Genomic DNA, 56,403 nt, shown 5'->3' with positions numbered 1-56,403 from the left:
CCGCGGCCGCGTGGAAGCGCGCCGGGACCCGCTGCCAGTTCACGCTGGCGACGGCGAAGGCGATCCCATTGGGCAGGAACAACAATCCGGCGTGCAGCGCGCTGTATCCGAGCGTGCTCTGCAGGTGGATGGCCATGACGAACAGCGATCCGCCGACCGTGCACATCACCAGGAACAGCGTGATGGCACTGAGCACCAGCCCGGGCGCGCGCAGCACCCGATCCGAGAACAGCGGTTCCCCGCCGCGCCGATGCACCCGCCGCTCGACCACCGCGAACACCCCGAATCCCACTGCGGCCCCGCCCAATGCGAGCAGCGACCACAGCGGCCAGTCCTGCTCGTGCCCGAGCACCAGCGGCACCACCAGCAGCAGCACCGACGACGTCAGCACCGCCAGCCCGGCCAGATCCAGCTTCCGCTCCACCCGAGCGGTCACGGGCAGCAGTCGCGGAGCCATCACGAGCAGCGCCAACCCGATCGGCACATTCACCAGAAACACCCCGCGCCAACCGGTTCCGAACAGGTCGGCACTGACGATGAGCCCACCGGCGATCTGCCCGATGACCATAGCCCCCGATGTCACCGCCGCATACGCCGAAATCGCGCGCGCCCGTGTGGCTCCCGTGAACGTCCGCTGAATGATCGTCATGACCTGCGGCACCATGGCCGCCGACCCGATGCCCTGCAAGAACCGGAACACAATGAGCGCAGGCGCATTCCACGCCAGCCCGCACGCCAGCGACGCCACCGTGAAGATAGCCAGGCCCGCCACGAACATCGTCCGCTGCCCCAGCCGATCACCCAACCGCGCCCGTGAGCGGGCAGTGGTTCGATGCCACGGCGCGCCGCAAACTGTCGCTGGGCATCTTGACCGCGCTGACCGTGTTGTCCATGGCGGGGCTGTTCTTCGTCCGCGACGACTACCACTATCTGTGGCTGGGCCTGGTGCTGCTGGCCCTCGGCGCGACCTTCTTCGAACTGTCCAACGTGCCGTATTTCGCCATGCTGCGTCAGGTGTCCACCCCGCAGACCGTCGGCCGGACCTCCGGATTCGGCTGGGCCATGGGCTATTTCGGCGGCATCTTCCTGCTGCTCATCTGCTATTTCGGATTCATCAGCGGGGAAGGCGATTTCCGCGGCCTGCTGGGTGTGCCCACCGATCAGGGCCTGAATATCCGCCTGGTCGCGGTGGTGGCGGCGGTGTGGTTCGCCGCATTCGCGCTGCCGCTGTTCTTCGCGGTGCCGGAACTGCCGCCCACCGATGCCGATCCGGGCGCCGCCGTCCACCTCGAGGCCGGGCCGCGTCGGCATTGGCTGGTGGCCTGGTTCCACGCCATCGGCGATTCCTATCGCGTGCTGTGGCGCGATATCCGCGAGCTCTGGCGCACCGACCGCCGCGCCGTCGGCTTCCTCATTGCCAGCGCCATCTTCCGCGACGGTTTGGCCGGTGTCTTCACCTTCGGCGCGGTGCTGGCGGTCCGCGTGTACGACATCGCCGACTCCGATGTGCTGCTGTACGGCGTCGCGGCGAATGTCGTTGCTGCCCTGGGCGCCCTGGTCGCCGGGCGCTTCGACGACCGTATCGGCCCGAAGCCGGTGATCGTCTTCTCCCTCGCCGCCATCATTGCCTGCGGCCTGGCCCTGCTGGTGGTCTCCGGTGCGCTGATGTTCTGGATGTTCGGCCTGATCCTGGCCGTATTCGTCGGCCCCGCACAGGCTTCCGCCCGCTCGTTCCTGGCCCGCCTGGCCCCGCCCGGCCGGGAGGGCCAGCTCTTCGGCCTCTACACCACGACCGGTCGCGCGGTGTCCTTCATGGCGCCCATGCTGTTCGGCCTCTTCGTATGGGCCACGGGCGAGGACCGTTTCGGCATTATCGGCCTGGTGCTGGTGCTCGCCATCGGTCTGGCGGCGCTGATTCCACTGCGCGCCAACGACTTGCAGGGGCGCTGACCGTCAGGGTTTCCAGGCGCCCATGCCGAGGGCGATGAGCCGGACCTGGAGGACGGCGCGGTCGATGATGCGCGGGCGCTCGCGGGGATCCGCGACGACATAGTCGGCAATGCGATCGGCGACGGTCGAGACGATGAGATCGGCGGCCAGCTCCAGATCGTCGGGCGACCAGGTGTCCAGGGCCCGAATGCGGGACAGGTCGACCACGAGTTCGCGCACGATGAGCTGCATTTCGACCGCGATGGCCCCGCGCAGCGGCGCCGAACCGCCGTGCCGCTCCCGAATCAGGAAGCCCCACAGGTCACGTCGCTGATCGACCTGTTCGAACACGAAGCGCACGGTGCCCGCCAGCCGGGCATACGGGGTCCGGCGCATTTCGCGCAGCGCCAAGCGGAGTTGACGCACCCCCTCCTCGACCAGCGTGGTGCCGAGCTCGTCGAGCGAGGTGAAGTGCCGGTAGAACGCGGTCGGCACGATCCCGGCGGAACGGGCGATCTCGCGCAGGCTCAGCGCCGCGAAGCCCCGGTCGGCGGCCAGCGCGAGGGTGCCGTCCAGCAGGGCCGCACGGGTGCGCTCCTTGCGCTCGACTCGGGTTGCCGCCTGCTCACTCATTTCGATGAGCATACATCCGTTCACATTCGTTCCATTCGAGAGATGTCGCGTGGCTCACACGAACTGCCGGTTGAAGTGGAAGGCCTCCAGCGGGCACACTAACTCAGTGTACAGATGTGCACCGAAAACTTTGGGTGTCGGGTTCACAGCCAACCGACACGACAGGAGGCCCGCATGGTTGGACTCATCGACCTCGTGGAGAAACTGACCACCCCTCATCCGCTGGATCGCTACCTGGAGCTGGTGCGGCCGACCCTGACCCTGCGCCAGATGCGCGCCGAGATCACCCATGTGCGGCGCAGCGCGGTCGGATCGGTCACCCTGACCCTGCGGCCGACCAGGCAGTGGGCCGGGCATCGGGCCGGCCAGTACGTGCAGATCGGTGTGGTGATCGATGGGATCCGCCATACCCGCTGCTACTCACCGGTGAATACGCAGTCCCGCCGTGACCGGCACATCGAGCTCACCATCAAGGCGCATCCGCAGGGCCTGGTCTCGAACTACCTGCACGCCAATGTCATCCCGGGCATGGTCGTGGATCTGGCGCCCGCGTCCGGGGTCTTCCATCTGCCCGAACAGCGCCCCGACCGGATCGTGCTCATCAGCGGCGGCAGCGGCATCACCCCGGTGCTGTCCATGCTGCGCACCCTGGCCACCGAGCGGTATCGGGGCCGGGTGCTGTTCCTGCATTACAACCGTTCGCCGGAATGGGTGCCCCATCGCACCGAACTCGAGGCGATCGCCATGCAGCACAGCAACTTCCAGATCGAATTCCGGTATCCGGAACTGCAGCGCGATCCGCACTTCGGCTACGACGAACTGGAGCGCCTCGCGCCCTGGTTCCACCTCGCCCAGACCTACCTGTGCGGCCCGCCCGGCCTGATGAAGGCGGTGCGCACGGTCTACGAGGCCGAACAGCTGGCCGACCGCTTGCATTCGGAGGAGTTCACGCTCACCGTCGCGCCCGCCGATCCGGCCACCGCGGAGGGCGTCGTCAGCTTCTCCGGCAGCGGCACGTCCATCGAGAACACCGGCGCGAGCCTGCTCGACCAGGCCGAGGCCGCGGGGCTCAGCCCGGCCTACGGCTGCCGCATGGGCATCTGCTTCACCTGCACCGCGGTCAAGAAATCCGGCTGCACCCGCAATCTGCGCACCGGCGAACTCGACGCCGATCCCGATCAACCCATTCAACTCTGCATCAATGCCGCCGTCGGCGATGTAGACCTCGCCATCTGACGCCATTTGTGAAAAAGGAGGGTTCAACATGGCGATACTCACCGAAACCAAGGCCGGACCTCTGGTCCTGAGTCCCGAGCAGGTCGAGGAGATCGGCCGCGAACTCGACGAACTGCGCGCCCGCATCACCGCCGATCTGGGCGACCGCGACCGCGAATATATCTACTCGATCATCAAGGCGCAGCGCGGCTTGGAGATCGCCGGGCGCGGGCTCATGTATCTGGGCTTCCTGCCGCCGTTCTGGCTGGCGGGCGTGGCCGCGCTCAGCGTGTCCAAGATCCTCGACAATATGGAGATCGGCCACAATGTCATGCACGGTCAGTGGGACTGGATGCGTGAGCCGGGGCTGAACTCGCGCGAGTTCGAGTGGGACACGGTGTGTCCGGGGGATCAGTGGCGGCACTCGCACAACTACATGCACCACACCTTCACCAATATTCACGGCATGGACCGCGATATCGGGTACGGGATCCTGCGGGTGGACGAGGAGCAGGGGTGGAATCCGCTGCGGTTGGGGAATCCGCTCTACGCCTTCGCGCTCATGCTCGCCTTCGAGTGGGGCGTCATGGGCCACGACCTGGAGGTGGAGAACATCGTCCGGGGCAAGCGCACTTGGAAGGAGATCAAGGAACTGGTCACCGGGCAGGCGCGCAAGGCGGGCAAGCAGGTGCTCAAGGACTATGTGATCTTTCCCGCGCTGACCGGGCCGCTGTTCCTGTCGACGCTGGCCGGGAACTTCACGGCCAATATCGTGCGCAATGTGTGGACGTTCTCCATCATCTTCTGCGGGCACTTCCCGACCGGCGTACAGACGTTCACAGAGGAGGAGACCGCCAACGAGACCCGGGGGGAGTGGTACGTGCGGCAGATGCTGGGGTCGGCCAATATCACCGGCGGGAAGCTGTTCCACATCATGTCCGGGAATCTGTCGCACCAGATCGAGCACCATCTGTTCCCGGATATGCCCGCCAATCGGTACCCGGATATCGCGCCCGAAGTACGGGCCCTGTGTGAAAAGCACGGCCTGCCGTACAACACCGGGCGGTTCTCGAAGCAGATCGGGTCGGTGTGGGCGAAGCTGTTCAAGCTGGCGCTGCCGCCGTTCCTGACCGGGAAATCGCAACCTGCGAGTGTTATTGTGATGCGCCGGGGGCAGGCTAGCGAAGTGGGCGTATAGATGATCGGGAAATTCGAAAGCAACAAGGATCTGATCCAGGAATTGACGGCGTCCGGAGCGCGGCACGTCGGCAATATCGCAACGATCATTACCGGGACGGTCGCCGAGGTGACCAAGGAGATCGGGGATTGGATCACCGACGCCATCGAGATGCGGGAGGCCGCGGCCGCCGCCGCGCGGGACGCCGCCGCGCAGCGTGGCGAGGACGCCGACGAATTCGACGACGAGCCGGAAGCTCCTGTGGCACAGGAGGATTCGGTAGGCGAGCCGAAACCTGCGGCGAACACGGGTGACGTCATCGACGCCGAGGTCGTGGAAACCCGCCGCTACTGATCACCACACCGGCAGGCGCCGCCGGTGTTGGGCTACGTCTGTGATCAGGTCTTTGTAGCCGTCGGCCAGTTCCGCCAGGCGGTACCAGTGCATGTGGGCTTCGCTGTCGTCGTTGCGGGGGGCGGTCGTCGCTCACGCGGTGCGGGCCGGTGCGGGGGCGGGCGCGGCCGTCGGTGCTCTTGGACGAGCGGGTCGCCGGGAGGGGGCCGCCTAGAGCTTGTTGTGCGGCAACCCATTTGGCGGCCATGCGGTCGATGACGGCGCCCAGGGTTTCGGTGTGGAGGGAGGCGCCGTTGCGGTGGGGGATGTGCCCGGCGACCCAGTCGTCGATGCGCGCGACCAATTGTGTGCGGCGCTCGTCGATGTCTTCTACCAGTTGGCTGCAGGTCGCGACGCGGGTGGGCGTGGCGCCGACGGCGTGGGCGGCCTCGTGGGCGCGGTGTCGGCGCTCGTGGCATCTGGCCAGCTCATAGGCGGAATCGAGGACTTCCCGATCGGGGCGGTCGGCGGATACCGGATCGCGGAAGGCGCGCAACAATAGTGATGGCGAGGGAAGCTCGGCCCCGAATCCCGCACCGATGTAGTCGGTTGCCATGTGTCCCACCCTTAGCCCCTAGGCCGTAGTCGACTGGATGCGCCAGGGCCGAGGGGGTTTCGGGGAGGGGCTCCCCTCGGCTCCGGCGCAGTCCCGCATCCCGGGACGCACAGCCATCACCAAGGGCACGGTGAAGAAACCGGGAAAACCGCGACGATGCGATGAGAAGACTGTCCGGGAAATGCGGGACATATTCAGGAAAGCGCGATAGTCGAAACGGCGCAACCGCCTGGCGCGTGATCGGGGAAGCTGCCTGAAAATCGTTATACAGCATCTCGGTAGGGTCACGTGGGCGCTGCGTTCGGGAGCTGATCGACACCTTCGCGGGGCTTGCCGGAACGGGTGCGGACAGGTCGGTGTCCGGTTGTACCGCCGGGTAGTCCGAGCAGTCTGTTTCTTAGGCTTATGAATAGCTATCGGTGCGGCGCGCCGGGGGCGAGAGCGGCCGTGGTCGATTAGCCTCGGTATTCATGCCCGCTTACGCCTCGTCACCGGAGCTGCGATTCGGCTTCATGTTCGCGCTGGAAGACCCGGAGCGAATTGCCGAAGTCGTGCGGAGTCTGATTGTTCGCCGACAGGTGTCGGTCTTCCGGCTGGCGCATCTCTCCGGCGACAATGGCCCGCCGGAACGCTATGTCGTGAACTGGGCCGCGGTCCCGCAGATTTCCATCACCACGGCCGCGCCGACCCCCGATGAATTGCGTTCCAGCGGAACGATGCTGGTCAACGCGTTTCTGGGAGAAGACGGTGAAGTGAGTCTGTACTCGGCGGAGGGCACTGCCCCGAAGTAGCGCTCGCCGGTGTGTCCGGGGACACGCTCCGTCTCAGCAACCTCACAGCAACAGACCAGGGTCTCGTAAGGCTGCCTCGGCAAAGTGGGTCACGTCGCCGACCGGAAATCCCGATCGACGGCGTTACCAACAGAGAGGTTGAAAAATGATCCCGGTTATCATCCAGACTGGTTCCGCTGCCCTCAACGGCCTGCTCAACACCGGCTCGGCGGCCTTCAGCGGTATCTTCGACACCCTCTTCACCGGCTCTTTCGGCCGCTAAAGCCTTACATTTCCAAGGGTTTTCGGGCAGCGCCCCGGGTGCGAGGCACCCGGGGCGTTTTTTGCCCCACGGGCCCGGACCTGCTGCGGGGGTCCGGGCTCAGCCCAGCAGGGCGGGCGTGCGGCGGGCCTGCAGGATCTGTTCCAACAGCGCGACGAGCACGTGCTTGACCGATTCCCGGTCGCGCGCATCGCAATCCATCATCTGAATGGACGGTGCGATATCCAGGGCCTCGCGCACCTCCTCGAGCTCGAAGTGCTCGGCGGCCTGGAACCGGTTGACCGCCACCACGAACGGCGTGCGCCGCTGTTCGAAGAAGTCGAGCACCGGATAGCAGTCCTCCACGCGCGCGGTATCGACCAGGATGACCCCGCCCAGCGCGCCGTCGAGCAGGTCGTCCCACAGGAATTCGAAGCGTTCCTGCCCCGGCGTGCCGAACAGGTAGAGCACCAGCGACGAATCCAGGGTGATGCGCCCGAAATCCAGCGCCACGGTGGTGGTGGTCTTCCCGGTGGCCAGGCCGGGATTGTCCACGCCCACCGAGACCTCGGTCATGGCGGCTTCGGTGGCCAGCGGCTCGATTTCGGAGATGGCTCCGATGAGCGTCGTCTTGCCGACGCCGAAACCGCCGCTGACCACGATCTTAACCGACGACGCCAGCGCCGGTGCGGAATTCTCAGGGTGCGCGAACAAGATCTCGAATCCTTTCGATGGCGGCGACGGAGAGTTCACTTCCCTCGCTCACCGCGACATGGCCCGCCGAGACGAGATCGCTGACCAGCACCCGGGCCACACCGACCGGCACCCGCAGGGCGGCACCGATTTCGGCAATGGAATGCGGGCGCTGGCACAACCGCACCACCCGCTCCAGCTCGAACCGCAGGGGTGCGGTGAGCGCGGCCGGGGTGGCGCGGACCAGGGTCTCGATACGCAGGCCGTCCACCAGGGGTGTGGTGCGTCCCGCCGTCATCATGAACGGCCGCACCACCTGCTCGTCGATCTCGCCGCCCGCCCGATGCGGCAGCGACGAGGCGGCTCCGGTCCAGCCCACGGGCTGGTTGAGCCTGATCATCCGGGGGTCCGGCAGCCGGTGCGAATCGGTCATCGGCCCAACGACTCCCGTAATTCGGTGATGAGCGCCGGGGTGAGCAGCGCGCCGACGCGATCGGCCAGGACGGCCATCTGATAGCCGACCAGGCCGACATCGGCACTGCTGTCGGCGATGACGCCGATGCAGCTGCCGTTGGCGACCGCGGAGACCAACAGGAACCCGCGCCCCATCTCGATCATGATGAGCCGCAGGCCGTCGAAATCGTAACTGCGCGAGGCGCTTCGGCCCAAACTGGTGAGCCCGGACACAATGGCGGCGAGCCGGTCGGCGCTGGTGCGGTCCAGCCCGGCGGACATGGCCATGAGCAGACCGTCGGAGGACACGGCGACGGCGTCCTGGACACCGTCGGTGGTGCGCACGAAATCGGCCAGCAGCCAGTTGAACGTGTGCGGATCGGTTTCGGTGTAGTGGGTCGTCACGTGCGGGTCCTCCTAGGGATTCGAGCCCGGGCGGGGTGGCTCACCACGCTCGCCGCGCTGATGCCCGGTCCGGAAACCGGCGAGCCTGCTGCGCACCTGGTCGGGGGAGCGGTCGGTCAGCGGCGTGGTGGGCCGGGGGGACGCGTCGGGCGGGGTGCCCGATGCGGGGGCGCTGCCCGGCGCGGCGCCCGAATGCTCACGAGTCTTCCTGTTGCGCTTGACGAGACCGTTTCGCGTACGTTGCACCTCCGGCACCGTTTCGACAACTGTGCCGTGAGATGTGTTCGCGCTCAACGGCGCGGGCTCGGCGCTCGGCGAGAGCTCCTGCTCCGCGCGGGAATCCGGCGCGTCGGCCAAGGGAATCAACTTGATCGGAGGCACGAGCGATTCGCCGTTGGTGCGGGGGCTGCGGGCCTCGTTGACGGCCTCGATGACCGCGCCATTGGTGATCGAGGCCCGCTTGTCCTCGCTCGGGGCGGGCTGTGCGGAGCTGTGCCGCCCGGTCTCGGGCGTGGCCGGTGTGGTTGCCGCCGGTAGGGCCGCGACCGATTTCGAAGCCGCCGGTTTGGTTGCCGGAAGCGCATGCGCTGCAGCATGTTTCGGCTCGGCGGGCAGATCCGGTGCGGTGGAGCTCTCATCGGCGAGCAGGGTGTGCGGCAGCAGCAGGCGCGCCACCACGCCGCTCACCGGCGAGACGGTCAGCTCCACCTCCACGCCGAGCCGCTTGGCCAGGCGGCCCACCACGAAATGCCCCAGGAATCGGGTCGGCGCGACCAGGAAGTCGGCCTCGCCGCGCAGCCGGGCATTGGCGGTGGCGAGCTGATCCGGCGGCATGCCGACGCCGTGGTCCACCACCGCGATCATGTACCGCTGCCCCATCCGGCGGCCGTAGATCTCCACCTCCAGATCCGGTGGGGAGAAGGACAATCCGTTCTCGATGAGCTCGGCCAGCATATGGGCGAGATCACTCACATTGGCGCCGGTAATGGCGACCTCGTCCACCCGGCGCAGCACCACGCGGCGGTAGTCGTCGACCTCGGACAGACCGGCGCGTATGACATCGCTCAGCGGAATGGGCTGCGACCAGCGGCGCGGCGCCGATTCGCCGACCAGCACCAGCAGGCTCTCGGCATTGCGCCGCATGCGGGTGGCCAGGTGGTCGAGCTCGAACAGATTGGACAGCGCCTTGGGGTCGAGCTCCTCGCGCTCGAAATCGCTGATCAGCCCGAGCTGGCGGCGCACCAGGTTCTGATTGCGCCGGGCCAGATTGGCCATGGACTCGGTGGTGTTGCGGCGCAGGCGGGCCTGGGCGGAGGCGAGGTCGAAGGCGGTGGCCTGCACGCGATCCAGGGCGTGCGCCACCGAGACGATCTCGGTACCGGCGCTCTCGTCGGCGCGCACCGGCTCCGGCGGATCGGGCTCCTTGCCGGAGTCGTCGTGCCAGGCGGCAATGAGCTGCGGCAGCCGCTGCTCGGCGACCTCGTCGGCCTCGGCGACCAGGTCCGCCAGCGGTCGGACGATGGCGCGCACGGTGGCCACCACCAGCGCGATCTGCGCGGCCAGGGCGAGCGCCGCGGCCAGGGCGTAGCCCGCGAGCCAGGTGAAGGCGTCCTGGCGCAATGTGGCGGCGCGGTCCCGGATCTCGGCGCCGATGACGCCCTGCGCGCCGTGTTCGGCATCGATGACCTCGGTCATGTGCCGCCACCACAGCTGCGCGTCCACCGGTTCGAGGAGCGGCCCGCGCACCGAGTCGTAGGCGACCGCCTCCGCCTCACCGACCTGCAGGGCGGCATCGGAGCGCAGTATGTCGTTGAGCCGGGAGCGCTGGACCGGGGTGGCGTCGCGGGCGAAGGCGGTGATCGCCACCTGTTTGCCAGCGCGAATGTCCAGGAACTGCACGTACTCCCGGCCGACGAACTCGCCCCGGGTGAACACGCCGTTGAGGAAGCCGCGCTCCTGCGCCGTGTACTCCTTGACGTCGCCGAGCGCGAACAGCGTCTGCAGTCCCCGCCACAGCGCGGTGTCCCAGGTTTCGTCCGGGCTGGGCCGCGCCTGGTTCAGGCCGAGAATCGCATTGGTGTAGAAGCTGAACGAGACCGAGGCGCCGATGCGGCCGCCGTCCACATCCGAGCGATTGGCGCTCAGACCCGAGAGCTGCTCGAGCGCCGCCCGCACCTTGTCGGCGCCCGCGGGCCGGGCGTCGAGGGTGCCGGAGAGCGCGTGCAGGGTGAGATCGGTGATCGCGCGCTGATCGTTGACGGTATTGTGGAGCGTGCCGTCACCGCCGAGCAGGCCATTGGTGAGACCGCGCTCGCGCTGTAGCTCGTGCACCAGATCCTGTACCGCCAGCGCCAGATTCACCGCGCCGACGGCATCGCCGGTATCGCGATAGCGGTCGGCCTCGGTGACGATGATGACGGTGAGCAGCGCCAGCACCAGCGCCACCGAGACGACGAGAATGCGCCGCAACCGCGCGCGAATGGTGCGCGGCCGGGTGAGATCACTTGCCGCCGAGAGCCTCACGCTACCTTTCGGCAATAAACTCGCCGCACGCAAAGCCACGCTCACTCCTGACATCGGCCAACCTGCAAATCTCGTCATATTCCATGAGAAGCAGATGTGCTGCTCGCGTCGGGCAGGAGACATCGGCGTGAACAACGGCTCACAGGAGCGGCGGTCAGGGTTTCAGCGAACCCGCAGCCTCGTAGATCCGGCGCACCACGTCCTCGATATCGGGTTCCTCGATGGACAGGTCACGCACCTCCGCGCGGGCCGAGACCGCCGCGAGCAACTGCGCGGCGGTGGTGCTCTCGGTATCGAAGGCGAGCCGCTGCCGCATGCCCGCGCCCTCGGTGTCCAGCAGTTTCGCCACCGGCAGATCGGTGAGATCGGGCGTGGGCTCGGCGAGGTCGACGGTGAGCACCCGGTGCGCGCCGACGGTGGCGGCCAGTCCGGTGAGCGAGCCGTCATAGGCCAGGAGGCCGTGATCGACCACCAGCACGCGCTCGCACAGGCGCTCGATATCGCCCATATCGTGGGTGGTGAGCAGCAGGGTGGTGCCGCGCTCGGCGCGCTCCTGCCGCAGGAACTCCCGTAATCGCTGCTTGGACAGCACATCCAGGCCGATGGTCGGCTCGTCCAGAATGATCAGCTCGGGCGAGTGTAGCAGCGCCGCCGCGACCTCGGCGCGCATGCGCTGACCCAGCGAGAGCTGCCGCACCGGGGTGTCCAGGGTGCCTTCCATCTCCAGCTGCGCCACCAGTTCGTGGGTTCGCGCCGCGGCGGCGCCCGGCTCCAGCCGATGGATGGCGGCCAGGATCGAGAACGATTCGCGCAGCGGCAGATCCCACCACAGCTGCGACCGCTGCCCGAACACCACCCCGATGCGCGAGGCCAGCTCGCGCCGCTGCCGCACCGGATCCAGGCCGCAGGTGCGCAGCCGCCCCGCGCTGGGCACCAGGATTCCGGTGATCATCTTGATGGTGGTGGACTTGCCCGCGCCATTGGCGCCGATGTACCCGGCCGCCGCGCCGCGCTCCACGCGGAAGCTCATATCGTCCACGGCGGTGAGCACCTCGCGGCGCCGCCGCCAGCGGCCCTCCTTGCGGTGCAGTACGAAAGTGCTTGTCAGGCTTTCGATATCGATAATGGGCTCGCTCACCCGCCGCCTCCTTGATAGTGCCTGGTGCCCAGTCGCCACACCCACAGCGCCGCCGCCCACACCCACAGCGCGGCCAGCGGGGACGCCCACGCCAGCCAGTTCGGCAGCAGCGCCGGACCGGGCAGTCCGAGCAGCGCGATGGTGGGCAGATACGAGGTGAAGGCGACCGGAATCAACAGTGCGAATACGAGTTTCATCGAAGTCGGGAAGACCGAGGTGGGCTGCATCGAGGCATAGGACCCGCCGTAGGTGAAGGCATTGGTCAGTTCGGCCCCGTCGATGAGGAAGAACTGCGCGCCCGCCGCGCAGATGAACAACCCGGCGAAGATGGCGATGCCGGAGATGAGGGTGATGGCGAACAGCGCGATATGCGCTGCGGTCCAATCGATGTCGTTGCGGGACAGGCCGAATCCCAGCACGGTGACGGCCACCGCGATGCGCGCCACCCGGCGCAGGGCGATATCGCTGGTCATGAGCTGTAGCAGCAGGGGTTGCGGGCGCAGGTGAAAGGCGTCCAGCTTGCCCATCCGGATGTAGGTGGGCAGCGTATCGGCATGTCCGACAATCATATCGGCGATGGTGAAGGAGGTATTGCTGAGCCCGAACAGCAGCAGCATGCCATTGAGGGTCAGCCCGCCCAGGTGCGGGACATTGGTGAAGATCACCCACATCTCGGCGAATTCCACCAGGCCGATGAGGAAGGCGCTGAGCACCTCGGTCGCGAAGGACAGCGGATAGGCCCGTTGCGCGCGGATCCGGGAGGCCAGCACCGCGCGGTAGGGAGCCAGGGCCGAGGGGCGTGCGTCAGCCACCCTGCACCTCCAGCTTGCGGCGTCCGGCGCGTAGCATCAGCTGTCCGAGCACCACCAGCGCGATGAGCCAAAAGCACTGCACGGCAACGTTCTGCACCGCGTCCAGTCCCGTGGTGCGCCCGGAGAGCACATCGATGGGCGATTGCAGCATGGACGGGAACGGGGTGGCGTAGGCGAGCATGCGCAGCCAGTCGGGGAACAGGTGCACCGGCGCGAACAGTCCGGCCAGGAAGGTGCCCAGGATCATGTGCAGCGCTCGCATGCCGCGGGTCTCGATGAGCCAGAAGCCGGTCAGGCAGACGGCGAACATGGACAGGAACGACACCGCCATGGCCAGCAGGAGGCTGATCGCGCCGAGCACGTAGGGGCCGGGCGTATTCGGGAAGGCCAGCCCGAAGGTGAGCGCGCCGACGGCGATGCTGGGCAGGCCGCGCGGAATGAGGGTGCAGGTGGCGCGGCCGAGATATTCGGCGGTGTGCGCGAATTGGATATCGATGGGCCGCAGGAAGTCGATGGCGATATCGCCGGTGCGAATGCGTCCGACGATATCGGGCAGATGCCAGAAGGCGATGGCCCCGAGCAGGCCCTGGGACAGCCAGATGTAGGCGCCGATGGTGCCCTCGGAGTAGCCGCCGAACGTCGGATTGACCTCGACGGCGGCCATGAGCACGGCGGCGCGGACGAAGCCGAAGACGACATTGGTGATCAGTCCGGCGGCCATGGCGAGCCGGTACTGCGACTGTCTGCGAAACCCGGCTCTGATCAACTGCCAATAAACCCCCACGTCGGCGCGCACAAGAGATTGACACTACCAACTCGCGGGCCGCTCGGGCATGCCCCCGGAAACCCCTGCCCGCGCCGAAAACGCCGAAAACCATCCGGGGCCACGGCCGCCGGTGGTAGAAACAACCACGTTTCACTTTGCTGCGACGCGAGGATCACCGATGACGATTGCCGAGACGACTGTTTTCGAGGCGCTCGAATCCAATGTGCGCGGCTACTGCCGATCCTGGCCGACGGTCTTCGATACCGCTCGCGGTTCCTGGCTCACCGACGAGCACGGCAAGGACTACCTGGACTTCTTCGCGGCGCGGGCGCGCTCAACTACGGGCACAACAATCCGGTGCTCAAGCGGGCGCTGATCGACTATCTGACCGGGGACGGCATCACGCACGGTCTGGATATGTCGACGGTGGCCAATCGCCGTCTGCTGGAGACCATTCGCGAGGTGCTGCTCACGCCGCGCGGTCTGGACTACAAGGTGCAGTTCCCGGGACCGACCGGTGCGAACGCCGTGGAGGCCGCGCTCAAGCTGGCGCGCAAGGTCACCGGCCGCACCGCGGTGCTGAACTTCACCAATGCCTTCCACGGCATGACCCTGGGCGCGCTGTCGGTCACCGGCAATGCCGCCAAGCGCGCGGGCGCGGGCGTGCCGCTGGTGCACGCCACCCCGATGCCCTACGACGGTTTCGTCGATGAGTCCGAGGACTTCTCGTGGATGCGCCGCGCCCTGGACGACGCGTCCTCCGGACTGGACAAGCCCGCCGCGGTCATTGTCGAAACGGTGCAGGGCGAAGGCGGGGTGAATGTGGCGCGCGCCGAATGGCTGCGCCGCCTGGCCGAACTCTGCGCCGCGCGCGGCATCCTGCTCATTGTCGACGATGTGCAGATAGGCTGCGGCCGCACCGGCCCGTTCTTCTCCTTCGAGGTCGCCGGTATCGCCCCCGATATCGTCACACTCTCCAAATCCATTGGCGGCTAAGGCCTTCCGATGGCCCTGGTACTCATGCGCGCCGAGCTCGACCAGTGGGCCCCGGGCGAGCACAATGGCACCTTCCGCGGCAATAACGCCGCCTTCGTCACCGCCGATATCGCCTTGCGCCACTACTGGTCCGACGCGTGCCTGCAGGACGCGACCCTCGCCAAGGGCGAACGCATCCGCACCCGCCTGACCGCGCTGACCGAGAACTTCCCCGGCATCACCACCCGCGGCCGCGGCCTCGTGCACGGCCTGGTCTTCGACGACGCCTCCCAAGCCGCCAAGGTCTGCCGCATCGCCTTCGAACTCGGCCTGCTGGTGGAGACTTCCGGAACGGCCGACGAAGTGGTGAAATTGCTCCCGCCCCTGACCACCACCGAGGACGAGATCGACTACGGCCTCGGCCTCCTCACCCGCGCCGTGGAAACCGTGCGCGATTCCCACTGACGTCGGTCACCGCCCACACCGGTGCCCGGCCGGTGCCGGGTTCCCCGCTGCGGAGGGAACCCGGCACCACCCCTACCCGAAGTTCGCACGGAACCAGGCCAGTAGCTGCGCTTCGGTTTTGGGCCCGGTGGACGGATTGTCGGCGCGCTGGCCGCAGAACTTGTACACCACGTTCCACTCGTCGTGGACGGCCTCCAGGCGCGGGCGTTCGCGCTGGCCGACGGTTTCGGTGAAGCAGAAGAAGCGCCCTGTCACGATGCTCGACCGCACCCATTCCGCATCGGATCCGGTTCCGCCGCACTCCCGTCCGGGCAGCTGCCGCTGACGCGACTGGTAGCCGACATAGGCCATGGCGCTGTCGGGATAGCCGATGATCAGCACATTGGGCCCGTCCGCGCGGCCCATGCAGGTCAGCAGCGCCGACATCGGTTCCGCCGGTTCATTGTGCAGGCAGTTGGCGCGGGTGTAGGCCGGGCCGGTGCGGGCGAACACGGTCCGGTCGGCGTCGGTGAAGGCATCGGGATCGCCGCGCTCCGGTTCGGTGAGGAACTGGCCGAAGTGGTTTCGCGCGGTGTAGTCGCGTTGCGGCGTATCGGAGGGATACACCCAGGTGTAGATCGCCATGGCCAGGAAGGTCTCGTTGGTCACCGCCAGGCTGGGCAGCGGCGCGCCCGCCGAAACCGCGTGGTTCGCGAAACAGGATTGACGGCCCGCGGCGGCGCCGTTGAAGCCGAGCGAGACACCGTCCTGTCCCGCGGGCTCCCCGGGACAGCTCTCGCCGCGGAAGGTGTTCAGCACCAGGGACTCGTAGTGATCGCGCAGACCGTCGAGGGTTCGGAAACGCCAGAACTGCGTCAATGGCGTGTCCGCCGCCGGATTCGCGGCGCAGGTGACCGCGGCGACGGTGGTGTCGTCCAGCGCGGTGTGCGTGCAGTTGGCGCGTTTGTATCCGGCACTCGCCGCGCGGGACAGCAATTCGATATCGGCCGCCTGGAGCGCGGTGGCATCCGGCACCGCAGCGCCCGCCGTGGTCAACCGGGTCGTCGACCACCCGGCGAAACCGGTCGACGCGGCGACCAGCAGCAGTACGCCCAGCACGGCGAGAATGCGGCGGCCCCGTCCGGTCCGCGTCGCCGGGGGAGCGGACCGGACGGTCACCGGATCCGGCCGCGGAATCGATTCGGTAGGGCCGACGGCCGGTGCCCATACCGTCGTGGAATCCGCAGTGGCCGGTGCGGCGCCGGGCAGCGCGGCACGGGCGGCGGCGCTCAACTCACCGGCGGTGCGGTAGCGGTCGTCCGGATTCTTGGCCAGGCCGCGGGCTACGACGGCATCGAAGGCCGCCGGAATGCCCGGTTGTAGAGCGCTGGGCCGCGGCGGCGGATCGAACAGGTGGGCACGCATGATCTGTTCATTGGTCTCGGCCGGGAACGGCCTTGTGCCGGTGAGGCATTCGAACAGCACGCAGGCCAGGGCGTAGACATCGACGGCCGGGGTGAGATCGTGGTAGCCGAAGCGCTCCGGCGCCATGTAGTGGAACGAGCCGACCGCGCCCTCACCGGTGAGGGACTCGTCGGAATTCGATTGGGCGATACCGAAATCCACCAGGTACGCGAAGCCGTCCCGGGCGACGAGGATATTGTCCGGCTTCACATCGCGGTGCAGCAGCCCGTCGGCGTGCGCGGCCTCCAGGGCGGCGCCGATCTGCCGGATCAGATCCACCGACCACTCCGCAGGCCGGGATCCGCCGCGCCGCAACGATTCCCGCAGGCTCTCGCCGTCCACCAGCCGCATATCGATGAACAGGTGGCCGTCGATCTCGCCGTAGTCGTGGATCGGAATCACGTGCGCTTCGCGCAGCCGCGCCGCGGCATGCGATTCGCGTTGGAACCGTTGCCGGTACACCCGATCCTGGGCCAGCCGATCGGGCAGCACCTTGATGGCCACGGTGCGGTCCTTGACGGTGTCGTACGCCTCGTACACCTCGCCCATACCGCCGCGCCCCACCAGCCGGACGAGTCGATACGGGCCGAAAAGCGAGCCGACCGATAGGGATAGGCGCATATCGGTCATTCGTGCATTCTCGTCTACCCGAAGTTCTCCTGGAACCAGGTCAGTACCGCCGCTTCGGTTTTGGGGCCGTTCTCGGGGCTGTCCTCGGGCAGGGCACAGATCATGACGATCTGAGACAGGTTGTCGTGCATGGCCATCAGGCAGGGGACCTGATTGGCCGGGTCCTTGCTGGTGAAGCAGAAGAACCTGCCCACCGCGGCGCTGCCGCTCTTGCGCCATACGTCGTCGGAGCCCGGGCTGCCGCCGCAGGCGTGGCCGGGGAGCTGGCCCAGATTGGCTTGATACAGGACGTTCGCGTTCTGGCGGTCCACGAAACCCAGGAAGCCGATGCCGGGTTCGCCCAGGGGGGTGCCGCATTCGACCATGGCGGCGGTCGGTCCGGCGGGCGGATCGATATGGCGGCAGTTGGGTGCGCGGTAGCTGTCGCCGGTGTGCGCCATGAGCTCCAGGTCCTCGGCGGTGAAGACATCCGGATCCTGCGCCTTGTCGGGCGTGCGGAACTGTCCGCCATTGGTCTTGGCCCGGTAGTCGCGCAGGGTCGTTTCGGTGGGGTCGGCATAGATGTAGAGCACGATGGCCATGGCCGCCTCATTGGTCAGGATGAGCGTCGGCTTGGGCGAGTCGGGGGTCTCGGCCCGGTTGGCGTAGCAGGACTTGCGGCCGACCTCCTTGCCGTCGACGAGCGAGGGCGCGTCCGATCCCGCCGGATCACCCGGACAGTTGGTGCTGCCCATGGTGTTCAGCAGCGTCCTGTAGTGGTCGCGCATGCCGTCGGCGGTCTTGAAGCGTAGGAAGCGCGCCGACGGTGCGGCGACCTCCGGCCGGGACGGGCAGAAGAAGATCGCCGTCATGGTGGTGTCGGGTCGCTCGTGATAGCAGCCCGCCCGCCGGTAGGCGGCGCCGTTGATGAGGGAGAGCAGTTCGACATCGGCCGCATTCAGCGCGGTGCCGTCCGCGGTCGCCGCGCCGTCCTTGGTTCCGCTCACATGGGCCCATCCGGCGAATCCCCATGCGGCGACGACCAATACCAGTACGGCGAGGATCGCGCCGACCCGCCGCCACCGTCGTCCGCGGCGGATGCCGCCGTGCCCGCCGGTGCCGTCGGTCCCGGGATGGGGCTCGGCTGTTCCGGTCGAGCCGGGGTCGGTGTGCCCTCGCACGCCCGCCGCGGTGAACTGCCCCGAACCGGTGGTCGTGCCGGGGGAATTCGGGCCGGTCCACACCGGACCGGTGGCGGGCCGTCCCGGATTGGTGCCGGGCCGGGACGGATCAGCACCGCCTCGCCCGGGATCGGTGCCCGGCCGGTGTGGGTCCGTCTGCGGCCGAGCCGGATCCGTTCCGGGGCGCACCGGGACCGACGGGGGCGGCCCACCGGCCCAAGCCACGGCGCCGGTGGTGTGCGCGGTCGGGTCGGCCTCGGTTCTGGCTTCGCTGGGATGGCGCGGCCCCGAGGGGGTGGCGTCGCGCTGCGGCTGCGGGTCTCTGGGACCCATGCCGGTGCGCGCCCACTCGCCGGTGCGCGCACCGGGACTCGGCTCGACACCCGCCGCGGCGTGGGCCGCGCTGAGGGCGGCGTGGGCGGCCGCGGCCAGGGCCCCGGCGGTGGGGTAGCGGTCCTGCGGCAACTTGGCCATGCCGTGGGCAATGATCGGGTCGAAGGTTTCGGGAGTGGTGGAGCGGACCTGGCTGGGCCGGGGGACCGGCGCGAACAGGTACGCGCTCATGATCTGCGCCTCGGTCTCGCCGGAGAACGGACGGGTGCCGGTGAGGCATTCGAACAGCACGCAGGCCAGGGCGTAGACATCGGCGGCGGGGGTGAGCTCGCGGGAGCTGAACCGTTCCGGCGCCATATAGCGGTAGGAGCCGACCGCGCCGCCCGCACTGGTGAGGGTGTCGTCGGTGGCGGACTGGGCAATGCCGAAATCCACCAGGTACGCGAAACCCTCCTTGGTGAGCAGGATGTTGTCGGGCTTCACATCACGGTGCAGCAGGCCGTCGGCATGTGCGGCGTCGAGCGCGGCGGCGACCTGCTCGATCAGGCGCACGGTGCGCTCGGGCGAGCCCGGTCCGGCGTGCTGCAGGAGCGCGCGCAGACTGTCGCCGTCCACCAGGCGCATATCGATGAACAGCCGTCCCTCGATCTCCCCGTAGTCGTGAATGGGAATGACACGCGCTTCCCGCAGCCGGGCCGCGGCATGCGATTCCCGCTGGAATCGCTGGCGGTACACCGGATCCTGCGCCATGCGCTCCGGCAGCACTTTGATGGCCACGGTCCGGTCCTTGACCGTGTCGTAGGCCTGATACACCTCGCCCATACCCCCGCGCCCGATCAAGCGATCGAGCCGGTAGGGCCCGAATCGTGATCCGACGGTGAGCGGGTGATCGGAACTGGTCATTGCGTCCTCGGCTCCTCGTCGCGGATCCATTGTGGCAGTTCAGGGGATCCGGCCGACCAAGAATCACACGGATTACAACCGGTGACGATTCGAGCGGCGAACGGCACGCTTTCGGATCATGTGGCCGACGGGTTCGGCCGCCCCCTCGCATTCGTCCCCGCTGCCCGAGGTGCCGTCTTGTCCTTAATTGCCGTGCAGGCCAGTGCCGTTATCGACCGGCCGCGCCGAATCCGGCTGCCCCGCCCCCCGATTGCCTGGATTCGGCTGGTCAGCCCCCTGACACTGGTCGTGATATGGCAGGCCGCCAGCTCGACCGGCGTGCTGCCGGAGCGATTGCTGGCCGCGCCGGTCACGGTGCTGCGGACCGGCTGGGAGCTGATTCAGGACGGCACGCTCGGCGAGGCCGTGGCGGTATCGCTACAGCGCGCGGTGGTCGGTTTTCTGATCGGCGCGGTCGTCGGCGTCGGCCTGGCGCTGGCGGCGGGGCTGAGCCGGGCCGGTGAGTACATTGTCGACCCGACCATGCAGATGTTGCGGACGCTGCCGTTCTACGGGCTCATCCCGCTGTTCATCCTGTGGTTCGGGATCGGCGAGCTGCCCAAGATCGTGCTGGCCGCCTTCGGTGTGGCGATTCCGTTGTATCTCAATACCTTCGCGGGAATTCGCGGGGTGGACGGCAAGCTGGCGGAACTGGCGCGGGTGCAGCGGCTCGGCCGCACCGCGCTCATCGCGCACATCGTGCTGCCCGGGGCGCTGCCGCAGACCCTGGTGGGGCTGCGACAGTCGCTGGGCGTGGCCTGGCTGGCGCTCATCGTGGCCGAACAGGTGAATGCCGATGCGGGACTGGGCTTTCTGATCAATGACGCGCGCGAATTCCTGCGCACCGACGTCATCGTGGTCGGGCTGCTGGTCTACAGCGTGCTCGGCCTGCTCACCGATGCCCTGGTCCGGCTGATCGAGAGGAGAGCGCTGTCGTGGCGACGCGAGTTCTTGGCGCAGTAGGAGAAATCGCTCGAATCCGCGGGCTGACCAAGGATTTCGGCGAGCGGCGGGTACTGTACGGCATCGATCTGGATATCCGGCCCGGTGAGTTCGTGGCACTGCTCGGGCGCAGCGGCTCCGGCAAATCGACGCTGCTGCGGGCGCTGGCGGGTCTCGATACCGAGACCGGCGGTGAGCTCGACGTCTCCGGTGAGGTCGCGGTGGCCTTCCAGGAACCGCGGCTGGTGCCGTGGAAGCGGGTGCACGCCAATATCACCCTGGGACTGCGGCATTCGGATCCGAAGGCGGCCGCGCGGGCCGCACTCGCGGTGGTGGGGCTGAGCGGCCGCGCCGACGCCTGGCCGCTGACGCTGTCCGGCGGTGAGGCGCAGCGGGCCTCACTGGCGCGGGCCCTGGTCCGGGAGCCGGATCTGCTGCTGCTCGACGAACCCTTCAGCGCCCTGGATGCCTTGACCCGCATCACCATTCACTTGCTGGTGCTGGACCTGTGGGCCCGGCACCGGCCCGGTGTGCTGCTGGTGACCCATGATGTCGACGAGGCGCTGCTGCTGGCCGATCGCGCCCTGGTCCTGGCCGACGGCCGTATCGCGCGTGATCTGGCCATCGAGCTGCCGCGTCCGCGCCGCCGCGACCATCCCGAATTTTTCGCGCTGCGCGCCGAACTCGGCGTCACCCCGGAAGGAACCGCATGATCACCCGACGCTTGTTCGCCGCCTTGGCCGTCACCGCGGCGCTCGCCACCGCGGCCTGCGGCTCCGGCGACGACAACGAGAAGGGTGTGCGCGCGGACGGTTCGGTGGATCTGTCGCAGGTGACCCTGCGCATCGGCGATCAGAAGGCGAATGCGCTCTCGGCGCTGCTCGAGGTCTCCGGTGCGGGCCGGGACCTGCCGTACAACCTGGAGTGGTCGCAGTTCACTGCCGGGCCGCCGATGCTGGAGGCCATCAATGCCGGATCCGTCGATCTCGGCGGCGTGGGCAATGCCCCGCCGGTCTTCGCGGCGGCGGCCAGATCACAGATCAAGATCGTGGCCGCCTATACGACCGGCTTCGAGGGGCAGGGCGTCGTGGTGCCCGGCAATTCCGCTATCCGGGATCCGAAGGAGTTGCGCGGCAAGAAGATCGCCATCACCAAGGGCAGTTCGGGCCACTATCACCTGTTGTCGGTGCTGGCCAAGAACGGGCTGAGCTTCGGTGATATCGAGCCGCAGTATCTACAGCCCGCCGATGCGCTGGCGGCGCTGTCCACCGGCCGGGTCGACGCCTGGGCGGTCTGGGATCCCTATGTGGCCCAGGCCGAACAGCAGGGCAATCGGGTGCTGGTGAACGGCGCGGGCTATGTGCGCGGCGACAGCTTCTATGTCGCCGGGACCAAGGCCCTGCAGAACAAGGCCACGACGGCGGCCATTCGCGATCTGCTCCTGCGCATTCAGCGCGCGCAGACCTGGATCAAGGCCAATCCGGAGGCGTGGGCCGAGAAGTCCTCCGCCATTACCGGCGTGCCCTACGACGTCACCCTGGTGGCCGTGAAACGCGCCGTCTACGACCATCATTCGCTCGACGCCGGGACCGTCGCCGGTGAGCAGGAGGTGGCCGACGCCTTCGCCGCCGCCGAACTCATTCCGCGCAAGGTCGATATCACGGAATTCGTCGACACCCGCTTCAACGACCGCTTCACCGCCTAGGAGATCCTCGAATGAGCCTGTCGTTCCATTGGTTCCTGCCCACATCCGGTGATTCGCGCGGCCTGGTGGTCGGCGGGCACGGCACACCCATGTCGGGGGATCGCCCGGCCTCGCTGCACTATCTGAACCAGATCGCGGCGGCGGCCGAATCCAATGGCTTCGAGGCCGTGCTCACGCCGACCGGATCCTGGTGCGAGGACGCCTGGCTGACCACGGCCATGCTGGTCGACACCACCGAGACACTGAAATTCCTGGTGGCCCTGCGACCCGGATTGATCAGCTCGTTCCTGGCCGCGCAGATGGCCGGGACCTTCCAGCGGCATTCCGCGGGAAGGCTGCTGCTCAATGTGGTCACCGGCGGCGAACCGGCCGAACAGAAGGCCTACGGCGACTTCGTGGACAAGGACACGCGGTACGCGCGGACCGGGGAGTTCCTGCACGTGGTGAAGTCGCTGTGGAACTCGCGGGAGCCGATCACCTTCGAGGGCGAGCACATTCGGGTCGAGAACGCGCTGCTCGCCAATCATCCCGATCCGGTGCCGCCGGTGTTCTTCGGCGGCTCCTCCGCTCCCGCCGGTCCGGTCGCGGCGCGCTATGCCGACACCTACCTGACCTGGGGTGAGCCGGTGCTGGCGGTGAGCCGCAAGCTGGACTGGATTCGCGGGCTGGCCGTGGACAACGGCCGCAAGCTGGATTACGGCCTGCGCATTCACGTCATTACCCGCGATACCTCCGAAGAGGCGTGGGCGGTGGGGGACAAGCTGCTGGCGGGCATCGATCCGGCCGATATCGAGCGCGTGCAGGCCAGCCTGCACCAGAGCGAATCCGAGGGGCAGCGCCGCATGCTGGAACTGCACGGCGGCAGCACCGATCGGCTGGAGATCGCGCCCAATCTGTGGGCGGGCGTCGGGCTGGTGCGCGGCGGTGCGGGTACGGCGCTGGTCGGCTCGCACGAGGAGGTCGCCGAACGTCTCGTTGAGTACGCGAGGGCGGGCATCGGCCACTTCGTGCTCTCCGGCTATCCGCATCTCGAGGAGGCGTACTGGTTCGGCGAGGGCGTGCTGCCCATTCTCGAGCGAAAGGGCCTGTGGCAGCACCCCACTCGCCGTCCATCGGTTCGCCCGTCGATTCCGTTCGCCGGGGCGTCCAGCAGCTGAGTCAGGTCAGGTGCAGCCACCGGCCGATGGCGGGCACACCGGCGGTGTCGACGGCGAAGACCAGATACCAGCCCGGTGGCGCCAGCGCCGGATTGTCCGGCATGGTCAGCGTGACCGTGCCATTGGCGGTAGTGAACTCGATATCGACCAGGCGCTGGCTGGTATCGCAGGAGTGCGTGCACGCGCTCGGGGAGACCAGGCTGATCTCGCGCAGGGCGGCCGTGGCGGTCGCGGTGAACGTCGCGCCGTAGCCCACGGAATCGGCGGCCAGGGTGAATTCCGGCCGCGGGCCCTGGAAAAGGTAGGGCGGCCAGAACATCTCGATCTGGAGTTCCTCGGTCTTGCGCACCGGGTTGGAGCCCGCCGTGATCACCTTGCCGTCCGGGGTGAGCAGGGCGACCGAATGGTAGAGCCGTGGAATCCGCTGCGGCGCGGTGTGCATCCAATGGTTCATGGCGGGATGGAAGATCTCGGCGTGCGGCGGCGCGGCATGCGCCATCTCCTCCATACCGGAGCCGCCGGTCGCCAGGACCGAACGGTCCGGCAGGATCACGGCGCTCACATGCATGCGCGCGTGGTGCAGCGGCGGGCCGGGCACGTAGGCGGGTGCGGCGGCGGACAGGTCCACGATCTTGGTATCCGCCAGTGCCGGTGCGGGCGAATGCATATCGAAGCCGCCGCCGCCCAGAATCAGCACCCGCTGATCCTGGGCCGGTGGTAGCAGGACGCTGGCGGCCTGATTGCGCGAACCGGGATCGGTCAGGCCGGGCACCGCCGTGAGCGCGCCGGTGGCGGGATCCCAGATCGACGGGCGCACGCCATTGTTGCCGCCGTATTGGCCACCGGCATAGAAGATCCGGCCGTCGGCCAGCAGGTACAGGTGGGCGTACATGGGGATGGGCCCCGGCACCGGCAGCTGCGACCAGGTCTCGGTGGCGGTGTCGAACACCTCCGGGGTGTTGGAGAGGAAATTGTCCGCGCCCAATCCGGAAACGGCCACCACATCACCGCTCGGCAGGGTCACCAAGGTGGGATACCAGCGCCCGAAGGCCATATCCGGCACCGCATTCCAGGTCAGATCCGCCGGATCGAAGATCAGCGCGTCGGGCAGCCCGTAGAACGGGTCGTAGCGTTCGGTGCCGCCCGCCGCGAGCAGCCGCCCGTCCGGCAGGAAGGCCTGCCCGACGCAGAACAGGTCGATGGGCGTGGCCGGTGCGTCCAGCCCGGGCCTGGGGTAATGCCACACCCGGGTGCGGAATTCGCGCGCGTGATGGCGGTCCACGTCATTGCCGGATCCCGCGAAGAACAGCACATCCCCGGTGTGCAGCAGCGCGGCGTGCACCGGATTGATCTCGGTCCCGAAATCCAGGACCCGCCAGAGCCCTTCGGCCTGCGCCTGATCCAGATCGGTCTCCAGCGTGAGCACTCGCAGATACCCGGCATTGCCGCCCGCCGGGTGATCGATGGTGCACACCACCAGTTCCGGCATGCCCCCGCCGCCCGGCCGCAGTGCGACGGCCGCACCCTGATTCTCCTGAAAACCCCAGTCCGCCAGCACGGACCAGCGGCTCCACCCGTCCACGGCGTGCCCGGTCCCGTCCAGCCCCCACCCGATCGTGTAGACCCCCGCATTCCCGCCCGCGGGATTGTCGACGCCGAACACGATCAGTTCCGGTCGCCCGTCACCGTCCAGATCCGCGACCGTGATCCCCGCCCCTTGGTTCTCCCACCCGTACCACTGCGGAACCGCCAGCCACGGCGTCCATTCCGCCACCGCGCCATCGGCGGTGAGCCCCTTGGCCAACCGGAACTGCCCCGAGTTCTGCCCCGGCGGATTGTCCACGGTGAGCACGACCAGCGTGTCCCGGCCGTCGATGCGCGTCAGGCAGATATCGGCCCCCTGGTTCTCCCATCCGAACCAGTCCGGCACCGGCAGCCAGGCCGTCCAGCCGCCGGTGACCGTGCCGTCCGCGGCCAGATCCCGCCCCACCCGGTAGTACCCCTGGTTCTGCCCGACCGGATTGTCGACCAGGAACACCACCAGGTCCAGCCGCCCGTTCCCGCTCAGATCCGCGAGCGCGACCCCCGCGCCCTGGTTCTCCCAGCCCCACCAGTCCGGGACGGTGAGCGACGGCCCCCACTCCCGGACCGTCCCATCCGCCGCCAGGTCCTTCCCGACCCGGTAGAACCCGCTGTTCTGTTCCGGCGGATCATCGATCATCAGGACGAGGACATCGATCCCACCGTCCCCGTCGATATCCCCGATCGCGATGCCGCAGTCCTGGTTGTCCCGGGAGAACCAGCCCGGTACCGGAACGAATTGCCCTGCCCCACATCCATCTTGATCTTCTGGCGCCCATTCGGGGGAAGATCGCTCCGGATCCGCGGTTTTCGTCCGGATTCGGACGCGGCTCCCCGGGATTCATCGGCGTCAGTCGCAGATCTTCACAGCGTCGGCGCGGTTGTTCGCCTCGCCGAGCAAGTTGCCGCGGGAATTGTCGGGGATGGCGGCGAGCAGCTGCCATTGCTGGCCGGTCCAGTTGTAGACGCCGACGTCCTGGCCGGTGCGGTTCCAGTAGGAGCTCAGGCGGTCGCCGACGCCTCCATTGCCGATGTCGTGCAGGACGCAGTTCGAATCGACCTGCACGATCATGCTGCCGGTCCCGTTGGCGTCGTCCCAGCCGCAGAAGACGCCGCCGGGGCAGCTGTAGCCCGGCGCGGCGTCGGCGGTGGCGGCCGAGAGGCCCACCACCGCGCCGAGCACCAGGGTGGTTGCGGCGAGCAGTGCCAGACGTTCCTTCAGTGCGGTGCGGTTGATGGTCATGACGTTCCCCTCCGTTGCTCGATATCAGCCGCCTCGACGGCTCGGTATCGACACTGGGCACGCGCACCAACGGGCGACTAATGATCGACTAACCGCGCTGATCAAAGCGTCCGCCAATGAGCTTGCGCCACAACCATTCCGCGGGGCCGTAGCGGTGCGAACGGAACCAGAGCGGGGCGAGCACGGCGAAGGCGATCCAGAGCGCGGTCATGAGGGCCAGGCCACCGGCCAGGGGCAGGCCGCCGACGGGATCGGCGTACAGGAGGACGACGAACAGGAAGGTGCTGGTGAGGTAGGCGGTCAGGGTGAGACGGCCCATCGGGGCGAGGCGGGCGAGCACGCGGGCGGCGGCGCCGCCACGCTCGAGCAGCAGGGATACCAGGCCGACATAGGCCAGCGCGCCGCCGAATCCGGCCGCCAGCCAGGCGGCGGTGAACAGCGGCGGCATGCCTTCGACCGCTTCGTCGCCGGTGAAAGCCGTGCGCGACTGGCCGATATGGCCCAGGACCGCCATGGCCAGTCCGCCGCACATCAGCAGCAGGGAGCGGCGCTGTGAGGTGGAACCCGGTGCGGCGGAACCGGTGTGGATCATGCGCCGGGCCAGCCAGATGCCCAGGGCGAAGGCGGCGGCGGTCCACGGTCCTTGCAGGACGAGGCCGGTCCACAGCTGATTCGCGGCGATCACGGTGCGCGCGGTTCACATTCCGGAGTCCGTGAGCAGCGCGCCGCCGAATTCCAGTGCGGGCGGGGCGATCGTGCGGGTGAGCACCTCCAGTCCGGCGAAACCGGCGGCGACCCAGAGCGGCCGCGCCCGCGAGCCGGTCATGAGCCATGGCAACACCGGGACCAGCAGCGCGCCGATCACCGCGTAGTGGGTGAGAATGTCGGCAGGGAAGAACAGCAGGTTGACCACGCCGAAGACGGCGAACAGCACCGCATAGCGCCGCCACAGCAGTGCCCGGGTCGCGCCCCGCGCCCACAGCAGCGCCGCGCCCGCCCCGAACAGCAGCGAGAGCAGGGTGCGCGACTTGTCTTGCAGCAGCAGTTTTTCCACGTTCATGACGGCGGTGTCGGCCGGACCGTCGACCGTGAAGGTGAGAAAACCGATATTGACGATGAAGACGCCGAACAGCGCCAGCGCCCGCAGCACATCCAGGTTGGCGTACCGAATGTGGCGGGTCGGTTCGAGCGGTCGCGAAGTAATGGCTGTGGCCGTCGGCTGACTGGTCATGGCCTCGAGACTGCCGGGTCGAATCCGGCAGCACATCGGCCGATGGCGCAGCGGGCATAAGCCGAAAGTGTTAGCTGACGGTATGCCGTCGGCAGATGGATGATCTGCCCGAATCCGGCAGATTCGGTCCCGACACGAGTGCCGCAGCGGCGGCACCGATGACTGCGAGGGGATCGACCATGATCCAGGCCCAGGGCTTGAGCAAACGGTACGGCGATGTGATCGCCGTCGACAATCTGTCCTTCACGGTGCGACCCGGCGTGGTCACCGGCTTCCTCGGCCCGAACGGCGCGGGCAAGTCCACCACCATGCGGCTCATGCTCGGCCTGGACCACGGCGGCGGGCGGACCCTGTTCGACGACCGGACCTATGCCGAGTTGCCGAACCCGCTGCGCGCGGTCGGGGTCGTGCTCGACGCGCGCGCCGTGCACCCCGGGCGCACCGCGCGCGGGCATCTGCGCATGGTCGCCGCCGGGGCGGGCATCCCGCGCCGCCGCGTGGACGAGGTCCTCGATATCGTCGGGCTGACCAGCGCGGCCGACAAGGCGGCGGGCGGTTTCAGCCTCGGCATGCAGCAGCGCCTGGGCCTGGCCACCGCCCTGCTCGGTGATCCGGCGACCCTGATCCTGGACGAGCCCGCCAACGGCCTCGATCCCGAAGGCGTGCGCTGGCTGCGCGATCTGCTCAGGCGACTGGCCCAGCAGGGGCGCACCGTCTTCGTCTCCTCACATCTGCTCAATGAGATGGCGCACCTGGCGGATTCGCTCATCGTCCTCGGCGGCGGGCGGCTCATCGCGGCGGAATCGGTGCGCGAATTCGTGGCCCGCAACTCGGCCGCGCGCGTCATCGTCCGCGCCGACCGGCCTCGCGATCTGGTGGATGCGTTGTCCCGCAATGGTTTCAATGTCCAGGTCGAACCGGATGGCGCGGTCGTCGTCTCCGGTGGCGACCGGGAGGCCGTGGCCGCCATCGCCGCGCGGGCGGGACTGCTCGTCACCGAGCTGTCCCAGCGGCAGACCAGCCTCGAGGAAGCGTACTTCCGAGCCACCGACGGCGCGGCCCGGTATCGCGGGCACGCCGCCTGATCCGCCCGCACGAGAAGGAATTCCCCTCATGTACAACGCGATTCGCTACGAACTCACCCGCTTGACGACGGTGCGCTCCACCTGGGTGCTGCTGCTGTCCGGACTGCTCCTGCAAGGTCTGATCGCCTTCGGCTTCACCACCAAGGACGACATGACCCCGCGCGAGCAATTCGTCGGCGCCTTCGGCGGGCTGCCGCTGGTGCTGGTGACCCTGTGCTTCACCGCCATCGCGGTGAACTCCTTCGGTCACGAATACCGCTACCGCACCATCACCACCACCATGCTCACCCTGCGCCGCCCCGGCCGTGTGCTGGCCGCCAAGGCGCTGACCAGTGCCGCGGTGGCCGCATTCGGCGCGGTCGCCATGGTCTCGCTCACCCTGGCGATGCAGGCCGTGAACGGCGGCGTCCCCAGCGAAATCTGGCGTATCGCACAGGCTCTCGGCGCGGTGACGCTGTACACGGTGCTGGCCGCACTGGTCGGTCTGGGTATCGCGGCGGTGACCCGCAATGCCGTCCTCGCCATGGTCGCCGCCATCGGCGTGCCCACCGTCGTGGAGGTCGGGGCCATGCTCCTGGGCGTCAGCCCGAAGCTCATGCCGTTCACCTCCGCGGCCATGCTGGTGCGCCCCTACACCGGTGTCGCCGCGCTCATGTCGCTCCCGCTACTGGGTCTTGCCGCAGGTTTGCTGTGTATCGGTGGCGTGCTGCTCGCACGTCGTGATGTGTGACAACGTTCGAATGACTAAGGTTGCCGGAGTGAGCCGAGCGCAGCGAATTCGACGTCTGATCCTCGACGTCGCGCTCGCACTGCTCTTCGGCTTCATTGCCTTCGACGGTGTACAGGGCTCCTCGGTCGGACTGCTTCCGGCCGCCGCCGGGCCGCCCCTGGCCATTGCGGCCGGGGCGGCCCTGCTGTTCCGGCGCTACCGGCCGTTGCCGGTACTGGCGGTCACCGTGGCCGCGGAAGTCCTGGTCGGCGCCACCTGGCCCATGCTGCTCGCCGTGTTCAGCGTGGCCGATCGCTACGGCAATCGCACCCGGACCTGGGTGGCGACCGCCATTACCGTTGTCGCCGCCACCATTCCGTGGGGCCTGTCGATGTCCACGCGGGACCTCCTCATCAATCGCGGGCCCATCACCCTGCTGCTGGTCCTGGTTCCGGCGCTCATCGGCCTGTGGACCAACCAGCGCGCGCAGACCCTCGCCAGCCTGCGCGACCGCGCCGATCAGGCCGAACGCGAACGCGACCTGCTCGCCGCCGCCGCCGTCGAAGCCGAACGCCTGCGCATAGCCCGCGAAATGCACGACATCGTGGCCCACCGCATCTCGCAGATCACCGTCCTCGCGGGCGCCCTCGAGGTCTCCGCGGACGGCAAACCCGCCGAGATGGCGAACACCATCCGCGAAACCGGCGTCCAAGCCCTCACCGAAATGCGCGAACTCCTCGGCGTACTCCGGCAAACCGACGCCCCGGCGGGACCGCCGCCCCCGACGCCGGTGAAATCCGCTGGGGCATTGCCCGATCGCGCGGATGATCGTGCGCCACTGCGACCCGCCCCCACCTTGTCCGCCATCACGGAACTCGTGGACAGTGCGGTGGCCGCCGGGCAGCGGGTGGATGTGTCGATACCGGCGCGACTGCCCGCGGTGCCCGGCGTGGTCGGTCGTGCCGCATATCGCGTGGTGCAGGAAGCGCTCACCAATGCGACCAAACACGCGGCGGGAGCCGAGGCCCGGGTCGCCGTCACCGTCCGCGGCGACAGCCTCGAGGTGGATGTGCGCAATGGCCCGGGGGAGCCGGGCGCATTGGCCGCGCAGGGCTCCGGATTCGGGCTGGTCGGAATGCGTGAACGCGTCGAACTCGCCGGTGGCGCACTGCATTCCGGAGCGCTGCCCAGCGGCGGCTTCGTCGTCCACGCGAGTTTCCCGCTGCCGGAGCAGCCGTGACTTCATTGGGAGTGGTCGTGGTGGAGGAGGATTCGTGATTCGGGTGGTGCTGCTCGACGACGAGGAGCTGGTGCGGTCCGGGATCGCCATGATTCTGGAGGCCGGAGGCGGAATCGAGGTGGTCGCCCAGGATGTGGATGGGCGCAATGCCGTCGAACTGGTGCAGAAGCATCGGCCGGATGTGGTGGTCACAGACATCCGCATGCCGCATGTGGACGGGCTGGAGGTCACGCGGCGGGTGCGGGCGCTGCCGGATCCACCCGCCGTCGTGGTGCTCACCACCTTCGGGCTCGACGAATACGTCTATGCCGCTTTGGAAGCCGGGGCCGCCGGATTTCTGTTGAAGGACACTCCGCCGCGTGAACTCGCGCACGGGGTCGAGGTGGTGTCGCGCGGCGAGGCTATTCTCGCGCCGTCCGTCACCAAGCGCATGCTGACCGCGTTCGCCACGAGCCCCGGCTCCCAGCAGCCCGAAGCGCGGGCCCGGCTCGAGCTGCTCACCGACCGCGAACGCGAGGTCGCCCTCGCCGTGGCCACCGGCGCGGCCAATGCCGATATCGCCCGCACCCTGCATATGAGCGAGTCCACCGTGAAGGTCCACGTCAGCCGCATCATCGCCAAACTCGACCTGGAGAACCGCACCCAGCTCGCCATCCTGGTGCACCGCGCCGGATTGGCGTGAGCCCTGGGCATTTCACTGTTAACTGTCGGTTCACCGTCGGCCCGTAAGGTGCGGACATGTCTGTGCAACCAGTCGCGACCATCGACGAACTCATGACTTTGCTGGCCGCTTGCGAAGACGCCTGGGATATGCCCGACCGCAGCGGCGACCCGGTCGACATCCTCGACCACGACAGCCAGTGCGCCGAACTGCTCCGCCGCGACTTCCCCGAGGACGCCGAACTCCAGGTGGCGGGCCTGGTGCACGATATCGGCCATGTCCTGGTCCCCGGCGACGACGCCGGGCACGGCCGCCACGGCGCGGACGCGGTGCGCGCGTTGCTCGGCCCCCGGGTGGCCCGCCTGATCGAACTGCACGTGACCGCGAAACGCTATCTGGCCGCGACGGATTCGGTGCACGCGGATTCCCTCTCCGACTCCAGCAAACGCACCCTCGTGGCCCAGGGCGGCCCCATGTCCGCCGCGGAGATCGCCGAATTCGAAGCCGACCCGGACTTCCACGCCGCCATCGCGCTGCGCCGCGCCGACGATGCGGGCAAGGTCGTCGGGCTCGAGGTCCACCCCTTGTCCACCTGGCTCCCGGTCATCACGCGAGTGGCGGGGGCATAGGATGCGTCTATGACGTTGTCGCCTCGGGTCCCGGACCTGGCCGCGCTCGATCTGCTGCTGTCGGTCATCGAATTGGGGAGTCTCGGGCGGGCGGCGAAGGCGCATGCGATCAGTCAGCCGTCGGCCAGTTCGCGCATTCGCTACCTGGAGCAACTGGTCGGCGTTCCGGTGTTGGAGCGGACCACGCTGGGATCGCGCCCGACGGCGGCGGGCTCGCTGATCGCGGAGTGGGCGCGGGATGTCGTGGATGCGGCGGCGCGCCTCGATGCGGGCATCGACACCCTGCGGGCGCAGCGGGATTCGCGATTGCGGGTGGCGGCCAGCCAGACGATTGCGGAGTATCTGTTCCCGAAGTGGCTGATGGGGTTGCGGGCGCGGGTGCCGGATACCTCGATCGCGCTGGAGTCCGGGAATTCGGCGGAGGTCGCGCGGGCCGTGCTGGACGGGCGCGCCGGAATCGGATTCGTGGAGAGTCCGCAGGTTCCGCGCGATCTCGAGAGTCATATCGTGGCGCGGGACCGGCTGGTCGTGGTGGTGCCGCCGGAGCACAAATGGGCGCGGCGGCCCGAGATCAGCATTGCCGAACTGGCGGCCACGCCGCTCATCTGCCGGGAGTCCGGCTCGGGCACCCGGATCTCGTTCGAGCGGGCGATGACCCGGGAGTTGCCGGACTGGCGGCCGAACGTGGTGCTGGAACTGTCTTCCACGACCGCCATCAAGACCGCGGTCGCCGGGGGCATCGGCCCCGCGGTGCTCAGCTCGCTCGCCGTTGCCAATGAACTCGCCGAGGGCTTGCTGGTGTCGCCGCACGTAATGGGGCTGGATCTGGACCGCGCCTTGCGCGCCATATGGCCGAAAGGGCAGCGCCCCACAGGTCCGGCGCGCGACCTGTACGCTATCGCCCGACGTCCGCTGTGACCACGATCTCTCCTTGAAGGCTCAACTGCGCCAACGGCTCCCGCGTGAGTGTTTCGAGGGGTTATGGTCCAGACATGGTGCGAACCGCCTTCGCCGCCGTCGATCCGGATGACCCCGAGCATTCGAATCAAGCACAGCGGCCCCATTTGGAAGTCGTTCCCGGGGTGAGCGAAGCAGATGCCCAGCTCGATCCCGGACCCCCGCCGTCATTCGGTGAGAATCCGCTGGCAGAGGCCGATATCGCGCGGCTGCCATCCTCCGCCAGACACCGCATAGCCGCCTTCATTCACCTGCAACTGGCAGCGTTGGAGGAGATGCCCGAGCCGTTGCCGGACTGGAAGCCCAGCACCGACGAACTCTAGGAACGAACCGTCCGACCGGATCGTGCCCAGGTTGTGCAGACAGCCAGCGGCACCGCCTTTTTCCTGGCATTTTGCCGGATGGACGGGCTTCGAGGTGGCCTGGCAGGGTGCTTGTCACGGCATTCCCGCACTCCTCGGAGCATTATGAATACTGTTAGTCCCGGTCGCGGCGCGGCACTGTTGCTCGCGCTGATCGTCTGCGGGAGTCACTCCATGGCAACCGCTGCGGCCCAGCCGGATTCGACCACCTGGTATGTGAGCGCCACCGCGCCCGCCGGTGGCGCCGGGAGCGCCGAATCACCCTTCGATTCCCTGGCCCGAGCCGAGGCCGCATCCCGCGAGGGCGACACCATTGTCGTGCAGCCGGTCGCGCCGACCGCGCCCGCCCTGGACGGCGGCATCGCCCTCAAACCCGGACAACGCCTGATCGGCGGCGGTCCGGCGGTGATCGGCGCACCGGGCGGCAGCGCGCTGCCGCGGATCACCAATACCACCGGCAATCACGACGGCGATGCGGTCCGGCTGGCGAACGGTGTCGAGGTCAGCAATCTGGTCATTGCCGGAGCGCAGCGCGGCGGTATCTACGGCCACGATGCCGCCGATGTGGTGATCAGCGGAAACGATGTCTCCCAGACGAATCGGCAGTGCGCGGACGGCTTCATGATCGGCCCCTTCACGCTGCCGCCCACCCTGCCGCTCGGGGTGTCCGCGCCGCCGCTGCCGAACTTCATCACCCTAAACAACGGGTGGGCGGCCATCATGACCGACTACTCGGCGGCGGCCACGACCGTGCGGATCGAGGGCAATGACGTCCACGACACCGCCTGCGGCGACGGCATCGATCTGCGCGCGCACGGCGCCAGCCGCGTCACCGCCCGGCTCGCCGGGAACTCGACGCGGAATATCAATCTGGGCCTGGTCAAACTGTCGGTGCTGGCGGCGGGCCTGCAGGCCGGTGATTCCGCCCGGCTCACCGCCGAGCTGACCGGCAATTCCCAGACCGAGATCGCGCCGCTGTCCACCACGATCCTCAACAAGCTGGCCGACAGCGAGGGCATTTTCGTCAATGCGCTCGGGCAGGCGCGCATGGATGTCACCATCGCGGACAACCGCTTCCGCAATGGCTACGGGAACTTCTCGGCCAACGGCCTGGAATACGTGAGCACCAGCGGCACCCCGGACAGCCGGGTCACCGTGACCGACAGCAGCTTCGACACCGTCGAAGGCGACATCATCGAGAACTACAACCTGAGCACCGAGGGCGCGCGCATGGCGCTCACCTTGACCGATGTCAGTGCGCACCACTCCGAATTCCCGGCCGGTGCGCTGCTCAACCCGGTGGTGCCCGCCAATCTCGGCAGCTGCGTGGTGACCACGAATATGGGCCGGTCCGGCGCGACCGAGTTGACCATTGCCGATTCCGATTTCGGACAGTGCGCCGCCGACGGCATCGGGCTCATTGCCTACACGCCCAGCGGCGCGGGCCCGTCCACCGCCCGGCTGGCCTTCGATATTCGCGACACCACCATCGACGGGGTGGCCGCCAACGGCATCAATATCGTGAATATCGGCGATACCGCGGTCCTGCGCGGCACCGTCGAGCGCACCGCCATCACCGGGGCCCGGCAGCGGCTCATCCACACCAGCAGCAGCGGCGGCGCGATCGCCGACGCGGCCCTGGAATTCGGGCCGGGAACACTCGACGGCGCGGCAGTGGGCTGCCTGGCCGAAGCGCATTCCCGGACCGATCTATCCGGGATCCCAGCCTTCTGCGGGTGAGCGACGGTCAGTTGGTCTGAATGCCGGTGGCGATCTTGACCACGACCTGGTCGGCCGTGACCTCCTGCACCGTCACATTCATGCCGTCGGCGGGCTGGGTCTGGCCGACCGGCACGCTGACCTCCTGCCCGGCCACCTTCAGCGTCACATTGTTGCCGTTCACGGCAACCAGTTGCGCCTCGATGCCGAGAATGCTGGCCTTGGCGTCCACGCCGCGGTCGAAGGTCACGGTGCAGCCGCTGACGGTGCACTCGGACTTGGAGCCCGGCCCTTCCGCGGAGCACGCGGCCACGCCGAGCGGCGCGAGCAGGGCGAACGATGAAATGGCAATCAGCCGTCGATAACGCACGGCCCCCAGTCTAGAGGCGAAAGCCGTTCCCGCCGCGACACGTTTCGGCACCGCTCGCAGGTCGCACAAACACCGGCCGGTCGGCGTTATGTTGCGGTTTCGCCGTAGAGAAGAGGGGTCGATGCGTCGTACACCGTCAGCTCGGACCGGACCGGTGCCCACCCTGGCCGAGACCCCGTGGGCCATACCGCGCGGCCTCATCGTCCTGCTCGCGGCGGCGGCCGCCGTCATCGCCATTGCCGGAATGAAGTTCTCTGCCGGATTGCTCGGTCCGGTATTCCTGGCGCTCATGCTGACCATTGCCGTGCAGCCCATTCAGACCTGGGCGCAGCGGCGCGGACTGCCCGCCTGGCTCGGCATGGTGCTGGCGGTCATCGCGGTGACCACCATTCTGCTGGGCATGGCGGTGCTGCTGGTGGTGTCCATTGCCCAGCTCGCCACCGAATTGCCCGGCTACACGGACCGATTGAACGAGCTGCTGGACGGTGTGCGCCGCCTGCTGGCCGATCTCGGGGTGAGCGGCGACCAGATCCGCAATGCCCTCAGCGGACTCGATCTCGGCAAACTGGTCGGCCTGCTGGAGTCGGTACTGACCGGTCTGCTCGGCGTCTTCTCCAACCTGCTGTTCGTGCTGGCGCTGCTGCTGTTCATGGCCATCGACGGTATGACCATCGGCCGCAAACTCGACATCATCGGCCGGGCGCGGCCCGAAATCGCCTATGCGTTCACCACTTTCGCCGAGGGCACGCGCACCTACCTGGTGGTCACCACCGTCTTCGGCCTGCTCGTCGTGGTGCTCGACGGCGGCGTGCTGTGGCTCATGGGCGTCCCGCTGCCGGTGCTGTGGGCGCTGCTGTCGTTCATCACCAACTACATTCCGAATATCGGCTTCCTCATCGGACTGGTGCCGCCCGCGCTGCTGGCGCTGCTGTCCGGCGGTGTGGGACAGATGATCTGGGTGATCGTGCTCTACTCGGTCATCAATTTCGTGCTGCAGTCGATCATCCAGCCCAAATTCGTCGGCAATGCGGTCGGGCTGAATGTCACCGCCACCTTCCTGTCGCTCATCGTCTGGTCCTCGATCCTGGGCGCGCTCGGCGCGATTCTGGCCGTGCCGCTCACCCTGCTGGTCAAGGCCGTGCTACTGGATATCGACCCGGCCACCCGCTGGGTCGACACCCTGATCAGCGCGCCCGACCCGGAGGTCAGGACAGCGGCGGGACATTCTGATTGAGGTGGAAGACATTGTCGGCGTCCATGCGGCGTTTGAGGGCCACCAGGCGATTCCAGGTCGCGGGCCCGTACGCCTGCCGGACGCGATCGAGCCCCTCGTCGGTCTCGTCATTGAGCTGATTGACATACGCGCCACCGGCCGACCACGGCAGCATCGATTCCCAGCCGGACTTGGCCCAGTCCCGTTGCGCCGCAACGGAATCAGCAGGATCCGGCCAGACCGCCGCCAGGGTCAGCAGGGCGGCGGCGTGCCGGAAGCGGAATGCGGTGGCCGCGGCGGGCACGCGCTCGATCGCGCCGCCCATAATGCGCACCAGCACGTGCGACAGCGGTGAGGTCGACCGCTCGGCGGCGGCCACCAGGCGGTCGATGCCGGATGCGTCGAGCGGGGTGAGGAATTCCGATCGCATGTAATAGGACAGGCCCGCGGGCGCCGCCTCGTCGATCATGGATTGGAGCACGGTGTAGGGCATCGGACCGGTCAGATCGGCAGTGGGGGAGGCGAATTCGCGCAGCGGACGGATCAGCTCCTCGCCCGCGGCAAGGTCGCCGGTATAGGTGCAGGCGAGGACCATGGCCGGGCGGCCCTGCAACTCCGGCGGAACCCAGGGCGCGGGCGGGGCGGTGATGAGGGAGGCGCTCAGGCCCAGTCCGTCGGGTGCGGAGGCGGCCACGTCCATGAGCACCCGGAGGCCGTCGCGGGCGTGCGCCAAGGGATGCAGCAGCACGCTGGTGAGCATCGGGACCGGAATCGCGTTGAGGCGCAAGGTGAACGAGGTGACGATGCCGAAATTGCCACCGCCGCCGCGCAGACCCCACAGCAACTCCGCATCGGATTCCTCGGTCACGGTAATGATCTCGCCGTCCGCCGTGACCAGTTCCGCACCGAGAAGATTGTCACAGGTCAACCCGTACGCGCGGGACAGCCAGCCGACGCCCCCGCCCAGGGTCAGCCCCGCCACCCCGGTGTGCGAAACCTCCCCGCCGGGCACCGCCAGACCGTATTACTTTGTGGCGGAGTCCAATTCGCGCCACAGCACCCCCGGCTCCACATACGCGGCCCGCACCACCGGATCCACCCGGATCCCCTTCATGGGGCTCAGATCGATCATCAGCCCGCCCTCGCACACCGAGAACCCGGGCACATTGTGCCCGCCCCCGCGCACCGCGATGGGCAGTCCGTGCCGCACCCCGAACCGCACCGCCGCCGCTACCTCGCCCGCACCCCGGCACTGGGCGATGAAGGCGGGCTGCCGATCGATGGCCCCGTTCCACACCCGCCGCGCGGTGTCATAGGCGGGATCGCCGGGCCGAAGCAGAACGCCGCTGAAATCGGTGAGCTGAGCTGCAGAGATGTTCATGAATCCAGTGCAGCGCGCACAACCGGCCAGCGGCCATCCCCACTTCCAGGGGGTTACCGCGACCCGGCGCGCGCCCATACTGGGTCCATGGACGACGTCCTGCGCAGATTGAGCGCCGAGGTGGACCGAGCGTGCCGCGGCGGGGTCGGCACGATCGGAACTCCGCGCGAACCGGCCGCGCCAGCATCGAATGCGGCCGGGACCAGATCGAATCCGGCGGGTGGCGCGTCGAATGGGGTCGGTGGTGGGCCGAACGCGGCCAGGGCCGGATCGAATGCCACCGCGGCTGGGGCGAATGCGGCCGCTGGATCCCACAATGCCGGGTCCAGGACCAATGCGGGCGGACCCGGGACGAATGCGGGCGCGGCCGGGCCGAATGCGGGTGGGGCCGGGACGAATGCGGCGGAGCCGGGTGCGGTCGGGCTGGGGCGGGCGGTGGCGGCGGCGGTGCGGGCGGCCGTGCCGTTCGACTCCTGGTGTGTGATCACCCTCGATCCGGCGACTCTGCTGCCCACCGGCGGCTTCCATCGCGAGGGCATTCCGGAGGCGTTCGCGCCGCGCCTGGTGGAGATCGAGGCGCGTGGCGACGATCTGTGCGCGGTCCCGGCCATGGCGCATGCCGCGATCCGCACCGCCGCCCTGGGCCTGGTCACCGAGGGCCGCTTCGAACGTAGTCAGCGCTACAACGAGGTGTTCGTGCCCGTCGGGCTGCGCGACGAGATGCGGGTGCTGTTCACCTCGAAGGCCGATGTGTGGGGCGCTCTGATCATGCTGCGCACCAGCGACAGCCCCGATTTCACCCCAGCCGACGCCGAACTGGTCGGCCGCGCCACCGCCGATGTCGGTGCGGCGCTGCGCCATCAACTGGTGCTCGCCGAGATCGACGCCGATCAGCACGCCGACGGTCCGGGCCTGGTCCTGCTCGACGACCGCTACCGGGAGATCAGCACCACCCTCGCGGCGCGCCGCTGGCTCAGCGAAATGGACGACGACACAGCGGCTTTCAGCGGCGTGCCGTACTGCGTGCTGCATCTGGCGCGGCAGGTCGGCGGCGGCCCGCGCCGCACGCGCATTCGCACCCGCACCGGTCGCTGGCTCACCCTGCACGCCGAGGCCCTCGACGGCGGCCGCGTCTCGGTCATCGTGGAACCGACCCGGCCCCAGGACATCGCCCAGCTCATTGCCGACGCCTATCAGCTCACCGCCCGCGAACGCCATATCGTCCGCCTGCTCAGCAGCGGCCACTCCCGCGCCGAGATCGCCAAACAGCTGCGCCTGTCCGCGCATACGGTCAACGACCACGTCAAGAACGTCTTCGGCAAGGTCGGCGTCCGCAGCCGCGCCGAGCTCACCGCCAAACTCTTCTTCGACCAATACATTCCGCGCATGGAGTCCGGTACCCCGGTCGGCGCCTCCGGCTGGTTCCTCGGCTGATGCCGCCGGACTGTTGCCAGCAGTTTCCTATCTATGCACTCGGGAATTTCGAGCCGACCCTCGACCCGGTGGCACTATCGAAGAATGGCTATCGAATCCGCCGGTGTATCGGCTCGTTCTGATGACGGTCGCTCGTTCGTGGTCTCGAACGCTGCGGGTAGCGCATTCATTGCTGGATCACTCGTCGTTCTGGTGGACGAGGGGTGGCGGCAGCTGGCGCTGATCGAGGAGCGGTCGGAGACCCCGCCGGTGCGGCTGCGCGGGCGGCTCATCGGAGAGCTGACCGAGGACGGTATAGACACCCGCCGCAGCCACGCCTTCGAGCGGGCGACCCTCGAACCGGCCGATGCCAAGACCGTGGCGTCGTTGCACGAGACGACGGGCGCCATGCTCGAGGTGTGGGCGTGAACCTCACCGCGCCGGGCGGGCCTGCGCGGCTGCTGCCCAAGCGGTTCAACCGGCACACCTTCTGGTGCGGGCAGAGCGGGTCGGGGAAGACCTATGCGCTGGGCGTACTGCTCGAGCAGTTGATCGCGCACACCGCGCTGCCGGTGGTGATCCTGGATCCGAATTCCGATTTCGTCCGGCTCGGCGAACTGAATCCGGATGCGGACGGGCCGACGGCGGCGGCCTTGCGGGAGCGCGATATCCGGGTGCTGCGGCCCAATGGCAAACCGGGTACGCGGTTGGCCGCCCGATTCATGGATATGCCGCTCGCGTCCAAGGCCGCGATTCTGCGCATCGATCCCATCGCCGATCGCGAGGAATTCAACGAACTCCTGCGTCTGGCTCCGCTCATGGCCGCCGGTGAGCTCGACGATGTGGTGCCGCGCCTGCGGGCCGCCGAATCCCCGGCGCAGCGACGGCTCGCCCTGCGGGTGGAGAATCTGGGGCTGCAGAACTGGGAGGTGTGGGCGCAGCGCGATATCGCGGTCACCGACGTGGTGGCCGAGCGGCCCGATGCCACCGTGCTGGATCTGGGCGGATTCGCCACGGCCGAACAGCATCTCGTGATCGCGCTGGCACTGCTGGACGAGCTCTGGGAGCGGCGCGAGGAACGCCGCCCGGTGCTGCTGGTCATCGACGAGGCGCACAATCTGGCCTCACCGCGGCTGGATTCGCCGATCGCGGTGGCGGTGCGCGAGCGGCTCATCCAGATCGCCGCGGAGGGGCGGAAATTCGGGCTGTGGCTGCTGCTGTCCACGCAGCGGCCCGCCAAGGTGCACCCCGGAATCATCTCGCAGTGCGACAATCTGGCGCTCATGAAGATGACCTCGCCGGTGGACCTGGACGAGCTCGGCACCTATTTCGGCTACGCACCGGCCGCGCTGCTGGAGCGCTCACCGTGGTTCCGGCAGGGCGAGGCGCTGTTCGCGGGCGGATTCGTGCCCGCGCCCGCGCTGGTGAAGGTCCGCACCCGCGTCACGCCCGAGGGCGGCGCGGATGTGCGGGTGCCGATGCGCTGACCTCAGCGGGTCTCGTCCGCGGGCGGTCCGGGCCGCGGCGCGGTGGCCCCGATGGCCTTGGCCAGCAAGGGGAACAGCAGAACGGTGGTCGCCCCGGCGGCCACCAGCGTCGAGGCCATGGACTGACTCATCAGTCCGGCGTCGGTGGCGACCTGGGTGATGGCCACGATGATCGGCAGACCGGTCGCCGCGTACAGCGCGAGCTGCGCGCGTTCGCGGCCCCGCGCCAGATTCGCGCCGTGCGGCACGAACCGCTCGCTGAGCCACACCGGCAAACCGCGAGCCAGGGCGATGGCGAGTACGAAGGACACCCATCGCAGCGGCTCGTGCGCCACCGCCGCCGGATCGATGCCCATGCCGGAGACCACGAAGAAGATCGGGATGAGCACCCCGAAACCAATTGTCTCCAGGGATTTCTCGATTTCCGGAAGCTCCTCGTCGACCAGGCTGCGCAGGATCAGGCCCGCGGCGAACGCGCCCAGCACCACATCCAGATCGAATACACCGGCGATGGCCATCAGCACCAGCAGCAACAGGAACACCACGCGTACCGGCAATTGTGTTGTGCCACCGCTGAGTTCATCGAGCAGCCGCGGCAGACCATGTATCCGGCCCAGCAGATGCCGCGGCACCAGCGCGATGAATCCCGCGGCGACGGCGAACAATGCCAGCACCACGATCGCCGCGCCGGGACTGCGGCTGGTCAGCAGCACCGACATGGCCACGATGGGCGCGAGCTCACCGACGGCACCGTGCGCGAGCACCGCGCGCCCCAGCGGCTTGTCCAGCACCCCATCCTGTTTCACGATCGGCAGCAGGGTGCCCAGCGCCGTCGAGGTGAGGGCGATGGCCACCGCGAGCTGCGCGGTGAAACTCGAATCCCGGGCGGCGAAGTGCACGATGCCCAGCGCCAGCGCCAGGCATACCAGCCAGGTCGCCCACGCCACCCGTCCGGACCTGGCGCGCAGCAACCGCGGATCCAGTTCGTATCCGGCCAGCAGGAAGAGCATCCCGAGCCCGAGCTCGCTGAGCAGATCGACGCCGCCACCGGATCCGGCCCAGCCCAGCACGAACGGTCCGAGCACCATGCCCGCTACCAGCAGGATCACCACATCGGGAACGAACCCGCGCAGCAATCGGAGCGATGGGGGAAATGGCCGCTACCGCTGCGATCCAGAACAGCGACACAATCGCCGAAGAACCGGATTCGGCCGTTGCCGAGGCGGCCGTGAACAGGGCATCGACCGCCGGAATCACTCCGCAATGGTGACACGCCCCGAGGGGAGGCCGCGGGTGTGACACGACGGTGTGACGGAGTAGCCAGACATTCGCGGTATGACAGGCGTATCCAGGAGTGATGGGCAGCCATCCGAAACGGCTGGGCCGCCACCCGCGGCGGACACCGTTCTACGGCGTGGTCATGATTCTCGCGGCCATGCTCACCGGACTCTGGGTGCGCGACTGGCCGAGCCCGGTCCTACAGGTCATCGCCTACATCGCGCTGTTCGTCATTGCCGCGGTCGGTTTCGTCATGACCTTCCGCGACTATTCGTGAACGGGCCGATCAGGCGCAGTAGAAGCAGATCCCGTTGGCGGGCAGCTGGGTGAAGCAGATCCCGTTGGCGGGCAGCTGGGTGAAGCAGTCCGCGCACACCGGCGCGCGGGCGGGTTCCGGCTTGACCTCGGGGGCGGGCGTGCCCAGCGTGACCCGGCGCTTGGCCGCGACCTTCGGGGTGAGCGGCGGGACGCCGCTGTCGGCGGGCACGGCCGCGCCGTAATGCTGATAGCACTGCCAGCGCGCGTAGGCGGCGTGCAGTTCCAGATCGTCGGGGATGGGGAGCCCGGCGAGTTCGAGCACGTATTTGTAGGCGTCGCCGATGGTGTGGTTCTGGCGAACGCACAGCGCCGTCAGCGGCGGTTCACCCGCGCTGTGACAGCGGCGCGCGACCTTGCGCAGAATGGCGTCCATCCAGGTGCGCGTCGGTGCCTCGGTGTGCACGCCGGAGGATTCCTGCACCCGCTCGGCCAGTTCGTTGACCGTGACGAAATATCCGTACCCGGTGGCTGTTTCGGCCAGCTCGGCATGCGCCGCCAAGGCCCATGCCACCGTCGCCTCGCGGAACGGCACCGCCGTGCCGTCGGCTGCTCGCCATGCTCCTGCCGTTGTAGGTGCGGAATCCCTCATCACCCGTATAAGTTATCGCGTCCCGCCCCGCCGAGGCCAATGCGCATTTCGCATATCGAGTGTTGTTGCGCCACAATGTCTTCACCCCCTCGGCGTGGCGGTTGCGTGTCGAATTGGCCACGGTGGCATATCGCACACCGATTTCGGGGGTAATGTTGGTCTCGGTTACCTCTCCGCAATCGAACATCCGCATGACCGACTTTTCCGGAGGACTTTGGAGGTGCGCGATGAGCGCGAACACAATCTGGCTCGGCAGCACGGGTGACCGGCCCTCGGACTGCGTGGCGGCCGCGCGAATTCGCATGACCGTGCCCGCGGGCTCGAATGCCGTCGCCTTTCTTCAGCGCGGGGTGTCCCCGGAAGGCGCCGCGACCGTCTCGGAGCCGGGCGGAGTCTCGGCCGGGTAGTCGGGCCGCCAGGCCTCGACGACCCCCGGCACGCCGTCCTGCACCACATAGCCCGCGCGGGTGACGATCGGCGCGCCGGGCCGGTGGACGAAGGGCATGACGCGGAAATCGGTGTGCAACAGGCCGTGATCCACGTCGACCCGGACATAACCGCGCTGCGCGTTGAAGAACTTCATATCCGGATTGGCCGCGAGCAGATTCCGCCCGGTCTCGTTCATATCAATGCCGTCACCGCCGCTGGTTATGGAGGTGCCGGTGAATTCCACACCCACCACCGGTGATCGCAGATCCGCGAAATCGCGGCGCAGATCGGCGGCGTAGTTGTGATGCCGGTCGCCGGTCAGGACCACCAGATTGCGCGCACCGCAGGCGGCGGCCGAACCGAGCACGGCATTGCGGTCGGCGATATATCCGTCCCAGGCGTCGTTGCCGAGCAGCACCTCCTCGCCCGGATCGTAATCCGAGCGCGTCATGGCCACCTGGTTCCCCAGGATCTGCCAGCGCGCGGGCGAGTCGGCGAAGCCGTCGAGCAGCCAATCTCATTGTCGCGCACCGAGTAAGGTGCGATCACCGGCGAAGCGGGCATCGCAGTCGGAGGTCAGGCTGCCGTCCCCGCACGCCTGCCGGGTGCGGTACTGGCGGGTGTCGAGCATGGTGATCTCCGCCAGATCGCCGAACCGATACCGCCGGTGCAGCAGCATGTTCGGCCCGGACGGCATTTGCGCGATACGCAGCGGCTGATGCTCGTACATGGCCTGGAAGGCCGCCGCCCGGCGGCGCCGGAACAGGGCAGGCACCCGGTAGATGTCGATCCCGATCCCGCCCTTGTCCCCGGCCCAGTTGTTGTCGACCTCGTGATCGTCCATGGTGACCAGCCACGGGAAGGCGGCATGCGCGGCCCGCAACGGCGCATCGGATTTGGCCTGCGCGTAGCGCAATCGGTAGCCGCGCAGATCCACGGCCTCACCGGGCAGATCCGGCGCGTCCGCGCCCTGCCTGCCCTGCCGCCACGACCGCTCGTAGATGTAATCGCCCAGATGCACCACCAGATCGAGGTCTTCGCGGCTCATATGGTCGTAGGCGGTGAAATATCCCGAACTCCACGACTGACACGATGCGAAGGCGAATCGCATGCGCGCAATGGCCGCACCGGCCGGGGGAGCCGTGCGGGTCCGCCCGATCGGCGAAATGGCCGAGCCCGCGCGGAACCGGTAGAAATACCACCGATCCGGATCCAGACCGTTGATTTCCGGATGCACGCTGTGCCCCAGTTCCCGGGTGGCAACCGCGCTGCCGCGCGCCACGATCCGGCTGAAGTTCTCGTCGTGGGCGACTTCGTAGTCGACGGTGTGACCGGTGCGTTGGCCATGCCGCCGTGCCCGTCGGGAGCCAGCGGATCCGGCGCGAGCCGAGTCCACAGCACCATGCCGTCGGGCGTCGGATCACCCGAGGCCACACCCAATGTGAACGGATCATCGCCCGGGAACCGCGGTGCGGGAAATCTGATGCTGCTGGCCGCGGAGGCGCCGACCAGCACCGCGGCCGATCCGGCCGCGCCGAAACGTAACAACTGGCGGCGTGACAACTCCATAAGTCACGGTACTCGAGCGCATCGAATGTCCTCGTGAACGGCTGTTTGTTTGCCGGGAAATTTCCGATTACAGCTCGGCTGCTCCGCTCACGGCGTGCGGCCCCCGGGAGAATCCGGGGGCCGCACGCCGAAGGCATCGCCGCTCAGCTGAATTGAACATTCGTGATGGTGAGGCCCGCGTCCCGGACATTGTCGGTCAGACAGGGCCCGACTTGGGAACCCCCGTCGATCGGCCCCTGGGAGACCGACATTCGCTGGCCCGCGCCGGGACCGTCGGTAATGGTCACGGTATTGGTCTTCGGAGCGCCCATACCGCCCGGGACGTCCCACGGGCCGGACACTCTGCTGACCCTGCCGTCGGACCAATTGACGACCCCGTCGATCTGGCCATTGATGTCGAAACAATTGCCATTGCCTGCGAAGGTGCCGCTGAACGTGCCCGTGGGAGCCGGAGTGCCCTGGCAGCCGGTCAGATCGCCGGTGAAGGTCGCGGTGGCGGGCGCCGCGGCCAGTCCGATCGGGCTGCTGCGGAAGGCGATGTTCCCGCCGCCGCAACTGCCCGAAATGGGTTTGGCCGCGGCCTGAGTCGCGGTAGCGAGGGGAGCCGCGACGGCGGCGACGGCAAGGGTGACGGCCGCGAGGGCGGATTTACTGGAAGCGAACATGGAGAGCCACCTTTCTGGAGACTCGTGCCGGTGTGGGTTGGATATGGCGGGTGTTCTTCCAGCTGGTGCGAACCTGAGCGCATCAGAAGGCTAATAGCGGAAAAGCATCGCCAGCTATGTGGCCTGGATCACTGGATTGCCGGTCGGCCCCGGGACGGCGGGCGCTGTGCGGCCGGTGGCGGAAGGTGCAAATCTGTTGGCGGATCCGGCCGCGCGACATGCGCTCGTGGCGGTCGTTGTCCGTGCTGGTCGCGGCGGGGACCATGTGGGAATGTTCGACTGGGATCTGGTTCGCAATACCTCCAGCGTCCACGTCATGACGCAACTCGCCGCCGAGCGCGGCATGCCCGTATCGGAGGCCCTGGCCGGGACCCGGCTCACCCCCGAATCGGTGCTGGATCCGAATGCCGAGGTCACCGCGCGCGAGGAGCTGGTGGTGGTGCGGACGGTGCTGCGCCGCTTCGGCGCCGAGCCCGGTCTGGGCGTGGCGGCGGGCGCGCGCTACCACATCTCGTTGTACGGGCCCTGGGGTCTGGCGCTGCTGTCCAGCGGCAGCCTGCGCCAGGTCATCGAGGTGGCCCTGCGGTATCTGGATCTGGCGTTCGTTTTCGGCCAGCTGAACTTCGTGGAGGGCCCCGAGCGCAGCCGCCTGGTCTTCGACGGCGCCGAGGTGCCGCCCGATGTGCACCCGTTCCTCGCCGAGCGGATCATGTCCGGCATTCAGACCATCGGCCGGGAGCTGTTCGCGGCCGGGGTGCCCGCCGAGGTGGTGACCTTCCGTCATCCGGCGCCCGCCGATACCGCGCGGTATCGCGAGGTCTTCGGCGTGGAACCGGTTTTCGAGGCCGCGGAGGACGCCATCGGTTTCCACAGCGGCTATCTGGATCTGCCGCTGCCACAGGCCAACGAGTGGGCCCGCAGCACCTGTGAACAGCTGTGCCGCGAGTTGCTGGACCGCCGTCGGGCCCGGACCGGAATGGCGGGCGCGGTGCGGAATCTACTGGCCCGCAATCCGGCCGTGCTGCCCGATCAGGTGGCGGTGGCCGCCGCGCTCTGCGTCAGCCCCCGTACCCTGGCGCGCCGCCTCAGCGCGGAGGGGACCTCCTTCCGCGCCCTCGGTGACGAGGTGCGGCGCGTGCTGGGCGAGGAACTGCTCACCCATACCGATATGACCACAGAACAGGTCGCGGTGCGGCTCGGCTATGCCGACGCCGCCTCCTTCATCCGGGCCTTCCGGCGCTGGAATTCCTGCCCGCCACAGGAATTCCGCCGCCATCCCGCTGCGGCCCGGCTCCGGGACTGACCGCTATCGCGGGGTGTCGCCGAGCGCCTGCGCCGCCGGGCCGACCTGGGCCGCGATATCGAGCAGCAGGCGGAAGACGTCCTCGGGCAACGCTTTCCCGTTGCACCACAGGATGTTGCAGTTCGATGCGGCGTAGGGGCCGACACCGAGCAGGATCGAGGCGAAGTTCACCGGATCGGCGAGCCGGGCCAGGTCCTCGAGGTTGCGGGCCAGCGGGACCGCCGGGTCGTGAATGGCGTACGGGTCCACGTACGGTTCGTCGGGCACATCGTCGACCGCGGCGTTCATGCGGCGGAAGTACTCCTTGTTGTCCGGGTTGGAGGTGCCGGTGAGCAGGCCGGTGAGATTGCCCGGTTCCATGCGGGTGGGGATGCCGAGCCGCACGATCACCAGATCGCGGCTCGGCACGACCGCGACGAACTGCCCCAGCGCGCCGGAGAAGGCGTACATATCGCGGGGCGAACCAGGGAAGACACCGTGTGAATAGTGCTGGGGAACAGGGGAATTGACGCCGCGGTAGGTATCGCCCGCATTGAGCCAGATCAGGAAGCCGTACCCGCCGTTGGCGGCGGTGGGTTGCACGGCCTGCCGCACGTAGTCGGCGTCGATGAGCTGCCGGTCGCCGTAGCGCCCTTCGCGCAGCAGCAGGTGCCCGATGCGCGCCAGATCGCCGGGCCGCATGGCCAGGCCGCCGTTGACCGCGGTATTCCCGCTGCGATCGCGCAACCAGATCCATTGGTCGCGGTCGATTCCCAAGGGACCCATCAACTCTCGCTGGACGAACTCCTGGAAGTCCAGGCCCGTGGTGAGCTCGACGATCTTCGGCAGCAGGGTCAGCACGGCCTGCGCGTACTGGAAGGTGGTCCCCGGCTCGTACTCGAAGGGCGTAGTGAGCGACTGCAAGACCTGGTCGGTCTGGAGTCCCGCGATATCCGCGGGCCAGCTGAAGTGCAAACCGCTTGTCTGCGTGAGGATGTGCCGCACCGTAAGCGCCGCATGCGCGGCATCGGCCTGCGGGAAGAACTTCCCCAGTGGATCGTCCACCCCGAAATACCCCATGGACACCGCGCGCCCGACGGCGACGGCGGCCACCCCCTTGCTGGCGCTGGCCAAGGGCATCGGCAGATTCCCGGTCGGTGTGCGCTCGCCGACCAGACAGCCGTGCCGATAGACCTGCACCGCGAATCCGCCGGTCCGCGTACCGAAGTCGAGTGCGTCGGTCACCGCGGCCGCGTCCATCCCGACCGCTCCGGCCGCCCGGCGCTCGAACGCCCGCCCGGCCCCCGGATCGGCGCAGCCCGGATCAGCGGGTTCGGCCCCGGCGACAGGTGAGATCAAGGACAGGGCGACGAGCACGGTGGCGCCGAGCCCACCCGCCCACGACCCCCGGAGCAACCGCATGAATACAACCTTTTGCCTGACGACGTTGTCCGACCGGCCGCCCCGAGTTCTGGCACCGGCCGGTCTCAGACCGCATAGTAGCCGGATGTATCCCACGACACAATCACTCTCGAAATGAGGACGCCGCCACAGCATCCGAATCGGAGCATGCAGTAATGCATGTAAACTCAGGTAAATTGCTCTGCCGCTCGAGAGGGGCCCGAACCGTGTCCGAACCTTCGTCCTTGACGCTCGAGGCCCGGGATCTGCTTCGCCGTCAGATCATCGAAGGGGACCTGCGCCCCCGGGAGCGCCTGGTCGCCGCGGATCTCGCGGACAAGCTTCAGGTTTCGCGCACGCCCGTGCGGGAAGCGTTGTACCTGCTGGCGTCCGAGGGGCTCGTGGTGCCCGCCAAGCGCGGGTTCGCGGTGCGCGAGTTCACCCCGTCGGAGATCAAGGAGATCTACGAGGTGCGCGCGGCGCTCGAGGGTATGGCTGCCCGGCTGGCCGCCGAGCGGGCCACCCGCGAGGCCATCGACGCCGTCCTGGAGGTCGGCGCGGGCACGGTCACTCTGGCCAGGTCAGCCCGGCAAGTGCTGGTGGACAAGAACACCGAGTTCCATCGAGCCATCCTGACCGCCGCGGGCAATGCCCGGCTCAGCAAGCTCAATGGCCAGAACAGCGAGCACTTCTTCAACTACCGCATCGCCGACCTCTACAGCGACGAGGAGGCCGTGGCCTCGATCGAGGGGCATCGCATGATCGAGGCCGCCCTGCAGAAGCGCGACGGCGATGCCGCCGAACGGGCCGCCAACCCCCTTGCGCCCCAGCGCGAATTGCCGCCAGCGGTTGCCGGTGCATACGACTGCTCATAGACTGCATGCAAAGTTGAATGCATCTAGGAGGTGCCAATGGCACTCTTCACCGCTCGCTCCGGCCAGACGGCCTACGGCTACCCGATTGGAATCATCTGTGCGCAGTGGCACATTCCCTTCATTCCCGGCGATGTGAATCACGCCGCGAGCTTCGACTATCCGGTGCGGTATCTGCCGGTGGAGGTGCCCGGTGCGGAGATCCTGCGCGGCGCCGCCGCGCAGGAGACCTTCACCGAGGTGATCGTGAGCGCCGCCCGGCGGCTGGAAGCCGAAGGCGTGCGGGCGATTACGAGCAACTGCGGATTCTTCGGGCTGTGGCAGCGGGCGGTGGCGGACGCGGTGGCGGTGCCGGTGTTCATGAGCAGTCTGCTGCTGACGCCGTTCCTGCGTTCGCTCATCGGCGCCGAGCGCAAAATCGGTGTGGTGGTGGCCAATTCGGCCGCCGTCACCGACCGGCTCTTGGAATCGGTCGGCGTGCGCCGGGACGCCGCGACGGTATTCGCCGGGCTGGAGTCCTACTCGCACTTCGGATCGGTGGTGCTGGAGGAATCCGGGAAGCTCGACAGCGATGTCATGCGCGACGAGGTCGTCCAGGCCTGTCGCGAGTTGCTGGTCGAGCATCCGGATATCGGCGCCCTGCTCCTGGAATGCAGTGATCTGCCGGTCTATTCGCGGGCGGTGCACGAGGCCGTCGGCATCCCGGTCTTCGACTGGGTGGCGCTCATCGACTTCGTCGAGCGCGCCGTCGTGCCCAAGGTCTATCACGGAATCTATTGAGGAGCAGTCGATGTCGAATGTCATGATGGTCAATCCCGCAACCCTCGGTCCGGCCCTGTTCCCGTACTCGCAGGCGACGCGGGCGGGCGGATTCGTGTTTCTCGCCGGTCAGGTCGCCCTCGACGCGGGCAATGCGGTGGTGGCTCCGGGCGACGCGTACGAGCAGACGACGGTGATCCTGGACCGGATGCGGGTGATCCTGTCCGAGTTCGGCCTCGATCTCAAGGCCATCGCCAGCGCAACGGTTTTCGTCACCTCGCTCGAGGCTCTGCCCGGATTCAACCGGGCGTGGGAAGAGGGCTTCGGCACGCATCGCCCGGCCCGGGCGACGGTGGTGGCGGGCCTGCTTCTCGACGGCCTGGTCGTCGAAGTCCAATCCATCGCGGTGGCGTGAGGGGGCCGGGACCATGCACACGGTAGTGATCGGAGGCGGCGTCGTCGGCGTGACGACGGCCTATTACCTTGCCGCCCAGGGCCACAGCGTGACCGTGCTGGAACAGCGCGCCGAACTCGGGCAGGACGCCACCGGCGGCAATGCCGGGCTCATCGCGCCCAGCCACTCCTTCGCCTGGGCCTCGCCGCAGGCGCCGCGCATGCTGGTGCGCTCACTGCGCGGGGAGCGCACCGCCATCCGGGTGAAACCGACGCTCAGCCCGCGCTTCCTGGGCTGGGGTCTGCAGTTCCTGCGCGAGTGCACGCCGGGCCGGGCCCGGGCCAATACCCTGGCCAAACTCGCGCTGTGCCAGTACAGCCAGCGCGAGATGTACCGCCTCGTCGACGAGGAGGGCGTCGACTACGACGAGGACCGCCGCGGCGCGCTCTACCTCTACCGCGACAATGCGCAACTCGACCTCGGTCTGCGCAAGATGCGGTTGCTCGCCGACCACGGGCAGGAGATCGAGGCGCTGACCGCCGAGCAGGTGGCGCGCATGGATCCGGCCTTCGCGGGCGCGACCGGAATCATCAAGGGCGCCATCTACGGAAAGACCGACGGGACCGGCAATTCGGAGAAGTTCAGCGCCAATCTCGCCACGGTGTGCGAGAAGCTGGGCGTCGAATTCCACACCGGGGTCACGGCGCGCGGACTGGTGCAGCACCACGGCCGGATCACGGGACTGGAGACCGACAAGGACTTCTACCGGGGCGACAACTATGTGATCTGCACCGGCGTCGGCAGTCCCTTCCTGTCCCGGACGGTCGGGCAGCGGCTGCCGGTGTATCCCGCGAAGGGCTATTCGCTGACCGTCGATATCGCCGATGAGACGGCCGCACCGACCTACGGCGGCGTGGACGAGGCGACCCTGGTGGCCTGGTCGCGCATGGGCTCCCGGCTGCGCATGTCCTCGACCGCCGAATTCGGCGGCTACAGCCGTCAATTCACGCCCGAGGACTTCAGCAATATCTTCGCCATGGCGCGCGAGCTCTTCCCGGCCGCCGCTGACTGGGAGACCGCCCGCATGCGGTCCTGCCTGCGTCCCATGACACCCGACGGTCCGCCGATCATCGGCCGCGGCCACCGCCACGACAACCTCTACTACAACACCGGCCACGGCCATATGGGCTGGACCATGGCGTGCGGATCGAGCCGCGCGCTCGCCGACCTCATGGCTGGTCGGCAGCCTGCCGTCGATGTGGCGCCCTTCGCGGTGCGCGCGTTCCGGCGGTAGCACCGAGTCTTCCCGCGCGGGGTGCGGGCCGGGGAGTGGGCAACGGCGCCTTTGTTCATATCCATCACAAACAGTGGGGACCTACGCTGTGAAACCACGTCTCGATAGATACGAAGAATTCATCGAACGCGAGTACAAGGCCGGATTGCGGAAATTCGACGAGTACTCCATCGATGCCATGCGGCCCGAACTCGTCGACATGTTCCGCACCGGGAAGGTCAAGCGCATCGTCTTCACCGGTATGGGCTGCTCGGCGATCGTGTCCGATATCGTCCGCGGCTACTTCACCGAAATCGGCCTGCCGGTGGAGGTGTATGTGCTCAACGATTACGAATTCCGCTTCCTGGCGCCGAAATCGGTGCTGGAGGATCCGGGCACGGTCTTCATCATCAGCTCTTACAGCGGCTACTCCAACGAGCCGCTGCGCGCCTACGAAGCCATTCGCGAGGCGCACGACCGGACCATGCTGCTCACCTCGGGTGGTCCGCTGGCCGAGGCCGGTCGCCGCGACGGCACCTCCATCGCCTACTGGCGGCTGAAGGAGCCGGACCGGGAGTATCCGCTGTTCCACGTGTCGCAGTACTTCGCGATCCTCATGGACATGTTCCACGAGTTCGGGCTGATCGCCGACGATCACCACGCCCGGCTGGCGGCGCTGTCGGAGGAGCTCGAGCAGGTCTACGACGACGAATCCCGCGCGCTCGTCGAGGAATTCGCCTTCAAGAGCCAGGACGCGAACATTCTCATGATCGCCTCGCCGAAATGGTTCGAAAGCCTGCTGAAGCTGGCGAAGATGCACATCAACGAAATGGCCATGGTGCCCGCCTCGCGGAACTATTTCCACGAGTTCTGTCACAGCGAGGTCGCCACGCTCTCGGATCCGGAGACCAAACACAGCGTGCTGTGGGTCGCCGACCCCGAGGACGACGACTACACCAAGGCCAAGGGGCGCAATCTGGTCGATCTGCTCACTGCGGCGCGACCGCAGAACGATCGCATCACCGTCACCGTGCTGCCCTTGCGGGGTGAGGACTTCCTGAGCCGCTATTTCAGCGCGCTGGACATCATCCAGCGCGCGAGCCTGGCACTCGGGCGGTATCGCGATGTGGAGTCGAGGGATCTGATCTCCTCGGCGGCCGGAAATTCCTGGTACCACAGTTCGACGATCGATGCCGAGTTCGAACTCGCCGGCTAGCGCGGGCGCACCACCTCGGGACCGCGCGGCGGCCGGTGCGTTCCGGCTGGTCGCCGGCGGCTTCCTGGGCATGATGGCCGGGGCCGGGGCCCCGTCCCCGGTTTATCGTGTCTACCAGCAGGATTGGGGCTTCTCGCCCTCCATCGTGGCGCTGGTGTTCGTGGTGTACGTGATCGCGCTGCTGGCGGCGCTGCTGGGCTTCGGCGAATTGTCGGACCGGGTGGGGCGGCGGCGGGTGCTGGTGGTCTCCCTGCTGGTGCTGGCGGGCGCGATGCTGTTGTTCGCGGCGGCGCGCGGGCTGCCGGAAGTGCTGCTGGCCCGGATCGTCCAGGGTTTCGCGACCGGCGCGGCCACCGGGGCCTTCGGGGCGTCGGTGATCGATCTGCAGACCCGGCCGCAGCTCGGGTCGTATGTCACGGCGGTCGCGCCCACGCTCGGGCCGGGCGCCGGGGCGCTGCTGTCGGCGATTCTCATAGACGTCCTGCCGTGGCCGCGGCGCACCGTGTTCGTGGCGCTGGCTGCGCTGTATCTGGTTGTGGCGCTGCTGATTCACCGGGTGCGCGCCGACTCGCTCGACGTGCGGCGGCCGGTGGCGGGCGGCACCCGGATCCGTTTCGCGCTGCCGCCGGGCTTCCGCGGCCCCTTCCTGCGCTTCGCGCCGACACTGATCGCGGCGTGGAGCGTGGGAGGTTTGTTCCTGGCGCTCGCGCCGAGCTTCATGCCGGTGGTGTTCGGGGTGCGCGGCGGCATTGCCGGAGCGCTCACGATCGTCGTCCTGCCGGGCGCGGGTGCGGTGACCGCGAGCCTGCTGCGGCCGCGACCGGCGACCGCGTGGCGCACCCTGATCGCCTGCGCCGGTCTGGCCGCGGGCACGGCGGTGCTGATCATGGGCGTCGGGGTCGGGAGCGCCGGGGTGTTCCTGCTCGGCTGCCTGCTGGCCGGAATCGCCTTCGGCGCGGCGCTGTTCCTCGCCACGGCGGTGCTGGGCCGGGCCATACCGCCCGCCCAGCGCAGTGGGGTGCTGTCGGTGATCTTCGTGGTGAACTATCTGGCCTTCGCCGTTCCGCCGCTGCTGGCCGGGGTGTGCGCCACCCGATTCGGTTTCGTGCCGACCCTGCTGGTGTACCTGTGCGCGGCCGCGGGCCTGTCGGTCCTGGCGGCCGCGGCGCTGGTGCGGCCCGCCCGAGACGAAGGGCGGCGCCATGTTTGAACTGAGCCCACCGCAGATCTCGGTCCTGGTCGGTGGTGACCCGCTGCGCCGCTGGGTGGCGCAGGGCATCCGGGCGCGCACCGGTGCGTCGTCCACGCGGGCCTGGTACTCCGACGACGGCGCCGCGGCCGCCATTGCCAGACCCGCGCTCGCGCAACGCGATCGAGTCCTGATGATCGGTGATCCGGACGCGGCCGCCGCACTGCTGTGGGAGCTGCTGCCCCTGCTGGGCCCGACCTACCGTCCCTTCGGCGACCGGACGCTGATCGAGCACCTGGTGGCCCGGCTCCCCGAGCTGGAACGCCGCGGTGACTTCTACTGGATGTGGCGGACCGGTGTCGCCGAGGAACGGGCAGAGCTGCGCCTCAGCTATTCGAATGTGCTTCCGGCGCAGCGGCTGTCGGTGTCCTCGCCGGTCCGCTGGGCGCACCGCCGGGATATGGCGGGCATTGCCGGACTGCTGACGGCCAACTTTCCCGACTCCTATGCCCAGCCCGGCCGGGCGGGGGTGGAGCGCTGGGCCCGCATTGCCATCGGCGAGCGCATTGTCGCGGCCGGGGCGTGGGCCTGGTCGGAGGAGAGCGTCGGCCTGATCTCCGGCGTGACCGTCGAATCCGCCTTGCGCGGTAAGGGTTTGGGCCGCGCCGTCGCCACCTTCCTGGTGCACGAGGCGCTGCGCACCTTCGGCACCGTCGGCCTGCTCGCGGACGAGGACAACATTCCCGCCGTGGCGCTCTATCGCAGCATGGGGCTGCGTTCGGTACCGCTGCTCGCCGCCAAGGTGCGGGAGCATTGACTGCATGCGACACTGCATGCAATAGAGAAGAGAGTTCTATTATGAAGCTGTTTCGGCGAAATCCCGTATTACTACTGCTTTCCGCGTCGGCCGTGGCCATGACGCTGCTCACCGGGCGCGCCGAGAAAGACGGCGACGCGGCCTCGCCCGCGGTGCAGACCACACCGTTGCCGACCGCCAATCCCACCTTGCAGGGCACCGTCACGCTGGGCGCGGTGATTCCCATGACCGGCACCAATGCCACCGTCGGAAAGGATCTGCAACGCGGTATCGAACTCGCGGTCGCCGAGATCAACGCCCGTAATGGCGTGCTCGGGCGCAAACTCGTCGTGGAGGTCGAGGATTCGCAAGGGCAGACGACGGCCACGATTTCGGCGGCGCGGAAACTGGTGACCGTATCGCGGGTGCCGCTGGTCCTGGGTGAATACGCCTCGGGCAATACCATTCCGCTGCAGCAGTATCTCCAGCAGAGCGGCGTGGTCGGCATCAATGTGGGCAGTTCGTCGATCGAGCTGCGGCAGACCGGCGAATTGCAGTTCTCCGCCATCGGACTCGACGACAAGGTGGGGGAGTTCTCCGCGAATACCTTGTACGACCGTGGATTCCGATCGATCGCGATTCTCGCGCCGAACAATGCCTACGGCAGCGGCATCGCCGAATCGGTCGCGAATGTGTTCGCGGCGCGCGGTGGGACGGTGGCGGTCAGCTCGCTCTACACCGAAGGGCAACCCGACTACCGGGCCGAGCTGACGCGATTGCAGAATGCCGAACCGGACGCCTACGTGGTGACCACCTACGGCAAGGACGGGGCGACCATCAATGCCGAGATGTTCCAGCTGGGCCTGACCGGTAAGCCCGTCTTCGACATCTACATGTCCCAGGACGTGCCGGACTCCGATGCCACGGCGGTGGAGGGGCGCACCGGAATGGATGTGCAGGCCGCGGTCGGCGGCAGCGTCTACGGGACCTACTACCAGCAGACCTACGGCGAGACCCTGATCACCTCGTTCAGCGGATTCACCTATGACGCCGTGCATTTGGCGGCCCTTGCCATCGAGAAGGCGGGCGCGCCGGATGCCTCGAAGATCGCCGCGGCCATTCCGGAGGTGGCGGCCTCCTATCAGGGCGTGACCGGGCCGCTGGCGGTGGGACCGGACGGGCAGCGATTGTTGCAGCCCTATGCGCTGGGCACCGTCAAGGACGGGAAGATCGAGTTCCGATGATCACGCAGGCGCCCCCGGATCTCATTGCGGACGCCCTGATCCGGGGCAGCACCATCGCGCTGCTGGCGGTCTCGCTGACGCTGGTCTACGGCACCATGCGGTTCGCGAATGTGGCGCAGCTGGAGCTGGCTACGGTCGGCGCGTACGCGACGGTCTCGCTGTCCGGATTGTTCATCGTGCCGGTCGCCGGGCTGATCGGGGCGGCGGTGGCCATCGGTCTCGGTATCGCGTTGTACGAGCTGATCTTCCGGCGCCTGCTCGCCATGGGCGAGATGCCCGCCATGATCGGCTCGCTGGCGGTGTCGGTGGTGGTGCAGGCCGTGATCCAGTTGGTCTACGGTTCGCGGCCACGCGAGATACCGCACGAATTG

52 protein-coding genes and 5 pseudogenes (2 of these 57 running past the window's edge) are annotated in these 56,403 nt (G+C 68.1%); 33 read left to right on the top strand and 24 right to left on the bottom strand.

The features are described from left to right. Positions 1 to 772: the 5' portion of an MFS transporter gene (locus tag NC4_RS17315; RefSeq protein WP_245721744.1), read on the bottom strand. The gene continues 374 nt to the left of window position 1, outside the view; only the first 772 of its 1,146 coding nucleotides appear in the window; the start codon lies at positions 770 to 772; its stop codon lies off the left edge, out of view. Between the two features lie 35 nt (positions 773 to 807). Between NC4_RS17315 and NC4_RS17310 the strand changes: the two are divergent. Continuing rightward, positions 808 to 1,950: pseudogene (locus NC4_RS17310) on the top strand (MFS transporter); the annotation flags it as partial. Between the two features lie 3 nt (positions 1,951 to 1,953). Here the strand turns inward: NC4_RS17310 and NC4_RS17305 are convergent. Continuing rightward, the gene (locus tag NC4_RS17305) at positions 1,954 to 2,562 is read right to left on the bottom strand and encodes a TetR family transcriptional regulator (protein WP_084529341.1); all 609 of its coding nucleotides are present in this window, start codon (positions 2,560 to 2,562) and stop codon (positions 1,954 to 1,956) included. A gap of 174 nt (positions 2,563 to 2,736) precedes the next feature. On the opposite strand from NC4_RS17305, the gene NC4_RS17300 reads away from it, so the two are divergent. Genes NC4_RS17300 through NC4_RS17290 form a run of 3 tightly spaced genes read left to right on the top strand, consistent with a single transcriptional unit; the run spans position 2,737 to position 5,308 of the window. Further along, on the top strand, positions 2,737 to 3,798 hold the full coding sequence (locus NC4_RS17300) for a ferredoxin reductase (protein ID WP_067539170.1): 1,062 nt from the start codon (positions 2,737 to 2,739) through the stop codon (positions 3,796 to 3,798). Positions 3,799 to 3,826: 28 nt separating this feature from the next. Next, on the top strand, positions 3,827 to 4,975 hold the full coding sequence (locus tag NC4_RS17295) for a fatty acid desaturase family protein (protein WP_067539167.1): 1,149 nt from the start codon (positions 3,827 to 3,829) through the stop codon (positions 4,973 to 4,975). After that, the gene (locus NC4_RS17290) at positions 4,976 to 5,308 is read left to right on the top strand and encodes a hypothetical protein (protein ID WP_067539164.1); all 333 of its coding nucleotides are present in this window, start codon (positions 4,976 to 4,978) and stop codon (positions 5,306 to 5,308) included. Here NC4_RS17290 and NC4_RS39120 read toward each other — a convergent pair. Further along, the gene (locus tag NC4_RS39120) at positions 5,271 to 5,903 is read right to left on the bottom strand and encodes a DUF4254 domain-containing protein (RefSeq protein WP_245721743.1); all 633 of its coding nucleotides are present in this window, start codon (positions 5,901 to 5,903) and stop codon (positions 5,271 to 5,273) included. The genes NC4_RS17290 and NC4_RS39120 overlap by 38 nt on opposite strands. Positions 5,904 to 6,415: 512 nt before the next feature. On the opposite strand from NC4_RS39120, the gene NC4_RS17280 reads away from it, so the two are divergent. Further along, positions 6,416 to 6,694: a hypothetical protein gene (locus NC4_RS17280; RefSeq protein WP_245721742.1), complete on the top strand. Its 279-nt coding sequence runs from the start codon at positions 6,416 to 6,418 to the stop codon at positions 6,692 to 6,694. A 361-nt stretch (positions 6,695 to 7,055) separates the two neighbouring features. Here the strand turns inward: NC4_RS17280 and NC4_RS17275 are convergent, their stop codons facing one another. The 7 genes from NC4_RS17275 to NC4_RS17245 form a co-directional block, all read right to left on the bottom strand. Then, positions 7,056 to 7,652: a GTP-binding protein gene (locus NC4_RS17275; protein ID WP_439957528.1), complete on the bottom strand. Its 597-nt coding sequence runs from the start codon at positions 7,650 to 7,652 to the stop codon at positions 7,056 to 7,058. Next, complete coding sequence (locus NC4_RS17270) at positions 7,633 to 8,061, bottom strand: DUF742 domain-containing protein (RefSeq protein WP_067539153.1); 429 nt, start codon at positions 8,059 to 8,061, stop codon at positions 7,633 to 7,635. The genes NC4_RS17275 and NC4_RS17270 overlap by 20 nt, the downstream gene beginning before the upstream one ends. Next, complete coding sequence (locus NC4_RS17265; RefSeq protein WP_067539150.1) at positions 8,058 to 8,486, bottom strand: roadblock/LC7 domain-containing protein; 429 nt, start codon at positions 8,484 to 8,486, stop codon at positions 8,058 to 8,060. Before NC4_RS17265 ends, NC4_RS17270 begins: the two co-directional genes overlap by 4 nt. A 12-nt stretch (positions 8,487 to 8,498) precedes the next feature. After that, positions 8,499 to 11,009 carry a sensor histidine kinase gene (locus NC4_RS17260; RefSeq protein WP_067539148.1) on the bottom strand — a complete coding sequence of 837 codons (2,511 nt, stop codon included), beginning with the start codon at positions 11,007 to 11,009 and terminating at the stop codon, positions 8,499 to 8,501. Between the two features lie 154 nt (positions 11,010 to 11,163). Further along, positions 11,164 to 12,147, bottom strand: coding sequence for an ABC transporter ATP-binding protein (locus NC4_RS17255; protein ID WP_067539146.1), 984 nt, complete (start codon positions 12,145 to 12,147; stop codon positions 11,164 to 11,166). Further along, positions 12,144 to 12,959, bottom strand: coding sequence for an ABC transporter permease (locus NC4_RS17250; protein WP_067539144.1), 816 nt, complete (start codon positions 12,957 to 12,959; stop codon positions 12,144 to 12,146). Before NC4_RS17250 ends, NC4_RS17255 begins: the two co-directional genes overlap by 4 nt. After that, positions 12,952 to 13,680, bottom strand: coding sequence for an ABC transporter permease (locus tag NC4_RS17245; RefSeq protein WP_084529269.1), 729 nt, complete (start codon positions 13,678 to 13,680; stop codon positions 12,952 to 12,954). Before NC4_RS17245 ends, NC4_RS17250 begins: the two co-directional genes overlap by 8 nt. 223 nt (positions 13,681 to 13,903) lie before the next feature. Between NC4_RS17245 and ectB the strand changes: the two are divergent. Continuing rightward, positions 13,904 to 15,165 (top strand): annotated as a pseudogene (gene ectB, locus NC4_RS17240) (diaminobutyrate--2-oxoglutarate transaminase). Between the two features lie 72 nt (positions 15,166 to 15,237). Here the strand turns inward: ectB and NC4_RS45135 are convergent. Together NC4_RS45135 and NC4_RS42745 are read right to left on the bottom strand one after the other, a co-directional pair. Further along, on the bottom strand, positions 15,238 to 17,238 hold the full coding sequence (locus tag NC4_RS45135; protein ID WP_067539140.1) for a serine/threonine-protein kinase: 2,001 nt from the start codon (positions 17,236 to 17,238) through the stop codon (positions 15,238 to 15,240). Between the two features lie 14 nt (positions 17,239 to 17,252). Continuing rightward, positions 17,253 to 19,634, bottom strand: coding sequence for a serine/threonine-protein kinase (locus NC4_RS42745; protein WP_067539137.1), 2,382 nt, complete (start codon positions 19,632 to 19,634; stop codon positions 17,253 to 17,255). A 177-nt stretch (positions 19,635 to 19,811) separates the two neighbouring features. Here NC4_RS42745 and NC4_RS17225 point away from each other — a divergent pair, with 177 nt between their 5' ends. Genes NC4_RS17225 through NC4_RS17210 form a run of 4 tightly spaced genes read left to right on the top strand, consistent with a single transcriptional unit; the run spans position 19,812 to position 23,477 of the window. Beyond that, positions 19,812 to 20,636 carry an ABC transporter permease gene (locus NC4_RS17225; RefSeq protein ID WP_169814820.1) on the top strand — a complete coding sequence of 275 codons (825 nt, stop codon included), beginning with the start codon at positions 19,812 to 19,814 and terminating at the stop codon, positions 20,634 to 20,636. Further along, positions 20,609 to 21,328, top strand: coding sequence for an ABC transporter ATP-binding protein (locus tag NC4_RS17220; RefSeq protein ID WP_067539136.1), 720 nt, complete (start codon positions 20,609 to 20,611; stop codon positions 21,326 to 21,328). The genes NC4_RS17225 and NC4_RS17220 overlap by 28 nt, the downstream gene beginning before the upstream one ends. Beyond that, positions 21,325 to 22,320, top strand: coding sequence for an ABC transporter substrate-binding protein (locus NC4_RS17215; RefSeq protein ID WP_084529267.1), 996 nt, complete (start codon positions 21,325 to 21,327; stop codon positions 22,318 to 22,320). The genes NC4_RS17220 and NC4_RS17215 overlap by 4 nt, the downstream gene beginning before the upstream one ends. Positions 22,321 to 22,331: 11 nt before the next feature. Beyond that, the gene (locus NC4_RS17210) at positions 22,332 to 23,477 is read left to right on the top strand and encodes an LLM class flavin-dependent oxidoreductase (protein WP_067539133.1); all 1,146 of its coding nucleotides are present in this window, start codon (positions 22,332 to 22,334) and stop codon (positions 23,475 to 23,477) included. A 1-nt stretch (position 23,478) separates the two neighbouring features. Here NC4_RS17210 and NC4_RS17205 read toward each other — a convergent pair whose 3' ends face one another. The 4 genes from NC4_RS17205 to NC4_RS17190 all read right to left on the bottom strand — a co-directional run bounded on the left by NC4_RS17205 (position 23,479) and on the right by NC4_RS17190 (position 27,532). Next, positions 23,479 to 25,698, bottom strand: a complete 2,220-nt coding sequence (locus NC4_RS17205) for a galactose oxidase-like domain-containing protein (protein ID WP_245721741.1) — start codon at positions 25,696 to 25,698, stop codon at positions 23,479 to 23,481. Between the two features lie 210 nt (positions 25,699 to 25,908). Then, the gene (locus NC4_RS17200; RefSeq protein WP_067539129.1) at positions 25,909 to 26,301 is read right to left on the bottom strand and encodes a peptidase inhibitor family I36 protein; all 393 of its coding nucleotides are present in this window, start codon (positions 26,299 to 26,301) and stop codon (positions 25,909 to 25,911) included. Between the two features lie 88 nt (positions 26,302 to 26,389). After that, positions 26,390 to 26,986 (bottom strand): DUF418 domain-containing protein, encoded by a 597-nt coding sequence (locus NC4_RS17195; protein WP_067539126.1) that lies wholly within the window; start codon positions 26,984 to 26,986, stop codon positions 26,390 to 26,392. A gap of 12 nt (positions 26,987 to 26,998) precedes the next feature. Next, positions 26,999 to 27,532 carry a DUF418 domain-containing protein gene (locus NC4_RS17190; protein ID WP_067539123.1) on the bottom strand — a complete coding sequence of 178 codons (534 nt, stop codon included), beginning with the start codon at positions 27,530 to 27,532 and terminating at the stop codon, positions 26,999 to 27,001. A gap of 179 nt (positions 27,533 to 27,711) precedes the next feature. Between NC4_RS17190 and NC4_RS17185 the strand changes: the two genes are divergently transcribed. The 8 genes from NC4_RS17185 to NC4_RS17150 all read left to right on the top strand — a co-directional run bounded on the left by NC4_RS17185 (position 27,712) and on the right by NC4_RS17150 (position 34,915). Continuing rightward, a complete protein-coding gene (locus NC4_RS17185; RefSeq protein ID WP_067539121.1) occupies positions 27,712 to 28,617 on the top strand; it encodes an ATP-binding cassette domain-containing protein in 906 nt (301 codons plus the stop codon). A gap of 28 nt (positions 28,618 to 28,645) precedes the next feature. Continuing rightward, positions 28,646 to 29,347: an ABC transporter permease gene (locus tag NC4_RS17180; protein ID WP_067539118.1), complete on the top strand. Its 702-nt coding sequence runs from the start codon at positions 28,646 to 28,648 to the stop codon at positions 29,345 to 29,347. A 28-nt stretch (positions 29,348 to 29,375) separates the two neighbouring features. Further along, positions 29,376 to 30,566, top strand: a complete 1,191-nt coding sequence (locus tag NC4_RS42740; protein ID WP_067539115.1) for a sensor histidine kinase — start codon at positions 29,376 to 29,378, stop codon at positions 30,564 to 30,566. Between the two features lie 34 nt (positions 30,567 to 30,600). Further along, positions 30,601 to 31,248 (top strand): response regulator transcription factor, encoded by a 648-nt coding sequence (locus NC4_RS17170; RefSeq protein ID WP_245721740.1) that lies wholly within the window; start codon positions 30,601 to 30,603, stop codon positions 31,246 to 31,248. A 56-nt stretch (positions 31,249 to 31,304) separates the two neighbouring features. Then, entirely contained in the window at positions 31,305 to 31,856 is a 552-nt protein-coding gene (locus tag NC4_RS17165) for an HD domain-containing protein (RefSeq protein WP_067539112.1), read from the top strand. Positions 31,857 to 31,865: 9 nt separating this feature from the next. Beyond that, positions 31,866 to 32,774 carry a LysR family transcriptional regulator gene (locus NC4_RS17160; RefSeq protein WP_067539109.1) on the top strand — a complete coding sequence of 303 codons (909 nt, stop codon included), beginning with the start codon at positions 31,866 to 31,868 and terminating at the stop codon, positions 32,772 to 32,774. A 74-nt stretch (positions 32,775 to 32,848) separates the two neighbouring features. Next, on the top strand, positions 32,849 to 33,136 hold the full coding sequence (locus tag NC4_RS17155; protein ID WP_067539106.1) for a hypothetical protein: 288 nt from the start codon (positions 32,849 to 32,851) through the stop codon (positions 33,134 to 33,136). Positions 33,137 to 33,349: 213 nt separating this feature from the next. Beyond that, positions 33,350 to 34,915, top strand: a complete 1,566-nt coding sequence (locus NC4_RS17150) for a VOC family protein (protein WP_067539104.1) — start codon at positions 33,350 to 33,352, stop codon at positions 34,913 to 34,915. Positions 34,916 to 34,922: 7 nt separating this feature from the next. Here NC4_RS17150 and NC4_RS17145 read toward each other — a convergent pair whose 3' ends face one another. Next, entirely contained in the window at positions 34,923 to 35,264 is a 342-nt protein-coding gene (locus NC4_RS17145; RefSeq protein WP_067539101.1) for a hypothetical protein, read from the bottom strand. Between the two features lie 121 nt (positions 35,265 to 35,385). Here NC4_RS17145 and NC4_RS17140 point away from each other — a divergent pair, with 121 nt between their 5' ends. Continuing rightward, the gene (locus NC4_RS17140; RefSeq protein WP_067539098.1) at positions 35,386 to 36,498 is read left to right on the top strand and encodes an AI-2E family transporter; all 1,113 of its coding nucleotides are present in this window, start codon (positions 35,386 to 35,388) and stop codon (positions 36,496 to 36,498) included. Here the strand turns inward: NC4_RS17140 and NC4_RS42735 are convergent. Both NC4_RS42735 and NC4_RS39115 read right to left on the bottom strand, forming a co-directional pair. Continuing rightward, complete coding sequence (locus NC4_RS42735) at positions 36,470 to 36,652, bottom strand: BBE domain-containing protein (protein ID WP_245721775.1); 183 nt, start codon at positions 36,650 to 36,652, stop codon at positions 36,470 to 36,472. The genes NC4_RS17140 and NC4_RS42735 overlap by 29 nt on opposite strands. 702 nt (positions 36,653 to 37,354) lie before the next feature. Continuing rightward, a pseudogene (locus tag NC4_RS39115) lies at positions 37,355 to 37,858 on the bottom strand (FAD-binding oxidoreductase); the annotation flags it as partial. 87 nt (positions 37,859 to 37,945) lie between these two features. Between NC4_RS39115 and NC4_RS17125 the strand changes: the two are divergent. From NC4_RS17125 to NC4_RS17115, 3 genes are all read left to right on the top strand, one after another. After that, on the top strand, positions 37,946 to 39,292 hold the full coding sequence (locus NC4_RS17125; RefSeq protein WP_157554820.1) for a helix-turn-helix transcriptional regulator: 1,347 nt from the start codon (positions 37,946 to 37,948) through the stop codon (positions 39,290 to 39,292). An 84-nt stretch (positions 39,293 to 39,376) separates the two neighbouring features. Then, positions 39,377 to 39,700 (top strand): hypothetical protein, encoded by a 324-nt coding sequence (locus tag NC4_RS17120; RefSeq protein WP_067539091.1) that lies wholly within the window; start codon positions 39,377 to 39,379, stop codon positions 39,698 to 39,700. After that, the gene (locus NC4_RS17115) at positions 39,697 to 40,758 is read left to right on the top strand and encodes an ATP-binding protein (protein WP_245721739.1); all 1,062 of its coding nucleotides are present in this window, start codon (positions 39,697 to 39,699) and stop codon (positions 40,756 to 40,758) included. The genes NC4_RS17120 and NC4_RS17115 overlap by 4 nt, the downstream gene beginning before the upstream one ends. Positions 40,759 to 40,760: 2 nt before the next feature. On the opposite strand, the pseudogene NC4_RS17110 reads toward NC4_RS17115, so the two are convergent. Continuing rightward, positions 40,761 to 41,994, bottom strand: a pseudogene (locus NC4_RS17110) (cation:proton antiporter). Positions 41,995 to 42,115: 121 nt separating this feature from the next. On the opposite strand from NC4_RS17110, the gene NC4_RS17105 reads away from it, so the two are divergent. Continuing rightward, on the top strand, positions 42,116 to 42,313 hold the full coding sequence (locus NC4_RS17105; RefSeq protein ID WP_067539085.1) for a hypothetical protein: 198 nt from the start codon (positions 42,116 to 42,118) through the stop codon (positions 42,311 to 42,313). Between the two features lie 9 nt (positions 42,314 to 42,322). On the opposite strand, the gene NC4_RS17100 is transcribed toward NC4_RS17105, so the two are convergent. From NC4_RS17100 to NC4_RS17090, 3 genes and pseudogenes are all read right to left on the bottom strand, one after another. Beyond that, complete coding sequence (locus NC4_RS17100; RefSeq protein WP_245721774.1) at positions 42,323 to 42,943, bottom strand: hypothetical protein; 621 nt, start codon at positions 42,941 to 42,943, stop codon at positions 42,323 to 42,325. 340 nt (positions 42,944 to 43,283) lie between these two features. Next, positions 43,284 to 44,941: pseudogene (locus NC4_RS17095) on the bottom strand (alkaline phosphatase D family protein). Between the two features lie 143 nt (positions 44,942 to 45,084). Then, positions 45,085 to 45,606 (bottom strand): hypothetical protein, encoded by a 522-nt coding sequence (locus tag NC4_RS17090; RefSeq protein WP_067539079.1) that lies wholly within the window; start codon positions 45,604 to 45,606, stop codon positions 45,085 to 45,087. A 271-nt stretch (positions 45,607 to 45,877) separates the two neighbouring features. Here NC4_RS17090 and NC4_RS17085 point away from each other — a divergent pair, with 271 nt between their 5' ends. Continuing rightward, a complete protein-coding gene (locus tag NC4_RS17085; protein ID WP_067539870.1) occupies positions 45,878 to 46,909 on the top strand; it encodes an AraC family transcriptional regulator in 1,032 nt (343 codons plus the stop codon). A 3-nt stretch (positions 46,910 to 46,912) separates the two neighbouring features. On the opposite strand, the gene NC4_RS17080 is transcribed toward NC4_RS17085, so the two are convergent. After that, the gene (locus NC4_RS17080) at positions 46,913 to 48,310 is read right to left on the bottom strand and encodes a serine hydrolase domain-containing protein (protein WP_067539078.1); all 1,398 of its coding nucleotides are present in this window, start codon (positions 48,308 to 48,310) and stop codon (positions 46,913 to 46,915) included. A gap of 206 nt (positions 48,311 to 48,516) precedes the next feature. Here NC4_RS17080 and NC4_RS17075 point away from each other — a divergent pair, with 206 nt between their 5' ends. The 9 genes from NC4_RS17075 to NC4_RS17035 all read left to right on the top strand — a co-directional run. Then, positions 48,517 to 49,164 (top strand): GntR family transcriptional regulator, encoded by a 648-nt coding sequence (locus NC4_RS17075; protein WP_169814818.1) that lies wholly within the window; start codon positions 48,517 to 48,519, stop codon positions 49,162 to 49,164. A 36-nt stretch (positions 49,165 to 49,200) separates the two neighbouring features. Continuing rightward, positions 49,201 to 49,941: an aspartate/glutamate racemase family protein gene (locus NC4_RS17070; RefSeq protein ID WP_067539069.1), complete on the top strand. Its 741-nt coding sequence runs from the start codon at positions 49,201 to 49,203 to the stop codon at positions 49,939 to 49,941. A 10-nt stretch (positions 49,942 to 49,951) separates the two neighbouring features. Then, positions 49,952 to 50,335 (top strand): RidA family protein, encoded by a 384-nt coding sequence (locus tag NC4_RS17065; protein WP_067539066.1) that lies wholly within the window; start codon positions 49,952 to 49,954, stop codon positions 50,333 to 50,335. Between the two features lie 13 nt (positions 50,336 to 50,348). Beyond that, positions 50,349 to 51,608, top strand: coding sequence for a D-amino acid dehydrogenase (locus NC4_RS17060; protein ID WP_067539063.1), 1,260 nt, complete (start codon positions 50,349 to 50,351; stop codon positions 51,606 to 51,608). 88 nt (positions 51,609 to 51,696) lie between these two features. Then, positions 51,697 to 52,803 (top strand): SIS domain-containing protein, encoded by a 1,107-nt coding sequence (locus NC4_RS17055; RefSeq protein WP_169814817.1) that lies wholly within the window; start codon positions 51,697 to 51,699, stop codon positions 52,801 to 52,803. Then, positions 52,778 to 54,013: an MFS transporter gene (locus tag NC4_RS17050; protein ID WP_084529250.1), complete on the top strand. Its 1,236-nt coding sequence runs from the start codon at positions 52,778 to 52,780 to the stop codon at positions 54,011 to 54,013. The genes NC4_RS17055 and NC4_RS17050 overlap by 26 nt, the downstream gene beginning before the upstream one ends. Further along, on the top strand, positions 54,006 to 54,809 hold the full coding sequence (locus NC4_RS17045) for a GNAT family N-acetyltransferase (protein WP_084529248.1): 804 nt from the start codon (positions 54,006 to 54,008) through the stop codon (positions 54,807 to 54,809). Before NC4_RS17050 ends, NC4_RS17045 begins: the two co-directional genes overlap by 8 nt. Before the next feature lie 41 nt (positions 54,810 to 54,850). Next, the gene (locus tag NC4_RS17040) at positions 54,851 to 56,032 is read left to right on the top strand and encodes an ABC transporter substrate-binding protein (RefSeq protein ID WP_084529246.1); all 1,182 of its coding nucleotides are present in this window, start codon (positions 54,851 to 54,853) and stop codon (positions 56,030 to 56,032) included. Then, positions 56,029 to 56,403, top strand: the 5' portion of a protein-coding gene (locus NC4_RS17035) for a branched-chain amino acid ABC transporter permease (RefSeq protein WP_067539059.1). 528 nt of this gene lie beyond the right edge of the window; the window shows 375 of its 903 coding nt (coding positions 1-375); the start codon lies at positions 56,029 to 56,031; its stop codon lies off the right edge, out of view. The genes NC4_RS17040 and NC4_RS17035 overlap by 4 nt, the downstream gene beginning before the upstream one ends.

It is taken from the genome of Nocardia crassostreae (assembly GCF_001613405.1).
In the GTDB taxonomy this organism is placed as follows: domain Bacteria; phylum Actinomycetota; class Actinomycetes; order Mycobacteriales; family Mycobacteriaceae; genus Nocardia; species Nocardia crassostreae.
The sequence above is the reverse complement of the archived record's forward strand: the minus strand, read 5'-3'. Positions and strand labels throughout refer to the sequence as shown.

Excerpts from the sequence above, each read along its gene's own strand:
- NC4_RS39120 (WP_245721743.1), bottom strand. The coding sequence starts at position 5,903 with ATGGCAACCGACTACATCGGTGCGGGATTCGGGGCCGAGCTTCCCTCG.
- NC4_RS17270 (WP_067539153.1), bottom strand. The coding sequence starts at position 8,061 with ATGACCGATTCGCACCGGCTGCCGGACCCCCGGATGATCAGGCTCAAC.
- NC4_RS17200 (WP_067539129.1), bottom strand. The coding sequence starts at position 26,301 with ATGACCATCAACCGCACCGCACTGAAGGAACGTCTGGCACTGCTCGCC.
- NC4_RS17215 (WP_084529267.1), top strand. The coding sequence starts at position 21,325 with ATGATCACCCGACGCTTGTTCGCCGCCTTGGCCGTCACCGCGGCGCTC.
- NC4_RS17300 (WP_067539170.1), top strand. The coding sequence starts at position 2,737 with ATGGTTGGACTCATCGACCTCGTGGAGAAACTGACCACCCCTCATCCG.
- NC4_RS17090 (WP_067539079.1), bottom strand. The coding sequence starts at position 45,606 with ATGTTCGCTTCCAGTAAATCCGCCCTCGCGGCCGTCACCCTTGCCGTC.
- NC4_RS17290 (WP_067539164.1), top strand. The coding sequence starts at position 4,976 with ATGATCGGGAAATTCGAAAGCAACAAGGATCTGATCCAGGAATTGACG.
- NC4_RS45135 (WP_067539140.1), bottom strand. The coding sequence starts at position 17,238 with ATGACCGATATGCGCCTATCCCTATCGGTCGGCTCGCTTTTCGGCCCG.
- NC4_RS17100 (WP_245721774.1), bottom strand. The coding sequence starts at position 42,943 with ATGAGGGATTCCGCACCTACAACGGCAGGAGCATGGCGAGCAGCCGAC.
- NC4_RS17205 (WP_245721741.1), bottom strand. The coding sequence starts at position 25,698 with ATGATCGATGATCCGCCGGAACAGAACAGCGGGTTCTACCGGGTCGGG.
- NC4_RS17295 (WP_067539167.1), top strand. The coding sequence starts at position 3,827 with ATGGCGATACTCACCGAAACCAAGGCCGGACCTCTGGTCCTGAGTCCC.
- NC4_RS17140 (WP_067539098.1), top strand. The coding sequence starts at position 35,386 with ATGCGTCGTACACCGTCAGCTCGGACCGGACCGGTGCCCACCCTGGCC.
- NC4_RS17085 (WP_067539870.1), top strand. The coding sequence starts at position 45,878 with ATGTTCGACTGGGATCTGGTTCGCAATACCTCCAGCGTCCACGTCATG.
- NC4_RS17165 (WP_067539112.1), top strand. The coding sequence starts at position 31,305 with ATGTCTGTGCAACCAGTCGCGACCATCGACGAACTCATGACTTTGCTG.
- NC4_RS17060 (WP_067539063.1), top strand. The coding sequence starts at position 50,349 with ATGCACACGGTAGTGATCGGAGGCGGCGTCGTCGGCGTGACGACGGCC.
- NC4_RS17045 (WP_084529248.1), top strand. The coding sequence starts at position 54,006 with ATGTTTGAACTGAGCCCACCGCAGATCTCGGTCCTGGTCGGTGGTGAC.
- NC4_RS42745 (WP_067539137.1), bottom strand. The coding sequence starts at position 19,634 with ATGACCAGTTCCGATCACCCGCTCACCGTCGGATCACGATTCGGGCCC.
- NC4_RS17155 (WP_067539106.1), top strand. The coding sequence starts at position 32,849 with ATGGTGCGAACCGCCTTCGCCGCCGTCGATCCGGATGACCCCGAGCAT.
- NC4_RS17280 (WP_245721742.1), top strand. The coding sequence starts at position 6,416 with ATGTTCGCGCTGGAAGACCCGGAGCGAATTGCCGAAGTCGTGCGGAGT.
- NC4_RS42735 (WP_245721775.1), bottom strand. The coding sequence starts at position 36,652 with ATGCTGCCGTGGTCGGCCGGTGGCGCGTATGTCAATCAGCTCAATGAC.
- NC4_RS17185 (WP_067539121.1), top strand. The coding sequence starts at position 27,712 with ATGATCCAGGCCCAGGGCTTGAGCAAACGGTACGGCGATGTGATCGCC.
- NC4_RS17150 (WP_067539104.1), top strand. The coding sequence starts at position 33,350 with ATGGCAACCGCTGCGGCCCAGCCGGATTCGACCACCTGGTATGTGAGC.
- NC4_RS17160 (WP_067539109.1), top strand. The coding sequence starts at position 31,866 with ATGACGTTGTCGCCTCGGGTCCCGGACCTGGCCGCGCTCGATCTGCTG.
- NC4_RS17120 (WP_067539091.1), top strand. The coding sequence starts at position 39,377 with ATGGCTATCGAATCCGCCGGTGTATCGGCTCGTTCTGATGACGGTCGC.
- NC4_RS17080 (WP_067539078.1), bottom strand. The coding sequence starts at position 48,310 with ATGCGGTTGCTCCGGGGGTCGTGGGCGGGTGGGCTCGGCGCCACCGTG.
- NC4_RS17065 (WP_067539066.1), top strand. The coding sequence starts at position 49,952 with ATGTCGAATGTCATGATGGTCAATCCCGCAACCCTCGGTCCGGCCCTG.
- NC4_RS17180 (WP_067539118.1), top strand. The coding sequence starts at position 28,646 with ATGTACAACGCGATTCGCTACGAACTCACCCGCTTGACGACGGTGCGC.
- NC4_RS17105 (WP_067539085.1), top strand. The coding sequence starts at position 42,116 with ATGGGCAGCCATCCGAAACGGCTGGGCCGCCACCCGCGGCGGACACCG.
- NC4_RS17305 (WP_084529341.1), bottom strand. The coding sequence starts at position 2,562 with ATGAGTGAGCAGGCGGCAACCCGAGTCGAGCGCAAGGAGCGCACCCGT.
- NC4_RS17040 (WP_084529246.1), top strand. The coding sequence starts at position 54,851 with ATGAAGCTGTTTCGGCGAAATCCCGTATTACTACTGCTTTCCGCGTCG.
- NC4_RS17245 (WP_084529269.1), bottom strand. The coding sequence starts at position 13,680 with ATGGCCGCCGGACTGATCACCAATGTCGTCTTCGGCTTCGTCCGCGCC.
- NC4_RS17210 (WP_067539133.1), top strand. The coding sequence starts at position 22,332 with ATGAGCCTGTCGTTCCATTGGTTCCTGCCCACATCCGGTGATTCGCGC.
- NC4_RS17070 (WP_067539069.1), top strand. The coding sequence starts at position 49,201 with ATGGCACTCTTCACCGCTCGCTCCGGCCAGACGGCCTACGGCTACCCG.
- NC4_RS17050 (WP_084529250.1), top strand. The coding sequence starts at position 52,778 with ATGCCGAGTTCGAACTCGCCGGCTAGCGCGGGCGCACCACCTCGGGAC.
- NC4_RS17125 (WP_157554820.1), top strand. The coding sequence starts at position 37,946 with ATGGACGACGTCCTGCGCAGATTGAGCGCCGAGGTGGACCGAGCGTGC.
- NC4_RS17190 (WP_067539123.1), bottom strand. The coding sequence starts at position 27,532 with ATGACCAGTCAGCCGACGGCCACAGCCATTACTTCGCGACCGCTCGAA.